The sequence below is a fragment of the Bradyrhizobium sp. CCBAU 45384 genome (assembly GCF_028128665.1).
GTDB classification, from domain to species: Bacteria; Pseudomonadota; Alphaproteobacteria; order Rhizobiales; family Xanthobacteraceae; genus Bradyrhizobium; species Bradyrhizobium manausense.
Window position 1 is genome coordinate 505,792 of sequence record NZ_LBIZ01000119.1, and the last position, 57,671, is coordinate 563,462.

At 64.9% G+C, this 57,671-nt stretch carries 48 protein-coding genes (1 of these 48 running past the window's edge); 18 read left to right on the forward strand and 30 right to left on the reverse strand.

Going from position 1 to position 57,671, the window contains the following annotated elements; all coding sequences use genetic code 11:
• Positions 1-9 precede the first annotated feature (9 nt).
• The gene (locus XH80_RS38995; RefSeq protein ID WP_271603199.1) at positions 10-783 is read right to left on the reverse strand and encodes a ferredoxin--NADP reductase; all 774 of its coding nucleotides are present in this window, start codon (positions 781-783) and stop codon (positions 10-12) included.
• Between the two features lie 158 nt (positions 784-941).
• Here XH80_RS38995 and XH80_RS39000 point away from each other — a divergent pair, with 158 nt between their 5' ends.
• Positions 942-2,138, forward strand: a complete 1,197-nt coding sequence (locus XH80_RS39000; protein WP_271603200.1) for an amidohydrolase family protein — start codon at positions 942-944, stop codon at positions 2,136-2,138.
• 272 nt (positions 2,139-2,410) lie between these two features.
• Here the strand turns inward: XH80_RS39000 and XH80_RS39005 are convergent, their stop codons facing one another.
• From XH80_RS39005 to XH80_RS39040, 8 genes are all read right to left on the reverse strand, one after another.
• Complete coding sequence (locus XH80_RS39005; RefSeq protein WP_220001903.1) at positions 2,411-2,866, reverse strand: MarR family winged helix-turn-helix transcriptional regulator; 456 nt, start codon at positions 2,864-2,866, stop codon at positions 2,411-2,413.
• Between the two features lie 12 nt (positions 2,867-2,878).
• Positions 2,879-3,583: an ABC transporter ATP-binding protein gene (locus XH80_RS39010; RefSeq protein WP_057758333.1), complete on the reverse strand. Its 705-nt coding sequence runs from the start codon at positions 3,581-3,583 to the stop codon at positions 2,879-2,881.
• Positions 3,580-4,371 (reverse strand): ABC transporter ATP-binding protein, encoded by a 792-nt coding sequence (locus XH80_RS39015; protein ID WP_271603201.1) that lies wholly within the window; start codon positions 4,369-4,371, stop codon positions 3,580-3,582. Before XH80_RS39015 ends, XH80_RS39010 begins: the two co-directional genes overlap by 4 nt.
• Complete coding sequence (locus XH80_RS39020; RefSeq protein ID WP_271603202.1) at positions 4,368-6,257, reverse strand: ABC transporter permease; 1,890 nt, start codon at positions 6,255-6,257, stop codon at positions 4,368-4,370. The genes XH80_RS39015 and XH80_RS39020 overlap by 4 nt, the downstream gene beginning before the upstream one ends.
• A gap of 144 nt (positions 6,258-6,401) precedes the next feature.
• Positions 6,402-7,604, reverse strand: a complete 1,203-nt coding sequence (locus tag XH80_RS39025) for an ABC transporter substrate-binding protein (protein ID WP_271603203.1) — start codon at positions 7,602-7,604, stop codon at positions 6,402-6,404.
• Between the two features lie 49 nt (positions 7,605-7,653).
• A complete protein-coding gene (locus XH80_RS39030) occupies positions 7,654-8,238 on the reverse strand; it encodes an amino acid synthesis family protein (protein WP_271603204.1) in 585 nt (194 codons plus the stop codon).
• A gap of 15 nt (positions 8,239-8,253) precedes the next feature.
• Positions 8,254-9,150 (reverse strand): UPF0280 family protein, encoded by an 897-nt coding sequence (locus XH80_RS39035; RefSeq protein ID WP_271603205.1) that lies wholly within the window; start codon positions 9,148-9,150, stop codon positions 8,254-8,256.
• Positions 9,147-10,604: a 6-hydroxynicotinate reductase gene (locus XH80_RS39040; protein ID WP_271603206.1), complete on the reverse strand. Its 1,458-nt coding sequence runs from the start codon at positions 10,602-10,604 to the stop codon at positions 9,147-9,149. The genes XH80_RS39035 and XH80_RS39040 overlap by 4 nt, the downstream gene beginning before the upstream one ends.
• A 244-nt stretch (positions 10,605-10,848) precedes the next feature.
• Between XH80_RS39040 and XH80_RS39045 the strand changes: the two genes are divergently transcribed.
• Both XH80_RS39045 and XH80_RS39050 read left to right on the forward strand, forming a co-directional pair.
• Entirely contained in the window at positions 10,849-11,331 is a 483-nt protein-coding gene (locus XH80_RS39045) for a (2Fe-2S)-binding protein (RefSeq protein ID WP_271603207.1), read from the forward strand.
• A complete protein-coding gene (locus tag XH80_RS39050; RefSeq protein WP_271603208.1) occupies positions 11,331-14,846 on the forward strand; it encodes a molybdopterin cofactor-binding domain-containing protein in 3,516 nt (1,171 codons plus the stop codon). The genes XH80_RS39045 and XH80_RS39050 overlap by 1 nt, the downstream gene beginning before the upstream one ends.
• A 1-nt stretch (position 14,847) precedes the next feature.
• Here the strand turns inward: XH80_RS39050 and XH80_RS39055 are convergent, their stop codons facing one another.
• Positions 14,848-15,816, reverse strand: a complete 969-nt coding sequence (locus XH80_RS39055) for a catechol 2,3-dioxygenase (RefSeq protein WP_220001893.1) — start codon at positions 15,814-15,816, stop codon at positions 14,848-14,850.
• 363 nt (positions 15,817-16,179) lie between these two features.
• Between XH80_RS39055 and XH80_RS39060 the strand changes: the two genes are divergently transcribed.
• From XH80_RS39060 to XH80_RS39075, 4 genes are all read left to right on the forward strand, one after another.
• A complete protein-coding gene (locus tag XH80_RS39060; RefSeq protein WP_271603209.1) occupies positions 16,180-17,919 on the forward strand; it encodes an ATP-binding protein in 1,740 nt (579 codons plus the stop codon).
• 239 nt (positions 17,920-18,158) lie between these two features.
• A complete protein-coding gene (locus XH80_RS39065) occupies positions 18,159-18,749 on the forward strand; it encodes a peroxidase-related enzyme (RefSeq protein ID WP_271603210.1) in 591 nt (196 codons plus the stop codon).
• Complete coding sequence (locus XH80_RS39070; protein ID WP_271603211.1) at positions 18,746-19,225, forward strand: MgtC/SapB family protein; 480 nt, start codon at positions 18,746-18,748, stop codon at positions 19,223-19,225. Before XH80_RS39065 ends, XH80_RS39070 begins: the two co-directional genes overlap by 4 nt.
• Positions 19,226-19,420: 195 nt before the next feature.
• Entirely contained in the window at positions 19,421-20,083 is a 663-nt protein-coding gene (locus tag XH80_RS39075) for a flavin reductase family protein (RefSeq protein WP_271603330.1), read from the forward strand.
• 481 nt (positions 20,084-20,564) lie between these two features.
• Here the strand turns inward: XH80_RS39075 and XH80_RS39080 are convergent, their stop codons facing one another.
• The 3 genes from XH80_RS39080 to XH80_RS39090 all read right to left on the reverse strand — a co-directional run bounded on the left by XH80_RS39080 (position 20,565) and on the right by XH80_RS39090 (position 22,024).
• Positions 20,565-20,798: a DUF6894 family protein gene (locus XH80_RS39080; RefSeq protein ID WP_057758362.1), complete on the reverse strand. Its 234-nt coding sequence runs from the start codon at positions 20,796-20,798 to the stop codon at positions 20,565-20,567.
• A 57-nt stretch (positions 20,799-20,855) separates the two neighbouring features.
• Positions 20,856-21,056 (reverse strand): hypothetical protein, encoded by a 201-nt coding sequence (locus tag XH80_RS39085; protein WP_271603212.1) that lies wholly within the window; start codon positions 21,054-21,056, stop codon positions 20,856-20,858.
• Between the two features lie 236 nt (positions 21,057-21,292).
• Complete coding sequence (locus XH80_RS39090; protein ID WP_271603213.1) at positions 21,293-22,024, reverse strand: Crp/Fnr family transcriptional regulator; 732 nt, start codon at positions 22,022-22,024, stop codon at positions 21,293-21,295.
• Positions 22,025-22,174: 150 nt separating this feature from the next.
• Between XH80_RS39090 and XH80_RS39095 the strand changes: the two genes are divergently transcribed.
• Together XH80_RS39095 and XH80_RS39100 are read left to right on the forward strand one after the other, a co-directional pair.
• Positions 22,175-22,375, forward strand: coding sequence for a hypothetical protein (locus tag XH80_RS39095; RefSeq protein WP_271603214.1), 201 nt, complete (start codon positions 22,175-22,177; stop codon positions 22,373-22,375).
• Positions 22,376-22,814: 439 nt separating this feature from the next.
• Positions 22,815-22,970: a hypothetical protein gene (locus XH80_RS39100; protein ID WP_167354019.1), complete on the forward strand. Its 156-nt coding sequence runs from the start codon at positions 22,815-22,817 to the stop codon at positions 22,968-22,970.
• 17 nt (positions 22,971-22,987) lie between these two features.
• On the opposite strand, the gene XH80_RS39105 is transcribed toward XH80_RS39100, so the two are convergent.
• Positions 22,988-23,614 (reverse strand): ParB-like protein, encoded by a 627-nt coding sequence (locus XH80_RS39105; protein ID WP_057758369.1) that lies wholly within the window; start codon positions 23,612-23,614, stop codon positions 22,988-22,990.
• A 291-nt stretch (positions 23,615-23,905) separates the two neighbouring features.
• Between XH80_RS39105 and XH80_RS39110 the strand changes: the two genes are divergently transcribed.
• The 6 genes from XH80_RS39110 (at position 23,906) to XH80_RS39135 (ending at position 28,817) form a co-directional block, all read left to right on the forward strand.
• Positions 23,906-24,250, forward strand: a complete 345-nt coding sequence (locus XH80_RS39110; RefSeq protein WP_271603215.1) for a hypothetical protein — start codon at positions 23,906-23,908, stop codon at positions 24,248-24,250.
• A gap of 354 nt (positions 24,251-24,604) precedes the next feature.
• Positions 24,605-24,892 carry an acyl carrier protein gene (locus XH80_RS39115; protein WP_007592476.1) on the forward strand — a complete coding sequence of 96 codons (288 nt, stop codon included), beginning with the start codon at positions 24,605-24,607 and terminating at the stop codon, positions 24,890-24,892.
• 10 nt (positions 24,893-24,902) lie between these two features.
• On the forward strand, positions 24,903-25,373 hold the full coding sequence (locus tag XH80_RS39120; RefSeq protein ID WP_271603216.1) for a 3-hydroxyacyl-ACP dehydratase FabZ family protein: 471 nt from the start codon (positions 24,903-24,905) through the stop codon (positions 25,371-25,373).
• Positions 25,370-26,575, forward strand: a complete 1,206-nt coding sequence (locus XH80_RS39125) for a beta-ketoacyl-ACP synthase (RefSeq protein ID WP_271603217.1) — start codon at positions 25,370-25,372, stop codon at positions 26,573-26,575. Before XH80_RS39120 ends, XH80_RS39125 begins: the two co-directional genes overlap by 4 nt.
• 21 nt (positions 26,576-26,596) lie before the next feature.
• Complete coding sequence (locus tag XH80_RS39130) at positions 26,597-27,874, forward strand: beta-ketoacyl-ACP synthase (RefSeq protein ID WP_220001879.1); 1,278 nt, start codon at positions 26,597-26,599, stop codon at positions 27,872-27,874.
• A 10-nt stretch (positions 27,875-27,884) separates the two neighbouring features.
• Positions 27,885-28,817 carry a lipid A biosynthesis lauroyl acyltransferase gene (locus XH80_RS39135; RefSeq protein WP_271603218.1) on the forward strand — a complete coding sequence of 311 codons (933 nt, stop codon included), beginning with the start codon at positions 27,885-27,887 and terminating at the stop codon, positions 28,815-28,817.
• Between the two features lie 301 nt (positions 28,818-29,118).
• Here XH80_RS39135 and XH80_RS39140 read toward each other — a convergent pair whose 3' ends face one another.
• Positions 29,119-30,855 (reverse strand): tetratricopeptide repeat protein, encoded by a 1,737-nt coding sequence (locus XH80_RS39140; RefSeq protein ID WP_271603219.1) that lies wholly within the window; start codon positions 30,853-30,855, stop codon positions 29,119-29,121.
• A 188-nt stretch (positions 30,856-31,043) separates the two neighbouring features.
• Here XH80_RS39140 and XH80_RS39145 point away from each other — a divergent pair, with 188 nt between their 5' ends.
• Together XH80_RS39145 and XH80_RS39150 are read left to right on the forward strand one after the other, a co-directional pair.
• Positions 31,044-35,582 carry an autotransporter outer membrane beta-barrel domain-containing protein gene (locus XH80_RS39145; protein ID WP_271603220.1) on the forward strand — a complete coding sequence of 1,513 codons (4,539 nt, stop codon included), beginning with the start codon at positions 31,044-31,046 and terminating at the stop codon, positions 35,580-35,582.
• On the forward strand, positions 35,572-40,188 hold the full coding sequence (locus tag XH80_RS39150) for an autotransporter domain-containing protein (RefSeq protein ID WP_271603221.1): 4,617 nt from the start codon (positions 35,572-35,574) through the stop codon (positions 40,186-40,188). Before XH80_RS39145 ends, XH80_RS39150 begins: the two co-directional genes overlap by 11 nt.
• A gap of 122 nt (positions 40,189-40,310) precedes the next feature.
• Here the strand turns inward: XH80_RS39150 and XH80_RS39155 are convergent, their stop codons facing one another.
• From XH80_RS39155 to XH80_RS39210, 12 genes are all read right to left on the reverse strand, one after another.
• On the reverse strand, positions 40,311-41,423 hold the full coding sequence (locus XH80_RS39155; RefSeq protein ID WP_271603222.1) for a polyamine ABC transporter substrate-binding protein: 1,113 nt from the start codon (positions 41,421-41,423) through the stop codon (positions 40,311-40,313).
• A gap of 6 nt (positions 41,424-41,429) precedes the next feature.
• The gene (locus XH80_RS39160) at positions 41,430-42,608 is read right to left on the reverse strand and encodes an aminotransferase (RefSeq protein ID WP_271603223.1); all 1,179 of its coding nucleotides are present in this window, start codon (positions 42,606-42,608) and stop codon (positions 41,430-41,432) included.
• An 8-nt stretch (positions 42,609-42,616) separates the two neighbouring features.
• Entirely contained in the window at positions 42,617-42,943 is a 327-nt protein-coding gene (locus XH80_RS39165) for a rhodanese-like domain-containing protein (RefSeq protein WP_271603224.1), read from the reverse strand.
• Positions 42,944-43,101: 158 nt separating this feature from the next.
• Positions 43,102-45,030: a potassium transporter Kup gene (locus XH80_RS39170; protein ID WP_271603225.1), complete on the reverse strand. Its 1,929-nt coding sequence runs from the start codon at positions 45,028-45,030 to the stop codon at positions 43,102-43,104.
• 153 nt (positions 45,031-45,183) lie between these two features.
• The gene (locus tag XH80_RS39175; protein WP_057758399.1) at positions 45,184-47,082 is read right to left on the reverse strand and encodes a potassium transporter Kup; all 1,899 of its coding nucleotides are present in this window, start codon (positions 47,080-47,082) and stop codon (positions 45,184-45,186) included.
• Positions 47,083-47,255: 173 nt separating this feature from the next.
• On the reverse strand, positions 47,256-48,086 hold the full coding sequence (locus tag XH80_RS39180) for an OmpA/MotB family protein (protein ID WP_057758401.1): 831 nt from the start codon (positions 48,084-48,086) through the stop codon (positions 47,256-47,258).
• Positions 48,087-48,111: 25 nt separating this feature from the next.
• Positions 48,112-48,885 (reverse strand): motility protein A, encoded by a 774-nt coding sequence (locus XH80_RS39185; protein ID WP_057759060.1) that lies wholly within the window; start codon positions 48,883-48,885, stop codon positions 48,112-48,114.
• 212 nt (positions 48,886-49,097) lie between these two features.
• The gene (locus XH80_RS39190) at positions 49,098-49,922 is read right to left on the reverse strand and encodes an SDR family NAD(P)-dependent oxidoreductase (RefSeq protein ID WP_271603226.1); all 825 of its coding nucleotides are present in this window, start codon (positions 49,920-49,922) and stop codon (positions 49,098-49,100) included.
• Positions 49,923-49,937: 15 nt separating this feature from the next.
• Positions 49,938-50,657, reverse strand: coding sequence for an RraA family protein (locus XH80_RS39195; RefSeq protein WP_271603227.1), 720 nt, complete (start codon positions 50,655-50,657; stop codon positions 49,938-49,940).
• Positions 50,658-50,777: 120 nt separating this feature from the next.
• A complete protein-coding gene (locus XH80_RS39200; protein WP_271603228.1) occupies positions 50,778-51,659 on the reverse strand; it encodes a CDP-alcohol phosphatidyltransferase family protein in 882 nt (293 codons plus the stop codon).
• A gap of 87 nt (positions 51,660-51,746) precedes the next feature.
• Positions 51,747-52,451, reverse strand: coding sequence for a phosphatidylserine decarboxylase (locus XH80_RS39205; protein ID WP_271603331.1), 705 nt, complete (start codon positions 52,449-52,451; stop codon positions 51,747-51,749).
• Between the two features lie 74 nt (positions 52,452-52,525).
• Positions 52,526-54,481, reverse strand: coding sequence for an ABCB family ABC transporter ATP-binding protein/permease (locus tag XH80_RS39210; protein ID WP_271603229.1), 1,956 nt, complete (start codon positions 54,479-54,481; stop codon positions 52,526-52,528).
• A 202-nt stretch (positions 54,482-54,683) separates the two neighbouring features.
• Between XH80_RS39210 and XH80_RS39215 the strand changes: the two genes are divergently transcribed.
• Complete coding sequence (locus XH80_RS39215) at positions 54,684-55,289, forward strand: TIGR00730 family Rossman fold protein (RefSeq protein WP_271603230.1); 606 nt, start codon at positions 54,684-54,686, stop codon at positions 55,287-55,289.
• Positions 55,290-55,377: 88 nt separating this feature from the next.
• Here XH80_RS39215 and XH80_RS39220 read toward each other — a convergent pair whose 3' ends face one another.
• The 3 genes from XH80_RS39220 to XH80_RS39230 form a co-directional block, all read right to left on the reverse strand.
• Complete coding sequence (locus tag XH80_RS39220) at positions 55,378-55,755, reverse strand: VOC family protein (protein WP_271603231.1); 378 nt, start codon at positions 55,753-55,755, stop codon at positions 55,378-55,380.
• A gap of 140 nt (positions 55,756-55,895) precedes the next feature.
• Positions 55,896-57,494, reverse strand: coding sequence for a citramalate synthase (gene cimA / locus XH80_RS39225; protein WP_271603232.1), 1,599 nt, complete (start codon positions 57,492-57,494; stop codon positions 55,896-55,898).
• A protein-coding gene (locus XH80_RS39230) for a GNAT family N-acetyltransferase (protein WP_271603233.1) crosses the window boundary here: on the reverse strand, positions 57,491-57,671 show its end. The gene runs 311 nt beyond the window's last position; 181 of the gene's 492 nt are visible here — the last part of the coding sequence; the start codon falls outside the window, past its right edge; it ends in the stop codon at positions 57,491-57,493. The genes cimA and XH80_RS39230 overlap by 4 nt, the downstream gene beginning before the upstream one ends.

A 57,671-nucleotide genomic window follows, 5' to 3' on the forward strand; every position in this document is an offset into this window, starting at 1 on the left:
ACGCTGCGTTTAGCGTTCGGCAAACGCCTTTTCGACCACGAACTGGGCGGGTTCACCATGGTTGCCCTCGACGAAGCCGCGCTCGCCCAGCAGCACGCGGGTGTCGGCGACCAGCGCTGGGCTGCCGCAGATCATGACGCGGTCATGGGCTGCCTCGATGGCCGGCAGGCCGATATCGGTGAACAGCTTGCCCGAAGTAATGAGGTCGGTGATGCGGCCGCGGTTGCGGAAGGGATCACGGGTCACGGTCGGGTAATAGATCAGCTGGTTCTGGATGTACTCGCCGAGCAGTTCGTCCTTCGGCAGGTGCTCGGTGATCATCTCGCCATAGGCGAGTTCCCTGACGTGACGGCAGCCGTGCAGCAGCACGACCTTCTCGAACCGCTCATAGGTCTGGGGATCCTTGATCACGCTCAGGAACGGCGCGAGACCTGTGCCGGTGCCGATAAGGTAGAGGTTGCGGCCCGCTTCCAGATTGTCGATGACCAGCGTGCCGGTGGCCTTGCGGCTGACGATGATCTCGTCACCTTGCTTCAGATGCTGGAGGCGCGAGGTCAGCGGACCATCGGGCACCTTGATCGAGAAGAATTCGAGCGTGTCCTCGTAATTGGCGCTGGCGACGCTGTAGGCCCGCAGCAGCGGCTTCTCGCTCACCTTGAGCCCGATCATGGTGAATTCGCCGTTGCGGAAACGGAAGGTCGGGCTGCGGGTGGTCTTGAAGGAGAACAGCGTGTCGGTCCAGTGGTGGACGCTCAAAACGCTTTCCTGATTGAAATTGCTCATCTCACCCTTCCGTTTCGCTTCTCACGCGGTCTCGAGGCGGTCAGCTATGCGTCGTTTGTATACGATCATTCGTATACTAATGAATAATCCCGCTTGATCCCGCGGTCAAGGCTGCCCAAGATCGAAAGCGTTGCAGTTGGGAATGAGGAGCCCTTTCCATGGCGCATGACGCACCCCAGGCCACCGGACCCTCGAAGCTGGTGATCCGCAATATCGGCCTGATTCTGTCCGGCGCGCTGGAAAAGCCCATTCTAGACGGCGACACCATCGTCGCCGAGAACGGCAAGATATCAGCCGTCGGGCGTTACAAGGACCTCAACACCGAAGGTGCGACCACCATCGTCGACGCCAACGGCACGACGGTCACCCCAGGCCTGATCGACAGCCACGTCCATCCTGTCGCGGGCGACTGGACGCCGCGGCAGAACCAGATCAACTGGATCGACAGCTCGCTCCATGGCGGCATCACCACCATGATCTCGGCGGGCGAAGTGCACATGCCCGGCCGCCCCCGCGACGTCGTCGGGCTGAAGGCGATGGCGATCTTCGCCCAGCGCGCGTTCTGGACGCTGCGTCCGGGCGGTGTGAAGGTTCACGCCGGTGCGCCGGTGATCGAATGCGAGATGGTCGAGGAAGACTTCAAGGAAATGGCCGCCGCCGGCGTCAAGCTGCTCGGCGAAGTCGGGCTCGGCGGTGTGAAGGACGGCCCGACGGCGCGCAAGATGGTCGGCTGGGCGCGCAAATACGGCATCCAGAGCACCATTCACACCGGCGGCCCCTCGATCCCCGGCTCCGGCCTGATCGACAAGGACGTGGTGTTGGAGGCCGATACCGACGTGGTCGGCCACATCAATGGCGGCCACACCGCGCTGCCCGACGACCAGATCCGCTGCATCTGCGAGGGCTGCAAGCGCGGGCTCGAGATCGTTCACAACGGCAATGAGCGCTCGGCGCTCTACACGCTGCGCATCGCGCGCGAGATGGGCGATCTGCACCGCGTCATCCTCGGCACCGACGGGCCGGCCGGCTCCGGCGTGCAGCCGCTCGGCATCTTGCGCATGGTCTCGATGCTGTCCTCGATCGGCGAGCTGCCGGCCGAGCTCGCGTTTTGCCTTGCCACCGGCAACACCGCGCGGATGCGCGCGCTCGATTGCGGCCTCATCGAAGTCGGCCGCGCCGCCGACTTCGTCATCATGGACAAGGCCCAGCACTCGCCCGGCAAGAATATCCTGGAGAGCGTCCAGCTCGGCGACCTCCCCGGCATCGGCATGACCATCATCGACGGCATCGTGCGGACGCAACGCAGCCGCAACACACCGCCTGCGGGGCGGGTGCCGGAGGTGGTGGCGAAGTAGGCGGGAAAATAGTGCCGTAGGGTGGCAAAGCGAAGCGTGCCCACCATCTTTTGTAAGTCGCAAAGAACGTGGGCACGGCGCAAGAGCGCCTTTGCCCACCCTACGAGACCGTCACCGCACCTTGTTCAGCAACGCCATCAAGAGTGCCGTAGGGTGGGTTAGCCTTGTGGACTGCGCGAAGCGCAGACCGCGAGGCGTAACCCACCAACTTCGCTCAGTCTTCGCGGAAACATGGTGGGTTACGCCTTCGGCTAACCCACCCTACGGGACCGTCACCGCAGCTTGTTCAGCAGCGCCATCAACAGCTCGCGCTCTTTCGCATCGAGCGGTGCCAGCGTTTCGCGCGTGATCGCAATCGCGTTCGGCGCGAGTTTCTCGGCAAGCTGCTGACCGGCGCGCGTCAGGCTCACCAGCAGCCGCCGCCCGTCTTCGGGATCCTGGCTGGTCTCGGTGAGGCCGCGGGCCGTGAGGCGGTCGATCACGCCCTTGATGGTGGCAACGTCCATCGCGGTCAGCCGTCCGAGCTGGTTCTGCGAGCACGGCCCGGTCTCGGCAAGCTTCGACAGCGCCGCCCACTGTGTCGGCGTCAGGTTGATGCCGATGTCGCGGGAGAAGATCGCGCTGTGGCGCTGCCAAACCTGGCGCAGGATGAAGCCGACCTGCTCGTCGAGCACATAAGGCGGTTTTGCCGGTTTGACGTTCTTCTTCGCCGTGACGCTTCTCGCCATCCGTCCCCGCCCTCACAACGACAAATGCGCGTCACGAATATCCGGACGCGCGTCAAGCTCGGCCATGGTGCCGCCGAAGCAAATGCGGCCGCGCTCGATGATATAGGCGCGATCGGAAATCAGCCGTGCAAAATGCAAATTCTGCTCGGAGACGACGATGCTGACGCCTTCCTTCTTCATGGTCAGGATGGCATCGACCATCTGCTCCACGATCTTCGGCGACAGGCCTTCCGAGGGCTCATCCAGCAACACCAGCGATGGATTACCCATCAGCGTGCGCGCGATGGTCAGCATCTGCTGCTCACCGCCGCTCATGCGGCCGCCGGGACGATTCTTCATTTCGCCCAGATTCGGAAACAGCGCGAACAGTTTTTCGCGATCCCAGTGCGGCGCATTCGGCCGTTTCGGCTGGCGGCCGACTTCGAGATTCTCCTCCACCGTCAAATCGGTGAAGATGCGCCGCTCCTCCGGCACGTAACCGAGCCCCTCGCGCACGATCTCATGCGTCGGCTTGGCCGAGACGTCCTTGCCCTCGAACATGATGCGGCCGGTGCGCTGCGCGACGAGGCCGACGATCGAGCGGAACGTGGTCGACTTGCCGGCGCCGTTGCGACCGAGCAGTGCTACGACCTCGCCCTCACCGACCTCGAAACCGATGTCGAACAGGATATGCGCAGGGCCGTAATGGCTGTTGAGGTCTTGCACCGCGAGCTTCATGCCGAGGCCCCCTCGCGATGCCCGCCCTCGTACAGCAGCCCCTCGCCGAGATAGATCGCCTGCACCTGCGGATTGCCGCGCACCTCGGCCGGCGAGCCCTCGGCGATCAGCGTGCCGCGATTGAGCACGATGATGCGGTCGGCATGCTCGAACACCACGTCCATGTCGTGCTCGGTAAAGAGCACGCCGATCGACTTCTCCTTCGCGATCTGCGCCGTGAGCCGCATCAGCTCGACGCGCTCGCGCGGCGCCATGCCGGCCGTCGGCTCGTCCATCAGCAAGAGCTTCGGATCGTTGGCGAGCGCCACCGCAAGCTCGAGGCGCTTGAGGTCGCCATAGGCGAGCTCGCCGCAGGGCCGGTCCGCATAGCCGCTCATGCCGACCAGCTCGAGCAGCCGGCCGGCCTCGTTGCGGTCGACGTCAGGCGCCGAACCCCAGAGATTGAACAGCTGCCCGCCATGCGAGATCAGCGCGACCTGCACGTTCTCGCGTACCGTCATGGTCGCGAAGGTCGCCGTGATCTGGAAGGTGCGCCCCACGCCCATGCGCCAGATCTCGCGCGGCTTCTTGCCCGTGGTCTCCTCGCCAAGCAGGCGCACTTGGCCGCTATCAGGCTTGTTCTGGCCGTTGAGCATGTCGAAGCAGGTGCTCTTGCCCGCGCCGTTCGGGCCGATCAGCGCCAGGATTTCGCCTGATCGCAGCGAGAACGAGACGCCGCGCACGGCGTGGATGCCGCCATAGGATTTGGTCAGGCCTTCGACCGCGAGAAGTGGGGGTGCAAGGCTCATTCGGCGGACTCGATCGGCTTGGCGAGTAAGGAGGATCCCGGCGGCGATGACTTCCTGCGGCGCTGCGCCAGCACCTCGAGCATGCCGACGATGCCCTTGGGGAAGACGACGACGATCAGCACGATGAAGCCGCCGAGCACGAGCTTGGACAGATCGGTCTGGCTCACCAGCCAGATGTTCAGCGCCTTGTAGACGATGGCGCCGATCACCCCGCCGGACACCGTTTCGACGCCGCCGAGCAGCACCATGACCAGCGCATCGACCGAGAGCGAGATGCCGAGATTATCAGGGAACACGCTGCCCTTCAGATAGGCGAACAGCGCGCCGCCGATGCCGGCAGTGGTGCCCGCGATCACGAACGCCGTCCACTGGATGCGCTTGGCATCGATGCCGACGGCTTCACTGCGCAGCACCGAGTCACGCGTGGCGCGCAGCGCGTAACCGAACGGCGAGAACACTGCGATCCTGAGCGCCATGGTGACGAGCGCCGCAACGCCGAGCGCCAGCCAGTAGAAATGCGACGGGCTCGCAGCCCAGCTCGCGGGCCAGACGCCCAATATGCCGTTGTCGCCACCTGTGACGCTGACCCATTGGAACGCGATCGACCACACGATCTGCGCAAAGGCCAGCGTCAACATCGCAAAGTAGACGCCGGAGAGCTGCACCGCGAAGAAGCCGAACACGGCGGCCCCCATGCAGCCGAGCAGCGGGCCGAGCAGCAGGCAGACAATCATCGGCAGTCCCGCCAGCTTGGCGAGGAACGCGACGCCATAGGCGCCGAGGCCGAAATAGGCGGCGTGGCCGAACGAGGCCAGCCCGCCGACCGACATCAGGAAATGCAGGGAGACGGCGAAGATCACGAAGATCGCGATCTCGGAGCCGACGGTCAGCGCGTAATTGCCCGCGAACAGCGGCAGCAGCGCCGCGACGACGAGCGCCGCCAGCGACGCCAGCCGCTCGTTCGACGTCAGTGGCCGCCACGGATTGACCGTGAGGCCCGGCGTCTTGCGCGCGGCCGCCTCCGGCTTGCCGAACAGGCCCCAGGGCCGGACGATCAGCACCACGGCCATCACCAGGAAGACCAGGATGATGGAAATTTTTGGAAAGATCAGGATGCCGAACGCGTTCAACTCGGAGACCAGCACCGCCGCAACGAAGGCGCCGACGATGCTGCCAAGGCCGCCGATCACGACGACCACAAAGACCTCGACGATGATGCGCAGATCCATGGCGTGATGCACGGCATCGCGCGGAATCTGGAGCGCGCCGCCGAGGGCGGCAAGGAAGACGCCGACCGCGAACACCGACGTGAATAGCCATTTCTGATTGACGCCGAGCGCGGCGACCATGTCGCGGTCCTGCGTCGCCGCGCGCACCAGCACGCCCCAGCGCGTGCGCTGGAACAGCAGCCAGAGAATGCCGAGCACGACGGGCCCGAGCACGATCAGGAACAGATCGTAGCTCGGGATGTTCTGGCCGAAGAAATCGACCGCGCCCTTGAAGCCCGGCGCGCGGCGGCCGACGAGATCGTCAGGCCCCCAGATCAGCACGACGAGATCCTCGACCATCAGTGTGAGGCCGAAGGTGCCGAGCAGCTGGAATAGCTCGGGGGCGTGATAGATGCGACGGAGCAGCACCATCTCGACGAGGACGCCGATCAGCGCGACCGCCAACGCCGCCGCGACCACCCCGCCCCAGAAGCCGAACGCTCCGGAGAAGCGCTCGGTCAGCGTGAAGGCGATATAGGCACCGATCATGTAGAAGGCGCCATGCGCGAAATTCACGATCCGCGTCACGCCAAAGATGATCGACAGGCCCGAGGCCACCAGGAACAGCGACGCTGCGCTGGCGAGTCCGGTCAGAAACTGTACGACGTAAAAGGCCATCGGCGGTCCGGGTTAGGTGGACGTAGGGTGGGTTAGCGCAGCGTAACCCACCATCTTTTCGCGTGTAGCACCTAAAGTGGTGGGTTACGCCCTGCAGATGCGCTTTGCGCATCTGCAGGGCTAACCCACCCTACGGCACCGCGGTCAATCCTTCGGCCGCAGCTTCTCGACTTCGGCATCGCTTGGCAGATAGTCCGCGCCCTTCTTGTAAGCAGCATCCACCATCACGCCCTTGCCGTCCTTCTGCGCGGTCTTGCCGACGAAGGCGCCGAGCGTCGACTGGTGGTCAATCTTGCGGAAGGTGATCTCGCCGAACGGCGACGGCATCGAGATGCCTTCGGCGGCCGCGATCATCTTGTCGGTATCGGTCGAGCCGGCCTTGGCCAGGATCGCCGCCGCCGCCTTGATGGTCTGGTAGCCGACGATCGAACCGAGGCGCGGATAATCGTTGTACTTGGCCTGATAGGCCTTCAGGAACGCATCATGCTCGGGCGTCTTGATCGAGTACCAGGGATAGCCGGTGACGATCCAGCCCTCGGGAGTCTCGTCCTTGAGCGGATCGAGATATTCGGGCTCGCCGGTCAGGAAGGACACGACCTCGCGCCCCTTGAACAGGCCGCGGGTGTTGCCTTCACGCACGAGCTTGACGAGGTCGGGACCGAAGGTGACGTTGAGGATGGCCTCCGGATTGGCCTGCGCCACAGCCTGCACCACCGGACCTGCATCGATCTTGCCCTGCGGCGGCCACTGCTCGTCGACCCATTGGATGTCAGGACGCTTCTCCGACATCAGCTTCTTGAACACTGATACCGCCGACTGGCCGTATTCATAGTTCGGCGCAATCGTCGCCCAGCGTTTTGCCGGCAACTTACTGGCGGCTTCCACCAGCATGGCGGCCTGCATGTAGTTGGAGGGACGCAGGCGGAAGGTGTACTTGTTGCCCTTCGCCCAGGTCACGGCGTCCGTCAGCGGCTCGGCCGCGAGGAAGAACACCTTCTTCTGGTTGGCGAAGTCGGAGACCGCAAGGCCGATATTCGACAGGAACGTCCCCGTCAGCATCGCAACGCCCTCGCTGGAGACGAGCTCGTTGGCCGCGGTCTGCGCATCGGCCGGCTTGCCGCCGTCGTCCTTGGAGACGACCACAAGCTTCTTGCCGTTGATGCCGCCAGATGCGTTGATCTCTTCGACCGCGAGCTGCCAGCCCTTGCGGTAGGGTTCGGTGAATGCAGGCAGCAGCGAGTAGCTGTTGATCTCGCCGATCTTGATGTCCTCCGCCAGGGCCGAATGGCCCATGCCGGCAGCCAGAAGCGCAAAGGCCGCGCCGACGACGTAATTTCTTGCTCGCATCCCAACCTCCAGTTTTTAACTCGCCAAATCTTCTGTTTCAGGCCGTCTTCTATTTCAAACCGTCTTCACCCTTGATCTCGGCGACCGTCAGCCCGCCGACGCGCGGCAAAGGACGGCCGCTGTCGGTGACGGCGACGGCCACCATGATCTCGTTGGCGCGCGGCGCGTCGTTGATCTGCACTTCCATGCCGTCGAAATGGCTGCGCACGAAGGCGGCGTCCTTATGCCCGAGCGGAATGTCGAGCGTGGTGCCCGGACCGCTGCGCTTCTTGGACGATGGAATCAGCGCCGCACCCTTGCCCAGAACTTTTCGCACCGGCGCGCCCATCTTGGGATGAAGGATCGCGGCGGCATGTTCGAGCTCGCCGTTCTCGCCGACCGCGGCGGCCTTGCCGTAGCTGTGCGCCTTGGCGCCATCGATGCCGAGCGCAGCCACCGCGCGCTTCGCCAGCAAATCACCAAGCTCCTCGCCGATCGCGATCAGCGGCGAGAGATCCTCGACATATCTTCCGGCAAAGGGATTCTCGATCACAGCGATCGCCGCCGCGCGTCTGGTCGGCGGCGAAACCTGACGGCCCATCTCCATCTGCGTCTCTTCGACGACGGTGACGATCTTGCGGATGATCACGCTCATGCTTCACGTCCCTGTTCAGGCATCGACCGCGTTCTCCAGCATCAGCGGGCGCGATCGCTGCTCCTCTATGGTCCTGGTTCCGATGACAAGCATATCACCACAAAGCCTGAGCACGGCCCCCTCGATCAATCCGCGATCGAACAATTGCCGTGCACATTCCGCGCCAGATTCGAGCGCGGCGCCGATCTCTGCTTGCGACAATTCCCCGACGTCGCGGGTGACGAGACGCGCGCCGAGATCGCTGTCGGGCTGAAGCTCGTTGGCGGGTTGCCTGACGATGGCGGGATGGCCGGGCAGATCGACGGCATTGGCGATCACGGTCGCCGCCGCATCGGCCTGCGAGGCGGTCGCCGCCAACACCGTCACTGCATCGGCAATGCCGAGCGAAAAGCTGCGGCCATGGCGGCCGCTGGTGGCGATGCCGCGCACGGGATCGTCCGCATCGATCCTCATGGCGCGCATCACGCCATCGCGGTCGGGCCGATCCATCAGGCCGACGGAAAAATGCTCGCCCCGCCCGAGATGCAGGGCGATGTCGCCGCCATTGTTGACATAGGCACGGTCGAGCGACGCGGCGCCGAGCATCGCGCCGAGAATCTCCTCGGCCACGCTGCCGGCCACTGCTGCCATGGGCGTGATGAAACAATCGGCGGCGTAGGGCGCGACAGCTGCATGCATCCGGCGCGCAACGATGCCCTTCAGCGAAGTTCGCGCCTCGGCGGCCTTGCGCAGCTCCGGCAGTTCCGTACAGAGCTCATCGAGCAGTCCGGTGAACCGCCGCGATGCAGCCTCATAGGCCGCGCGCACCTGATGCGCCGGGCCCCTCGCCTCGACGATCAGGTCAATCGGTCCATCCTGCAAATGCAGCCGCCGGCCATCAGACAGCAATGCGATTTGCGGGAGCCGTGTCATGCCCGTCGTCCCGGGATCGGATGCTGCCAGGGCAGCTGACGGACATCGTCGCCGCCTTTCACCTCGGACAGCGGCTTGACATAATCCATGTGCCCGCCGAGCGCGGCATAGTCGGACAGTTTCATCGTGAATTCGATCGGCGCGACCAGTGCCGGCGTCGGCACATAACCGAACGCGCCCGCGGGCATCTGCGTCACGTCGACCATGTAGGTGATGCCGCCGCCCGGCCAGACATAAACCGCCGCACCGCCGCTGGTAACGCGCGTCAGCGCGTCCTTCACCGAGCGCGTCAGCCGCACCGGGTTGTCAGTGACGCCGGCGCGCAGCGAACCGCCCGCACCGGCCATGAACAGCACCGTGCACAGCGCCGGCTCACAATTTTCCTGGATGCGCTCGACCGTGAATTTCAAATCGGCCGGCATCTCGGTCTCGACCGGCTTCAAGGCCTCGTCGAGCACGTAGTAGGACGAATGCTCGCCCGTCGTGGACACCATCAGCATCGAGAGGCCGGGCTTGGCCTCCTTGGGATCGAACGGCCCGAGGATCGCAAGCGGATCGGAGATATTGGTTCCACCCCACCCGGTGCCGGGATCGGCGACCTGGAAATAGCGGCCGGGCGTCGAGCGCCGGCCCTTCATCTTGATGCCGGTGTCGGCGATGTCGAGCAGCTTTCCCGCCTGATGCTCGGAGAGCACGCCGGTGATGTGGTCGTCCACCACGACGACCTCATCCACCTTGCCGTGCCATTGCTTGGCGAACATGCCGATCGTCGCCGAGCCGCAGCCGACGCGCATGCGCTCTTCCTTCACGCCGTTGACGATCGGCGGCTGGCCGGCCTGCACCACAACGCTGGCGCCGCCGTCGATGGTCAGCTCCACCGCCTTGCAATTGGCAAGGTCCATCAGCGTGTCGCAGGTGACGCGCCCCTCTTTCTTGGAGCCGCCAGTCAGATGGTGCACGCCGCCGAGCGACAGCATCTGCGAGCCGTATTCGCTGGTGGTGACGTGGCCGACCGCCTCGCCCTGTGCGCGCACGGTCGCGGTCTCCGGCCCGAGATAGCGGTCGGTGTCGATCTTCACCTTGACGCCGCAATAGGAGAAGATGCCCTCGGTGACGACAGTCACCATGTCGACGCCGTCGACCTCGGAGGAGACGATGAAAGGCGCCGGCTTGTAGTCGGGGTAGGTTGTCCCCGCGCCGATCGCGGTCACGAAGGTCGAGGGCTCGTGAACGAGCTTGCCGTCCCAGTCTTCGCTGCGGCTGAACGGCACCAGCTTGCCGCCCTGCGACACGGTACGTTCCAGAATGACGTGCGGATCGACGCGGACGAGCTTGCCGTCGTGGTTGGCATAGCGGTCGCAAGCGCCCGCCGCGCCCGGCTTGATGTAGCACATCACCGGACAGGCATCGCAGCGGATCTTGTCGGTGGCCGCGCTCGTCGTTTCCATCACCATGTCAAAGCCAGCAGAGCGTGCGGTTATCATTCGTATACGAACGATGTTGCGCGCGGTCCCGATAGCTGTCAAGCGGCGCCGCGCGCGAAAAGGCGCGCCTGCCGAATAAAACCTCATTTGCCTCCCGGCCTTGTCCACAAAGCGGGCAGCCACGCTGCACTGCGGCATGACGGCTTGCACGTTTGTGTACAAACGGTATCGTCGCGACGTAGAAACTTTACGACCGCAGGGTTTGGGAACGAGGATGACGCAGCCACCGATCCGCCTCACCGTGAACGGCAGGATCCACGACGTCACGGCGGAGCGCCAGACGCCGCTGCTCTACGTGCTGCGCAATGATCTCGGACTCAACGGGCCGAAATATGGTTGCGGCCTCGGTGAATGCGGCACCTGCACTGTCCTGATCGACGGCGCGGCCGCCCGCTCCTGCGTGATTCCGGTCGACGGTTGCGCCGGGCGCGACATCGTGACGCTCGAAGGCCTCGGCACAAGCGACAAGCCTGACGTGGTGCAGCAGGCCTTCATCGACGAGCAGGCCGCGCAATGCGGCTACTGCCTCAACGGCATGATCATGACCACCAAGGCGCTGCTCGCGATCAACCCGCAGCCGACCGAGCAGGAAGCGCTCGCGGCGTTGCGCTACAATCTCTGCCGCTGCGGCACGCATGTCGAAATCCTGCGCGCCGTGATGCGCGCCTCGAGCCAGCTCGCCGAGGCCGTTGATTGATGGCCTCTCTTGCTTCGAATGCAGCTGCGCGAGGCTCGCTCATCGTCGTCCGCACGGTGGACGAGGTCACATCGGAAACCTTCATCCGCATCACCGCGGACGGTTCGGTCACGGCCTATAACGGCCACGTCGATCTCGGCACAGGAATCCGCACCGCGCTCGGCCAGATCGTCGCCGAAGAGCTAGACGTCTCCTTTGCGCGAGTCATCGTGGTGCTCGGCGACACCGCCGTCGTACCGAACCAGGGCGCCACCATCGCCAGCGAAACCATCCAGATCACGGCCGTTCCGCTCCGCAAGGCTGCAGCGCAAGCGCGACAGTTCTTGATCGCGCGCGCGGCCGACCGGCTGGAGCTGCCGGAGACTGAGCTCAAGATCGAAGACGGCCTGGTGCGCGGTCATAATCACAGCGTCAGCTATGGCGAGCTGATTGGCGGCGAAACCATTCGTCTCGAACTGGCCGATGACGTTGCCGTCAAGGCCGCCAGCGACTACGCCATCGTCGGCCAGTCGCTGCCGCGCGTCGATCTTCCCGCCAAGGCCACGGGCGAATTGACCTTCGTGCACGATATCCGCCTGCCCGGCATGCTGCATGGCCGCGTGGTGCGCCCACCCTACTCCGGCGTCGATGCCGGCCCGTTCGTCGGCACCAGCCTCATCGCCGTCGATGAAGCTTCCGTGCGCGGCATTCCCGGCATCGTAGCCGTCGTCCGCATCGGCGATTTCGTCGGTGTCGTCGCCGAGCGCGAGGAGAACGCGATTCGCGCCGCCGAGCAGCTCAAGGTGAGCTGGAAGCCGACGCCGGCGTTGACCGATCTCGCTGATGTCGAGACCGCGCTGCGCGCCCAGCCGTCGACGCCCCGCACGCTGATCGACAAGGGCGACGTCGATGCGGCGATCTCGGGCGCGGCCAAGCCGATGCGACGAACTTATGTGTGGCCGTACCAGATGCACGCCTCCATCGGCCCGTCCTGCGCGGTCGCGGATTTCCAGGACGGCAATATCCGGGTCTGGTCCGGCACGCAGAACCCGCATGTGCTGCGCAGCGATCTTGCGCTCCTGATCGAGCGTCCCGAGAGCGAGGTCGAGGTCATCCGCCTGGAGGCCGCCGGCTGCTATGGCCGCAACTGCGCCGACGACGTCACCGCGGATGCGCTGCTGCTGTCGCGCGCGGTCGGTCGGCCCGTGCGCGTGCAGCTGACGCGGGAGCAGGAGCACGCCTGGGAGCCCAAGGGCACCGCGCAGCTGATCGACGTCAATGGCGGGCTCGATGCTGATGGCGGCATCGCCGGCTACGACCTCGCCACGCGCTATCCCTCGAACGCAGCGCCGACGCTGGCGCTGCTGCTCACGGGGCGCATCTCGCCCGAGCCCGCGGTCCTGCAAATGGGCGACCGCACCGCGATCCCGCCTTATGACTACGACCACATGCGCGTCGTCGCCCATGACATGGCGCCGATCGTGCGCGCGTCCTGGTTTCGCGGCGTCTCGGCGCTGCCGAACACCTTTGCGCATGAATCCTACATCGACGAGGCCGCGACCGAAGCCGGCGTCGATCCGATCGAATACCGCCTGCGTTATCTGAAAGACCAGCGCGCTGTCGATCTCGTCAACGCGGTGGCCGAACGCGCCGGCTGGACGCCGCGGCCGGTGCGCGAGGAGAAGGACGGCGAGATCGTGCACGGACGCGGCTTTGCCTACGCGCTCTACGTCCACAGCAAATTCCCCGGCTATGGCGCCGCGTGGTCGGCCTGGGTTGCGGACGTTGCCGTGAACAAGACCACCGGCGATGTCAGCGTCACCCGCGTCGTCGCGGGGCAGGACTCCGGCCTGATGATCAATCCGGACGGCGTACGCCACCAGATCCATGGCAACGTCATCCAGTCCACCAGCCGCGCGCTGATGGAAGAAGTTTCGTTCGAGCGGGGCGCCGTGGCGGCGCGCGAATGGGGTGCTTATCCGATCATCCCCTTCCCCGAAGTGCCGAAGATCGACGTCCTGATGCTGCCGCGACAGGACCAGCCACCGCTCGGCGTCGGCGAGTCCGCGTCAGTCCCGAGTGCGGCCGCGATCGCCAATGCGATCTTCGATGCCACCGGCGTGCGCTTTCGCGAGCCTCCATTCACGCCCGAACGCATCCTGAAGGGCCTGTACGGTGAAACGTCGCGGGAGCCACAAGTACTGCCCGCGCCGGCGACGCCAAAATCGTCCCGCATCTGGGAGAATCCCTTCGCAAGACGCGCCGGCGTCTTCGCGACGATCGCGGCCGTCTGCACCGCCGCGATCGGCATCGGCGCCGCGCTGCTGCCCGGGCGTGCCATCGCGCCGATCGCACGTCCCGACGCATCGGTCTATTCCGCGGCAACGGTCGCACGCGGCGCACAGCTTGCCGCACTCGGCAATTGCGCGGAGTGCCATACGAGCCTCGGCGGCGTGCTCAACGCAGGCGGCCGCGCGCTGGAGACACCGTTCGGCACGATCTATTCGACCAACATCACGACTGATGTCGAGACTGGCATCGGCGCCTGGTCCTATCCCGCCTTCGAGCGCGCCATGCGCGAGGGGCTGCACCGCGACGGGCGGCAGCTCTATCCCGCGTTCCCCTACACGCACTTCGCCAAGACCAGCGACGCCGACATGCAGGCGCTCTACGCTTACCTGATGGCCCAGCCCGCGGTGCGCGCGACAGCGCCCGCGAACGCGCTCGCCTTTCCGTTCAACGTCCGCCCGCTGCTCGCGGGCTGGAATGCGCTGTTCCATCAGGCGCGCGAGTTCAAGCCCGATCCCGCCAGGTCCGAGCAATGGAATCGCGGCGCCTATCTGGTCGAGAGCCTCGGTCATTGCAGCGCCTGCCATTCGCCGCGCAATGCGCTCGGCGCCGAGCAACACCAGGCCTATCTCGCCGGCGGCTTTGCGGAAGGTTGGGAGGCGCCGCCATTGACCTCGCTCTCGCACGCGCCGATCCCGTGGAGCGAGGACGAGCTGTTCACCTATTTGCGCACGGGCCATTCGCGCTATCACGGCGTCGCGGCCGGCCCGATGGCGCCGATCATCAGGGATCTCAAGGCCCTGCCCGATCAGGACATCCGCGCGATGGCGGTCTATCTCGGCTCGTTCAACCATACCGTCGCCGATGCGCCCGCACTCGCGACGAAGCTCGAGAGCGCAACCCAGGTCACCGTGACATCATCGACCGGCGCGCGGCTCTATCAAGGCGCCTGCGCCGTCTGTCACGAGGTCGGTGGCCTGCCGCTGTTCGGCAGCCGGCCTTCGCTCGCGCTCAACAGCAATCTGCACAGCGCGACGGCGGACAATCTGGTGCAGGTGATCCTGCAGGGCATCAGCGAACCCGTATCGAGCGACCTCGGCTACATGCCCGCGTTTGGGAATAGCATGAGCGATGCGCAGGTCGGGGAGCTCGTCACCTTCCTGCGCGGTCAGTTTGCGCCGGACAAGCCGGCCTGGACCGGCTTGCGCGAGACGATCGCGCGCGTGAGATCGTCAACGACGCACTAAATCAAGCGCGCGTCTTCATCTCCACCGGAGGCGTGCCATGGGTGTGGAACGACTCGATCGTCTTCAGCCCCCAGGCCTGGCCCTTCTTGCGCTCCTCTTCCGTCCATACGATCGGCTTCCAGTCCGGCGCGAGGATCAGGCGCGCGCCGGCATTGGCGACTTCGACGCGGTTGCCGCCGGGCTCGTAGACATAGAGGAAGAAGGTCTGCTGGATCGCGTGCTTGTGCGGTCCGGTCTCGATATGCACGCCGTTCTCCAGGAAGATATCAGCCGCGCGAAGAATCTCCTCGCGGCTGTCGAGCGCGTAGGTGACGTGGTGGAAGCGGCCGGGCGTGCCGGAATGGTCGAGCGAATAGGCGAAATCGTAGCTCTTGTTCGACATGGTCAGCCACATCGCAGCCTCGCGGCCGTCATTGAGCACGATCTGCTCGGTCAGCCGGCAGCCGAGATAGGTCTCGAAGAACTCGCGGTTGGCCTTGATGTCGACGGCGAGGCAGTTGAGATGGTCGAGCCGGCGGACATTGACGCCGCGCGCGGGAAAGCGCTGCGCCTGGTTCTTCAGCGCCGGTTTCAGCTCCGGCGGCGCCTGATACCATTCGGTCTCGTAATAGAGTTCGACGATGTGTCCGTCGGGGTCGCGGCAACGGAACGTCGGTCCCTGCCCCATGTCGCCGTCGATCCAGCCGATGTCGAAGCCGGAGCCTTTCAGCGCAGCGACGCGGCGTTCAAGCGCCTGCTGGCTGCGCGCGCGCAGAGCCATATGCTCCATGCCTGACGTCTTCGAGGCCGTCAGCTTGAGCGAATAGCGCTCGTAATCGTCCCAGCCGCGCAGGTACACCGACTCGCCCTTCCGCCCGCTGATGGTCATGCCCATGACGTCGACGAAAAACTTCAGGCTCTCGTCGGGTTTCGGCGTCAGCAGCTCCATGTGGCCGAGATGAGCGAGATCGAGGATCGGTTCGGGCTGCATGGTGTTCTCCAAAGCCTCGGTGGGCGCGGCTCATTTGTACTAATGTACAAATGATTAGGTCCCGTCAACAAACCCGTGCGTGCCGGCCGACGAGCAGCCCCGCCTCGCCACTGCGAATGGTCATCCTCCCCAACGGCGGACGGACTGCCCGAATGGTAAAACTTTCCTTAATTCGAATGAGGCTCAAGGGCCTGGAAAACCGGCATTTTCGGGCGGTTTCCGGCAGCAAGCATGCACTCGGAACAACTCTAGCCACCGAATTGTAGCGGATTTAACAAAGCCGCCGCGGCTGCCGTTTAACCGTTTGTGCAGCGACACCCCGCATAGTCGCAGAAACAGTCTGACTTTTCAGGTTCATCCATCGTGACATCCTTTGGACGCGTGATTTCGGTACGTGGATCGCTCGCCCGGGTCGGGCTTCTGGCGCAGAGCCAGATGTCGATCTCGGAGGTGCGGGCCACCGTCGGCCGCTTCGTCAGCATCCGCTGCGCCAGCTCGGTCATCGTCGCCATGATCACCGAAGTGTCCTGCGAGAATCTCGCGAGCACCGGCGAATACGTCGCGATCGCCTCGGTCGACCTGCTCGGCGAAATCCTCAACGCCGCCGACAAGGCCAAATTCCAGCGCGGCGTCACCAATTATCCGACCATTGGCGATGCCGTCGACCTGATCACCAGCCAGGAGCTGCGCACGATCTACGCGCCGACCGGGTCGGACCAGATCAATGTCGGCTTCCTCCAGCAGGACCGCTCGGTCATCGCCTATGTCGACATCGAGGAAATGCTGTCCAAGCATTTTGCGGTGCTGGGATCGACCGGCGTCGGTAAATCGACCGGCGTGTCGCTGCTGCTCAACGAGATCCTGAAGGCGAGGCCGAACCTGCGCATCTTCCTGCTCGACGTGCACAACGAATATGGCCGCTGCTTCGGCGACCGCGCGCTTGTGCTCAACCCGCGAAACCTGAAGCTGCCGTTCTGGCTGTTCAATTTCGAGGAAATCGTCGACGTGCTGTTCGGCGGCCGCGCCGGCGTGCCGGAGGAGCTCGACGTCCTCGCCGAGGTGATCCCGATCGCCAAGGGCATCTACACGCAATATCAGAACACCGACCGGCTTGGCCTGAAGCGCGTCGATCCGAAGCAGATCGGCTTCACCGTCGACACGCCGGTGCCGTACCGTCTGGTCGATCTGGTCTCGCTGATCGACGAGCGCATGGGCAAGCTGGAAAACCGCTCCTCGCGCATCATCTATCATAAGCTGATCTCGCGCATCGAAGCCGTGAAGAACGATCCGCGCTACGCCTTCATGTTCGACAACGCCAATGTCGGCGGCGACACCATGGCCGAAGTGATCAGCCATCTGTTCCGCCTGCCCGCCAATGGCAAGCCGATGACGGTGATGCAGCTCGCCGGCTTCCCGGCCGAAGTCATCGATTCCGTCGTGTCGGTGCTGTGCCGCATGGCGTTCGACTTCGGCCTGTGGAGCGACGGCGTCTCGCCGATGCTGTTCGTCTGCGAAGAGGCGCACCGCTACGCCTCCGCCGACCGCAATATCGGCTTCGGGCCGACCCGCAAGGCGGTCTCGCGCATCGCCAAGGAAGGCCGCAAATACGGCGTCTATCTCGGCCTGGTCACGCAGCGCCCTGCAGAGCTCGACGCCACCATCATCTCCCAGTGCAACACGCTGTTCACGATGCGTCTTGCCAACGACCGCGACCAGGCGCTGCTGCGCGCCGCCGTCTCGGACGCGGCCGCGAACCTGTTGTCCTTCGTACCCTCGCTCGGCACCCGCGAGGTGCTGGCGTTCGGCGAAGGCGTCGCGCTGCCGACGCGCCTGCGCTTCAAGGAAGTGCCGCCGCATCAATTGCCGCGCGGCGAAGCCACCATTTCGAGTGTGCCGTCGATCTCTGCCGGTCACGACATGCATTTCGTCGGCGCCGTGCTCGAGCGTTGGCGCGGAGCGACCTCGCAACGCGACGTGCCGAACGATCCGGTGTTCGCCGCACCGCCCGCCAAGACGCTCGCGCCGGCCGAAACACCGATGCTGCAGCCCTCGCTGGGCCTCGACCCCGACCGCTTCTCGCTGCTGAAGAAGCCGCTGCGGTAAGGCCTCGCTCTATCCACGTCGTCATTGCGAGCGCAGCGAAGCAATCCAGAGTCTTTCCGCAGAGGGTCTGGATCGCTTCGCGGAGCCGTCATCGGGCCGCGCTTCGCGCGGACCCGGTGGCTCGCAATGACGGTGCAAGAGGCGCCAGCGCCGCTTCTTCGATCGGCGTGCTGCTGGCACATTGAGGCCCCGGTCCGCATCGACTATGGTTTCCCGCCCCCAAGCCGGAATCCATGCCAATGACAAAATCCGCAGCGCAACGCTTCTCCGCACCAGCCATCGACAAGTTGCCCGACGACATCCGCACCCGCCTCCTCGCCGTGCAGGAAAAGAGCGGCTTCGTGCCCAACGTCTTCCTGACGCTGGCCTACCGGCCTGACGAGTTCCGCGCTTTCTTCGCCTATCACGATGCGCTGATGGAAAAGGATGGCGGCCTCACAAAGGCCGAGCGCGAGATGATCGTGGTGGCGACCTCCGCCGCCAACCAGTGCCAATATTGCGTGATTGCCCATGGCGCCATCCTGCGCATTCGCGCCAAGAACCCGCTGATTGCCGACCAGATCGCGATCAACTATCGCAAGGCCGACATCACGCCGCGGCAGAAGGCGATGCTCGATTTCGCGATGAAGATCTCGGCGGACGCGCAGCGCATCTCCGAGGAGGATTTCGCAAGCCTCGCCCCGCACGGCTTTAGCGACGACGACATCTGGGACATCGCCGCGATCTCGGCCTTCTTCGCGCTGTCCAATCGACTGGCGAATTTCACCGGCATGCGGCCGAACGACGAATTCTACCTGATGGGCCGCCTTCCGAAGACCGAAAAGCAATGACCGAGCTCGACTGGAGCGAAATCCTGCTGCGCCTCGGCGTTGCCACACTTGCCGGCAGCGCGATCGGGCTCAACCGCGATTTGCAGGGCAAGCCGCTCGGGCTGAAGACGCTCGGCGTCGTCGGCCTCTCCACCGCGACCGTGGTGCTGCTCGCGCTACAGCTCTCCGAGCCCGGCAAGGTCGTCGATGCCACCAGCCGGGTCATCCAGGGCGTCCTCACCGGCATCGGCTTTCTCGGCGCCGGCGTCATCGTCCATGAAAGCGAGCGGCTTCGCGTTCGCGGGCTGACCAGCGCCGCCTGCACCTTCCTCGCCGCCTGCCTCGGCGTGGTCTGCGGCGCCGGACAGTGGAAGACCGTCGCGATCGCGCTGGCGCTGACCTTCGTGTTGCTCACGATCGGCCGCCGGATCGAGCGCCACCTGCACCGCATGCTCGGCGGCAAGGACGAGCCGCACGAGGACAACAGGCAGGCGTAGAGCATGATCCGGAAAAGTGTGAGGCGGTTTTCCGAAAAGATCATGCTCAAACAAAGAGCTAAAGCGCGATGAGATCGCGCTTTAGCAGCCCTTGCTCAAATCTTCCGCTCGCATATTGCTCCGACGCGCTGATAATTGCCGCGAAAGATTTCGCTGATGCCCGCCACCGGCGACCGTTCGAACCTGAGAGACATGATGGATACCAGCGCTCACGACCCCGGCGACGTCACGTTCGACTTCCGCGAACTGTCCGCGCGCGACAAATACAAGCTCTTGATCGGCACCGTCGTGCCGCGGCCGATCGCGCTGGTGACGACGGTCGACCCCGACGGGAAGATCAACGCCGCGCCGTTCAGCTTCTTCAACTGCCTGTCGGCCGATCCGCCGATTCTTGCGCTCGGAGTCGAGAACCATCCGGACATGCGGTTCAAGGACACCGGTCTCAACATCCGCCTGACCGAGGTCTTCACCGTCAACATCGTCTCGCACGCCATCGCCGAAGCGATGCATGTCTGCGCCGTGCCGTTCGCGCCGGAGCAGGATGAACTTCAGGCCGCGGGCCTGACTGCGATGCCGGGCAAGACCGTGGCCTCACCCTGGATCAAGGAGGCGCCGGCCGCCTTCGAATGCCGCCGACATGTCACGCTCGAACTCGGCAAGTCGCGTCAGATCATCCTGGGCGAGATTCTATTCGCGCATTACCACGCGGAGGTCGTGGATGCCGAGCGCCTCCACATCGACCCGGCGAAACTCGATGCCATCGCCAGGCTCGGTGGCAGCACCTGCTCCACCATTCGCGACCGTTTCGACATGGAAACGCCGACGCTCGACGACTATTGGAGCCAGCGGCAGTCGTAGGCGATCGTCGATCACGGGGTCCTTGTTGCGCGAGATCTAAGCTACCCGCGAGTTCCTGCAGCCTCGAGAAAGAGCGGCCCTCGCTCAAGGGGTTCGAGCGAAGGCAAAGGTAGGGAGGGGACGGGTCGCCAATCGTGGTGCGATGCCGTCGTTCCTAAGTCGGAGGCCGAAGTCCCGGCGAAGAGACCCAATCGTCCAGATGCGCCGTGGTGTCCGCGTTGCGCGCTTGCTTGAGAAGCTGGTCCCGCTCGATGCCCGCTGGCAGCGCCTCGGCGCGCTTACGCATCGCGAGGGCAAGCCTCGCCAAGGTCTCTCGGAGTGTCTCGGCTTGTTGGACGCGACGCCAGTGCTTCATGTCGCCCCCCGTCCAATCAGGGATCCCGGGGTCCGGGCAAGGATCCCTGGTTAACGCTACGACCGAACAACGCGGCGTTCTCCAACATAGGTTATGGCTGCACTGCGATTTAGACGGCCGCGACCGTCAGCCGAGGCTTGCGCGGATCGATATCTGCAAGACGCGCGCACCGTCCTCGGTCTGCACCTCCAGACGCCAATCATCGTCGGGCTGCAGATCGCCATCGAGGTCGCGCAAGCAGTCGCCGGCGTACCGTGTCGCGACTTCCCAGGCCGCACGTCGATCCGGAAGTTCCTGGCCAAGCTCGTCGCGGTCGTTCAACCGATCGCCGCTACAGATGTTGAAGTAGAATTTGGGCATCGCCAAACCCCGTCCCGGGATTCCTGACGGGTAAAGTAACCCATGTTAATTTCGTTCCTATTCGCCCTGCTGGCCTGACGTGGCCAACCATCCGTTGATGCTTCGTGCAATCTCCGCCTGACGCGCCTTCTGCAACATGATGTTGCGAGCTTCACCCAGCGGAAGGCTTACCGCCGCCTTGCGCGCCGCTACCGCCGCCTGCTCCAATCGATCGTCGAAGGGTACGGTCTGCTTACGACGGTTGCGCTTTTGTGTCATGGAAACCTCCAGTCCGGTTTCCACGCTGCGCCTCGACGGCGCCGATGTCGCTAACCTGGGTTACAGCGCATTGACCTATAAATTTGCACTTCGGAGGAACAATTACGCCTTCTTCGCGTCTCGCGCCAAGACGCCGGAACGAGCCGTCTGCCAGCTCTTCGACCGCGAGCGGGATCCACATCGGGGATGAGACGGCTGTCCTCGCGGATATCAAATAAGAGCGCGGCATCCGGACCTCAGAGGGTTGGCGATTGATGCAGGTAACGGGGTTCGAAATCCGCTAGTTCCTGAAACTTCCGCTCGTCGAGCACGATGACGCGGCCGCGATTGAGCTCGACGATCCCCTCCTGGCGCAGCTGTCTGATCACCCGGTTGGCGTGCACTGCGGTGATGCCCAGCGCCTCGCCGATCTGCTCCTGCGTCAGAGGCATTTCAAAGCTGTCGCTGTCCAGCCGCCCGATCATCCTGAGGCGCTCGCGCAGCTCGATCATGACATGGGCGAGCCGTGCCGGTGCGGGACGTTGGCCGACATTGACGATCCATTCGCGAAACATGGCGGAGTCGATCAGCGTGTCGCGCCAGAACATCTCGGCCACGCGCGGGCTGCGCCGATGCAATTTTTGCAGCGCCTCATGACTGATGAAACCGAGCGTCGCCGGCGTCAGCGTCGATAGATCATGGTCCATCACGTGCAGAAACAAGCTCATGAGATCAGGGATCTCGCCGGGGATATGCAGCGAAAGGATCTGCCGCTTGCCATTCGCGAGGGTCTTGGAGCGCGCGCAAAATCCGTCCACGATCAGGCAGCAGTCGGTCGCACGCTCGCCATCGCGCACCACCGCCGTCTCGGCCGGAAACTGCCGCACCGAGATCGGAAGGGCTTCGACCTCCTTGATATCCTCCTCCGCAATTGCGGAAGAAACGCGCAGTCGCTCGATGAGCGCCGCGCGGATCGCGTCGCTGGGCACTTCCTCTGGCTCCCGTCGTGGAGAAGGAACTCAAGGCGCCGCAGCGCCCGCCGGGACAAAACCCGCGATCGCCTCGCACGGTTCCAACAAAAGTTAAGGACGCGGCTTGGTGGCGCGTGGTTGGCTTGGCGCTCGAAAGGGCAATTCATCATGAAGAAGCGCAATCGTACGCGACCGGCCCAGTCCCTTCAGGAACGCCTGACCAGGTTCACGCAGAACGCCCGCGCCGCGGCCAACAATCTTCCGGTCGGCGCCGAGCGTCACGCACTGCTGCAAAAGGCACGCGACGGCGAGGCCGCCGCGGCGATGGAGCGTTTGCTCTCCTCCCCCGACCCACAAGGTCCGAAATAGGCGGGCCGGGCGGCTGGATCGCTAGTGCTTTACCATCAGCGGGAGCGCAGGTGCGAAGCGCTCCTCGAACGTCAAAGTCCTGGCCTGGTGGACCGCCGCGAACGACGCCGAGATTCCTGCTGAAGCAACCACGGCCAAGCCAATTGCGAAAACCAGACGGCGCATGTGAGCCTCCCTTGTGAGCTCGACTACCATGATTAAGTGGAGCGGCTCTGTTTCAGGACGGTTTCGTCAGCGCGGAAAATGATTGCGTTCAAGCGGCTGTGATGAGGTCGGCCTCGTCGGGCCGCATGCCATCACCAATTGATGAGTATCGCCGTTGTCTTGCAGCGAGCGCGAGGAGTGGCGGGAATTTCCAGCCCGCGAGCGCGATCGGATATCGCAAGGACACAGCGACAGGCACCCCCTGCTTGCGTGCCGCGCCTTCGAGGAAACTCACATGAAGATCGTGATTCAAAAGCTCAATGGTCTGTGGCACCTCATCGTCGGATCGTATCGAATCCGTACCCCCTTTCTGGAGACCCAGGACCGCGCGCTGGTCGTGACATACGCCAGGCGCGCCTACCCTGGCGCCAAGATCTTCCAGCGCGACTGATGGAAGCGTTGCGCGCCTCAATCGTCCGATGCCGGCCCGCACCAGCCGGGCAGGTAGATTGCATCCTTGCTCTTGGCCGCAGCCAGCGCCTTCTCGAGCGCCTTGTCGAAATTGGCGTCCACCGCCTTGCGCGACAACTTGCGGCGCAGGAAGTCGGCCCATAGAAATTCGGAGAACGGCGTAGTGTCCTTGGCGAAGCCGCCCATGCGGCGGAGTTCGCCGGCGAGGCTGCGGAACGGATCGTCCTTGAGATCGGCGACCGATTTCGGCAGATCGCGGAATGACCGGCGCTCGCCCTTGGAGTCATAAGGGTAGACCCAGCGCTTGTTGTCCATCACGCCCCAGAACGCTTCTTTCTCGACCATGCGAAGGTCGCCGACGACAGTGACCAGCACCTGCTTGATGCCCTCGTCGTGGAGCGCGCGGCCGAGATGGTGATGGTCGATGACGTAGTAGCGTCCGTCAGGGCCGGCGACGACGGGGATCATGTGGGTGCCAAGCAGGTCGGACTGCTTGTTCTTGCCGTGCTCGCGCCAGCGCTTGCGCTTCTCCTTGACCTCGCGCATGCCGACCGTCATCTGCGTCGGCCGAAGCGACAGGATCGGTACCGGGTGCACTCTCGGCTCGCGCGCGTTGGTCGTCATGATCGAGGGCCTCTCATCTGGTTGCAAGCTGTCGTTCGGGTTCCCGATTATGCCATGGGCCTTGCGGCGGCAACATGCGTTCGGGAGACACCAAGCGCGACCCGGACCCGCAGTGTTGCAGCGCAACCCAGAGGTTCCTGATGCCGGGATGACAACCAGGGCCGGTGATGACGCTTCTGTCCAGGAAGATCATTCCAACGCGCAATGCACGTGCGCGCTGAGAAGATTTTCTGCACCCACGAAGTCGCCTGTGCTATCTAAAAATCGCTGCTTCGGAGTGATCCCCGCCCCATGAAATCCCAGCGGCCCATAACCTCGGACGACGAGCACCAGGTGCTCCAGTTCAGGCCGCGCACGACGCCCGCTCCGGTGATCCGTCGGGGCAGCGGCGTCGTCCAGAAGCTGCATGCAGCGGCGCCCGAGCCGCTCGACCTGTCGCGCTACCAGCAGCCCCGCGCCGAGCCCGACGATTACCGGCATCGCATGCTCGCCAACGTCGCCGCGCTCGCCTTTACCATCGCCCTGACTGCGATCGGGATCTGGCTCGCGGTCAGCATCGCCGATCTGCGCCGCACACAGGATTGCGTGCTGATGGGCCGCCGGGACTGCGTCAGGATCACGACACCGCACATCTAGGCCCGGCCGGGGACGTCGTCGTGCCCGGGCTGGTCCCGCCTGCGCGGCTGAAGCCGCTTCGGCGCGGCGAAGGCCCGGGCATCCACGTGTTTTGGGCAGCTGACAAGGCGTGGATGGCCGGGACAAGCCCGGCCATGACGGTGCGACCACAGAACGCCAGTACGGGGATGGGGCAGCATCCCCAGCCCTGTCCCCCACCCCGTCCGGCTCCATTGAACTCGGGGCGGCGCTCCGATATACGGGCTCTCGACCCGTCCAGAGGGGGGTTTGAGGGCGTCATCAGGGGCGCGATGCCCACCCACCGTGCCGCTCTGGGAACCTGACAAATATCAGCAATATATCAAAGGCTTAGTGATGTCCTCCACATTCGATCAGGTCGCTACGATCATCGCTGAAACCTGCGACATCCCGCGCGACACGATCACGCCGGATAGCCATGCCATCGATGACCTCGGCATCGACAGCCTCGATTTCCTGGACATCGCGTTCGCGATCGACAAGCAGTTCGGCATCAAGCTGCCGCTGGAAAAGTGGACCCAGGAAGTCAACGACGGCAAGGCGACCACCGAGCAGTATTTCGTGCTGAAGAACCTGTGCGCGCGCATCGACGAGCTGGTTGCCGCCAAGGGCGCGAGCGCCTGATCGGGCGGTCATGCAACTCGAATACTTCCACATGATCGATCGCATCGTCGACCTCAAGGTCGACGAGAAGACGATCGTCGTCGAGGCCCAGGTCCCCAAGGAGAGCACCGTCTTCGAGGGGCACTTCCCGGGCTATCCCCTGATGCCCGGCGTGCTGCTGATCGAATCGATGGCACAGGCCTCGGGCTTTCTCCTGCTTGGTGTGCTCAAGTTCGAGCGCATGCCGATTCTCGCTGCCGTGAAGGAAGCCAAGGTCCGCGGCTCCGTGTTTCCGGGCGACCTCATGACGATCGAGGCGAGCGTCGCCCATGAGGGCTCGGGCTACGCGATGACCGAGGCGAAGCTCCGGGTTGGCGGCAAGCTCCGCGCGAACTCGAGCCTCACTTTTACGCTGATCCCCTTCCCCAATTCGGATATGCGCGGATACATGGACGCGGTCGCAACCCGCGTCGGCTTTCCGCAACAGGCCGTTTCGCCATGACTGACACCGTTTCGAAGCCGGGCCAGACCGAAGTCTGGATCACCGGTATTGGTCTTGCCACCTCGCTTGGCGAAGGGCTCGACGCCAACTGGGCCGCGCTCCAGGAAAAGCGCATCAATGTCGACGAGACCGGCTTTGCGCCCTTCATCGTGCACCCGCTGCTGCCCGTCTCCTTCGACAGCCAGATCCCGAAGAAGGGTGACCAGCGCCAGATGGAAGCCTGGCAGCGCATCGGCGTCTATGCCGCGGGCCTCGCGCTCGACTCGGCCGGCATCAAGGGCAACAAGGATATCCTGTCGAAGATCGACATGGTGGTGGCTGCCGGCGGCGGCGAGCGCGACCTCAACGTCGACACCGGCGTACTGAACGCCGAAGCCAGGGGCGCCAATGCCCCCGGCTTCCTCAACGAGCGGCTGATGAGCGATCTCCGGCCGACGTTGTTTCTGGCCCAGCTCTCCAATCTGCTCGCCGGCAATATCGCCATCGTCAACGGTCTCGGCGGCACCTCCCGCACCTTCATGGGCGAAGAGGTTGCGGGCGCCGATGCGCTGCGCATCGCGCTGTCGCGCATCGCCTCGGGCGAGAGCGACATTGCGCTGGTCGGTGGCTCGCATAATGGCGAGCGCAAGGACCTGTTGGTCCTCTATGAATTCGGCGACTTCAACCTGAAGAACAAGTTCGCTCCGGTCTGGGCGCGCAAGGACCATCCCGGCTTCGCGCTCGGCTCGGCCGGCGCCTTCCTTGTGCTGGAATCGAAAGCGCACGCGGAAGCGCGCGGCGCCAAGCCTTACGCAAAGCTGTCGAGCGTGGTGACCGATCTGGCCCGCCGCAAGCAGTCCGGCGACATGGAAGCGACGCTGGAGAAGCTCTGGGACAAGCTGCCGAAGCGCGCGGGCAAGGGCGCGATCATCTCGGGCGCATCAGGCGCAGAGCCGGCGACCTCGGAGGAGCGCGACTTCCTGAAGAAGCACACCGACTTCCCGGTACGCGCGACCGGTACGATGTTCGGGCACACCATGGAAACGCAGTTCCCGCTCGGGATTGCGCTCGCCGCGCTCTCGATCTCGCGTGGCGCGCTGTTCCCGCCGAACGATTCGACCGGGACCGAGATTGAAATGCAGGGGGCGCCCACCCAGATTGTCGTGGTGGGAGCCGGACACTGGCGCGGCGAAGGCATGGCGCTGGTCGAGGCGGTTGACTAGCTTCATCGGGGGACGATCGACATGACTGCACCACGCGACAAACTCGGGCGTCCCGTCGTCGTCGTCACCGGCATGGGCATCATGACCTCGCTCGGTGCCGGCAAGGCCGACAATTGGTCGAAGCTCGTTGCAGGCGAATCCGGCATCCGCACCATCACGCGCTTTCCGGTCGACGGCCTGAAGACCACGATGGCCGGCACGGTCGATTTCGTCAGCGTCGATCCGTTCTCCTCGACCGGCCTGTCCGAGCGGATGGCCGAGCTCGTCACGGAGGAAGCCCTCGAGCAGGCCGGCATCGGCGCCAAGGGCGATTTCCCGGGTCCGCTCTTCCTCGCGGTTGCACCGGTCGAAGTGGAGTGGCCGCAGCGCCGCGAGCTCGGCCGCACCGTGGGCGCGCCCGACTTCACTTACGACGATCTCTTGCGCATCTCCGGCGGCGGCAAGTTCAGCGCCTATCATCATCGCTTCATGTTCGGCTCGGTCGCAGCCCACCTCGCCGAGACCTTCGGCACCAAGGGCTCGCCGATCTCGCTGTCGACGGCCTGCGCATCCGGCGCGACCTCGATCCAGCTCGGCGTCGAGGCGATCCGCCGCGGCGAGACCGATGCGGCGCTGTGCGTCGCCACCGACGGCACCGTGAATCCGGAAGCGCTGGTGCGCTTCTCGCTGCTGTCGGCGCTGTCGACCCAGAACGATCCGCCGCAGGCGGCCTCCCGCCCCTTCTCCAAGAACCGCGACGGTTTTGTCATGGCCGAAGGCGCCGGCGCGCTTGTGCTGGAGAGCTACGAAGCAGCTCTCGCGCGTGGAGCAAAGATCCTCGGCGTGATCGCCGGCTGCGGCGAGCTCACCGATTCCTTCCATCGCACCCGCTCCTCGCCCGACGGCAAGCCGATCATCGGCTGCATGAACAAGACCCTGGCCGATGCCGGCATGACGCCCGACCAGATCGACCACATCAACGCGCACGGCACCGCGACGCCCGAGAACGACAAGATGGAGTTCAACACGACCTCGGCCGTGTTCGGCGATCTCGCGCAGAAGATTCCGGTCACCTCCAACAAGTCGATGGTCGGCCACACCATCTCGGCGGCCGGCGCGGTCGAGGCGATCTTCTCGCTGCTGACGCTCGAGCATCAGCGCATTCCGCCGACCATCAATTACGAGACGCCGGATCCCACCATCCTGTTCAACGTGGTCGGCAACAAGGCGCGCGATGCCCGCGTCACCGCCGTGATGTCGAACTCGTTCGGCTTCGGCGGCCAGAACGCATCGCTGATCCTGACCCGCGAACCGGCCTGACCAACGCAGCATGGCGCTGATTCCCATCAGCACGAAGATTCGCGCGCGCAATGCAGCCAAATCGATCGCCGGAGGCCTGATTGGCGCCGCCACCGTCGGCATGCTGCGCACCACGCGCTATTTCGACCCGGTCAAGACCTCGGACTTCTTCGCGCGCGTCACCAAGCTGGTCGGCCCGCGCCTGCGCGAGCATCGCATCGGCCGCGCCAATCTCACCGCGGCGTTTCCCGAGAAGTCGCCCGAGGAGATCGAGCAGATCCTGATGGGCGTGTGGGACAATCTCGGCCGCGTCGGCGCCGAGTTCGCCCATATCGACCATGTCTGGGATTACGATCGCGCGCATCCGGAACGCAGCCGGATCGAATTGTCGCCGCGCACAATCGAGCTGTACGACCAGATCCGTGACGACGGCAAGCCGGCGCTGATCTTCGCCGCGCACCTGGCCAATTGGGAATTGCCCGCGCTCGCCGCGCCCGCGCACGGGCTCGATGCTGCGATCCTCTACCGCCGGCCGAACATCGCCTCCGCCGACCGCATCATCCAGGAGATGCGCCAGGTCAACATGGGCACGCTGATCCCGGCGGGCCGCGACGCGCCCTTGCGGCTCGGACAGGCGCTCAAGGACGGCAAGCACGTCGCCATGCTGATCGACCAATATCTGACCGGCGGCGTCGAAGTCACATTTTTCGGCCGCAAGACCCGCGCCAACCCGACACTGGCGCGCCTGCTCCGCCAGGTCGAGTGCCCGATCCACGGCGTGCGCGTCATCCGCCTGCCAAACTTCCGCTTCCGCGCCGAGCTGACCGAAGAGATTCCCCCGGTGCGCGACGCCGACGGCAAGATCGACATCCAGGGCACGATGCAGGCGATCACGAGCGTCGTCGAAGGCTGGGTGCGCGAACATCCCGAGCAGTGGCTGTGGCTGCACCGGAGATGGCGGTAGGCGCTCTGTCATTGCGAGCGCAGCGAAGCAATCCAGAATCCCTCCGCGGAAAGACTCTGGATTGCTTCGCTGCGCTCGCAATGACGATGCTATTCGTCCCGTCATCCTGAGGTGCGAGTTGCGCAGTGCATTTGCACTGCGCGGCGAGCCTCGAAGGATGCACGGCCCCGATGCAGCCGGGCCGCCGCCCTTCGAGGCTTGCTCTGCGGCGCGGCGCGCCACAGAGCGCGCACCTCAGGTTGACGGTCTGACTCTCTCTGACAGGAAGCGAGGAAGGCTCGACGCCGGACGGAGCGCGCCCTCACTCCTCCGGCAACCCCGCATCCACCTCGGCCTGCACGACGCGCTCCCACGCCGCGATACAGACCGGGCTTGCGTTCTTCATCGGCGGCCAGACGCTTTGCCTGTTGGTGCCGGGCCGCAAGCGCAGGCCCTCCGCGATCGCCGCCCTCGCCTCCTCGTCCCGGCCTAATCTCTGATAGGCGGCGGCGAGCAGGAAATGCGAGCGGCCGGTGCCCGGCGTGATGGCGATCGAGCGCTGCAGCCACGGCAGCGCCTCCTCGTAGCGGCCCATCAAGGCATACGCCGTGCCCGCGCCGAGCAGCCAGGTCCAGCGCGAGGCCGGCGGCGTATCGTAGCGATCGGCCTGCTGGAACGTGGTGAGCGCATCGTCGAAGCGGCCGAGATAGATCTGGCCCAAGCCGATCAGATAAATCGCAGCCCCGTTCCACGGATCGAAGCTCAAGGCTTTGGCGCAGGTGACGAGGCTTTCGACGAAATGGTTGGTGGCGCTGAGGAAGCGGCAAGAGGCCTCCAGCGCCGGGATCGAATTCGGCCTCGATCGCAACGCCTGCTCCAGCGTCGCATTGGCCCTCGCCTCGACCGCGACCGCCTCCTCCGGGCTGAACCAGACCATCTGGATGCCGCGCATCTGCAGCGAGGCGAGCGCGACCGCGATGTCGAGATTCTCAGGGTCGTCGTTCAGCGCCTTCTGCAGCATGGCCTGCGCCGCGCCAAAACGCTCGCGCGTGGTCTGGTTGATCGAGGCGAGCGCCTGCTCGACCGCCACCTTGTCGCCGCCCGCCGACATCATGCGGCGCGCCGATGACGATGCACGCGGCTCCAGGATTTCATTGAGACGGCGCGCCAGCACATGGCCGACGCCCGCCGCGAGTCGCGCCTGCGCACGCTGCGCGTCCACCCCCTCGACATTGACCGACACTGTCGCGACCGACTGAACCTCGCCGCTCGCAGTCTTGATGATGCGCGCCCGCAACGTCCAGGATTGATCGGCAAGCTGCAACTCGCCGCGCAGCTCGTAATCGGATGAGGTGGCAGGCGCGGCCGAGCTCTCGCCGCCCGCGACGACCGCGATCCGCGGCGCTACCACGCTGATGTTCTGGATCCTGGCAAAACCGTCGGTCAGACGGCCGGTGACCTCCCCCGCCATGGCCACGCCACTTGGGTCGTTGCTGGCATCAACGATCGGTATCACCGCAATGCGCGGCGGCGCCGGCTTGAACAGCAGGTCCGGCTTCAGCACGGGCGCGGCCACCGCGAGCCCCATGACGATCACGCCAAGCCCCGCCACAACGGCGGCCACGGCACGATGACTCAAACCGAAGATGGGGCGCTGAGGGCGCGCAGGCTGCGCCATGACCACGGCCGTCGGCTCGGGCTCACCCGCCTCGGTCGCAGCCGACAACGCTGCCTCGGCCTGCGCCGTGACATCAGGCGCCTCCGCGACTTCCGCCGCCAGCAGATAGCCGCCGCCGGAGGCGAGCTTGATCAGCTGCCGCCGTTCGTCGCCAAGCGCGGCGCGGAGCTCGCGGATGCACTGGAACAGGCTGTCCTCGCCGACATGGACGTTCGGCCAGACCGCCTCCATCAGCTCCTGCTTGCTCAGCACCCGGCCGCCGCTGGTTGCAAAGAGCCGCAGCATCTCGAATGTCTTGGGCCGGAGCTTGATTGCAACGCCATCGGCCGAACGCAGCTCCGCGCGCTGCTGGTCCAGCTCGAAGCCGGCGAAACGAAGCAATTGAACCCCCGAAGCGTCTGTCTGGGCGGCTCCTATAGAGGAACTGTGTCGAAAAAGCCCGGAAAAATGTCCTGAAGCGGAAATATCAGAAATCTTCAGAAAGCTCCCACCCCCTTATCAGGACACCACCCCGACCCCGATGCGATGAATCAACCCGTGGACTCGTGGGTCGTGTGCTGGGGGACGTGGTGCGGACGGGGAAAGATTGTTTCAAGGCCGGCAGCCGTCTGCGGGCCGCGCTGCTGACGTCATCGGCGCTGGCCCTGGCCTGGGCGCTGCCGGCCTCGCCATCGCGCGCCGCGTCGAATGGCACCTGGCTCACCTCCCCCGGCAGCAACGATTACAGCAACGGCGCCAATTGGGACGGCGGCTTCGTGCCGGTGGGCACGGCCTCGTTCGGCACCTCCAATACCACCAGCCTGGTGATTACGAGCGCCAGCAGCGTCGGCGGCTGGACCTTCAATGCCGGCGCCTCGAACTACACGTTCGACGCCGGCGGTCAGCTGAACTTCACGGGTGCCGGAATCACCGTCAACGGCGGTGGTGTCACGATTAACTACAACAACGGCATGTCGTCATCGTTCACCGGTTCAAGCACCGCCGGCGACGCTACCCTCAACATCAACTACCTCGCCGACCTTGTGTTCTCCGGCAACAGCACGGCCGGCAATGCCGCCATCAACAACAACAGTCAAATCGAGTTTACCACGACCGGTCCCGTCACGGCCGGCTCGATCTCGGGCAGCGGGTATTTCGACCTCGGCGGCAACCAACTGACGGTCGGCTCCAACAATCTGTCGACCGAAGTGACCGGCGCTATTTTCAACGGCTCGCTGGTCAAGATCGGCAGCGGCACGCTGACCTTGTTGGGCGCCAAAACCTATGCCGGCGGCACCACGATCAACGGCGGCACGTTACAGCTCGGCAGTGCCGGCGGCGGCGGCGCCATTCTGGGGAGCGTCACCGTTGGCGTCGGCGGCACGTTCAGCGTCTTCAACGGCGACACCAGCGGCATCACCGGCATCACCAACGACGGAACCACGATCTTCCACAACGGAAGCAGCGCGGGCAGCGCCACCATCACCAACAGCGGCACCCTCTCGTTCTACGACGATGGCACGGCGGGCGCTTCAACCATCACCAACACGGGACACGGCACCGTCGACTTCTACGACCGCAGCACGGCCGGAAACGCGACCATCAACCATAGTCCCACCGATTACACCGCCGCTGTCACCTTCCACAATTCCAGCACCGCCGGAACCGCCAACATCACCAACGATGGCGCCGGCTCGGTTTATTTCCGCGACGCAAGCACGGCGGCAAGCGCAACCATCAACAACAACCTCAACAGAACGATGGCGTTTTACGACGCCAGCACGGCCGGCAGCGCGACCATCAATAACTACGGCGGTCTGACATATTTCTACGGCACGAGCACGGCCGGCGGCGCCACCATCACCAACTTTAGCTACGGCCAGCTCAGCTTCAACGACTCGACCTCGGCCGCAAACGCCAACATCACCAGCGGTCACTACGGCTTCGTTGGCTTCTTCAATTCGAGCACGGCTGGCAGTGCCACCATCAACATCAACGACTTCACCGGCATGCTGACTTTTCACGGCGCCAGTACGGCCGGCAGCGCCACCATCACCAGCACCGGCAATACGATATTTTACGATACCAGTACCGCTGGCAGCGCGACGATCAATAACAACAGCATGCTCTCCTTCTACGGCTCGAGCACGGCTGGCACTGCTGTCATCACCAACACCAACTCGGTCACTTTCAATCAGATGAGCTCGGCCGCGAGCGCCGGCATTACCAACAACGGCGTCCTGTCCTTCAGTGGTTCGAGCACGGCGGCAAGCGCAGCGATCACCAACAACCTTGCAACCAATTTCGCCGGCGCCAGCACGGCGGGAAGCGCGAGCATCACCAACACCTATAATATCCTTTTCAGCGGCAATAGCACGGCCGGCAACGCCGTCATTACCAACAATGGCGGCGGTCCCTTCCACAATTCCGTCGGAAACACCTCTTTCATGGACAACTCGACTGCGGGCAATGCGCAGTTGATCAACAACGACCCGAGCGCCGTCTTCGATTTTTCCCGCAGCTCCGGCCCGAACGGCGATCACAAGCTCGGCGCCGGTTCGATTGCCGGCAATGGCACGTTCTATCTCGGCGATAACGAACTTACGGTCGGCGGCAACAATCTGTCGACCGCCGTCAGCGGCGTCATTGCCGATGGTGGCAGCACCAGCGGCACCGGCGCCTCGCTGGTGAAATCAGGCACCGGCACGCTGACGCTGTCCGGCGCCAACACCTATACCGGCGGCACCACCTTCGCCGGCGGAACGGTCAGCGTCTCCTCGGACGCCAATCTGGGCGATGCGGCGGGCAGCCTGACCTTCAAGGGCGGCACCTTGCAGGTCACCGGCACGGTTTTCAATACCACCGCGCGCACCGTCAATCTCGGCACCGGCGGCGGCACGTTCGACATTGCGGACGCCGCCAACAATTTCGTCCTCAGCCAGAGTGTCAGCGGCAGCACGCTGACCAAGTCAGGGGCCGGCACGCTGACCTTGACCGGCCCGACCAGTTTTTCCGGCGCGACGGTGTCCGCCGGCACGCTGGCATTCCTCAACGCCTCGGCCGGTAGCGCAGACATCACCAACAACGCGCAATTGGCATTCTACGGCAACTCCACGGCCGGCAACGCAATCATCAACAACAGCGGCAATGTGCTGTTCGACGGCAATTCGACGGCCGGCAGTGCGCAGCTCATCAACACTGCGTCCAGCGCCGTCATCAACTTCTTCACCCCCGGCCCGAGCAGCGACGGCAGGATCAGCGCCGGCTCGATCGCCGGCAGCGGCCACTTCAACCTCAACGGCGGGGAACTGACGGTCGGCGGCAATAATCTGTCGACCAATGTCGCCGGCGTGCTCACCGGCGACGGACACAACACCGGAACATCGCTGGTCAAGGTCGGCGCCGGCACGCTGACGCTTTCGGGCATCAACACCTACACCGGCGCGACGATCGTCAACGGCGGCACGCTATCGGTGAACGGCTCGCTCGGCTCATCGAGCGGCATCACTGTGAACAGCGGCGGCACGCTCAGTGGCACCGGCACCGTCGGCAACACGACCATCGCGAGCGGCGGCACCCTGGCGCCGGGCAATTCCATCGGCACACTCAGCGTCAGCGGCAACCTCGCCTTCAGCGCCGGCAGCTTCTACCGGGTCGAGGTCTCCACCACCGCCGCCGACCGGACCAATGTCTCGGGCACCGCGACGCTCACCGGCGCCACCGTGCAGGCGGTGGCGATCCCCGGCAGCTTCCGCAGCCAGACCTACACTATTCTCAACGCGACCGGCGGCCTTGGTGGAACGCAGTTCGCCGGGCTGAGCGTCAGCGGCAGCTTCAGCCCCGCGCGCAATCCGCACCTCACCTACGATCCGAACAACGTCTATCTCGTGCTCGATCCCGGCGCGATCGTGCTGCCGGCGGGCACCGGCGCCAACCAGAGCAACGTGGCCGGCGCCATCAACGGAGCCGTCGCGGGCGGCGGGACGCCGCCCGCCGGCTTCGACGCGCTGCTCAACATGGGCCAGCCGCAGCTCAACCACGGGCTCAGCCAGGTCTCCGGCCAGCCCGGCGCCGCCGGCACGCAGGCCTCGTTCAATGCCATGCAGCAATTCGTCGGCATGCTCGATCCGCTGGGTGGCGGCGCGGATGGCGAACGCGGCGGCACGGCTGGCGACGGCGGGACGCTGGGCTACGCGTCCACCCAACCAAACGACGCCCGGGTACGCGAAGCCTACGCCGCAGTGACGCCGCGCGCGGCGAGCGGCGAGGTCATCGACCGGCGCTGGGGCGTGTGGGCCTCTGCTTACGGCGGCGCCAGCACGTTGAACGGCAACACTGCATCAGGTTCGAGCACCACCACCAGCCGCATCTACGGCACCGTGGTCGGCGCCGATTATCGCGTCGCGCCGAATACGCTGGTCGGCTTCGCGCTCGGCGGCGCCGGCTACAATTTCGCGCTATCCGACAACCTCGGCAGCGGCCGCGCCGATCTGTTCCAGGCCGGCTTCTATGCCCGTCACAATTTCGGGCCAGCCTATCTCTCAGCGGCGCTCGCCTATGGCTGGCAAGACGTCACCACCGATCGCACCGTGACGGTGTCAGGCACCGACAAGCTCACCGCCAACTTCAAGGCCAGCACCTTTTCGGGCCGCCTCGAAGCTGGCTGGCGTTTCGCACCGATCCCCGCCTCCAGCTTCGGCGTGACGCCCTACGCAGCCGCACAAGTCACGACCTTCCACCTCCCCGGCTACGGCGAGACCGCGATCGTCGGCAGCAACCAGTTCGCGCTGTCCTACACCGCGCAGGACACGACGAACGTTCGCACCGAGCTCGGCGCGCGCACCGACCAGCGCTTCCTCGTCAGCGACGGCGTGCTCACCTTGCGCGGTCGTCTTGCCTGGGCCCACGACACCAACACCAACCGCCTGGTCAGCGCCGCCTTCCAGACGCTGCCGGGCGCGGCCTTCACGGTCAACGGCGCGCAGCCGGCGGCCGACTCCGCGCTGGTCGGTGGGCGCGCGGAGATGAAATGGCGAAACGGGTTCTCGCTCGCGGGCACGATCGAAGGTGAGTTCTCCCAGAGCACGCAGACCTACACGGGCAAGGGCACGGTGCGGTATGAGTGGTAGGCGTCCGATCGGTCTTGCCGCGATTGCTTTGATCGCTGGTTTGCTGGCCACCCCGGCACGTGCGCAAAGCGGTGGCGCCGGCGGTGACGGCGACTATGCGCAGACGGGACAAACCGGCGGCGCCGGCGGCGTTGCGGGCATCAATGGCGGGGTCGGAGGCAACGGTGGCGCGCCGAACCGGTCGTGTGTCTGCACTGGCGGCGGCGGCGGTGGCGGCGCTGTGGGTGCAGCGGGCGGAGCCGGTGGCCCGGGCGGCTCCAATTCGCTTCCCACCGGCGGCACCGGTGGGGGCGTCGGACAGGATGGGACTGATGGAACGGGTTTGAACTATACGGCCAGTGGAGGCGGCGGTGGCGGCGGCGCCGCCATCGGGCTGAGCGGCGCGAGCTTGAACAATTCCGCGACGCTGACGGGTGGAAATGGCGGCAAGGGCGGAAATGGCGGGGTCAGCGCCGACGTCGCGGGCGGCGGCGGTGGTGGCGGTGCGGGCAGCAGCGCATTCACCGTCACCGGCGCCGGGATCGTGTCGAACAGCGGCGGCATCACGGGCGGCGCGGGCGGCGCGGGTGGCGCCGGCGCTATCGCCGGCAACGGTGGTGACGGCGGCAACGGGATCGTTGTGACGGCGACGGGCGTGACCGTCAACAATTCGGGAGCGATTTCTGGCGGCGCCGGCGGTGCTGGCGGCGCACACATCTCCGATCCCTATACGCTGGCACGGGCCGGAGCGGCAGGCATCGGAGGCGCCGGCATTATCGGCGCCGGCCTGACCATCACCAACAGCGGCACGATTGCCGGCGGCGCTGGATACGGTGTCGGAGGCAACGCCATCAGCTTCACGGGCGGCGCCAACACGCTGACGTCGGTTGGCGGCACGCTGACAGGCAATCTCGGCCTTGCCAATGGTGTCGGCGCCGGCTTGACCTTTGCGCAGACGACCGCGGCCGGCGCCTCAGGCGACGTGGCGATCTCCGGCATCACCGGCCTCACAGGCGGCGCCACCGATGCCTCGGTGGCTATCAGGCTCGACGGCGGACGCTCGCTCACCATCGCCGGTGCCAGCACCTATAGCGGCGGTACCGCGGTGAGCGACGGATCGACACTCATCATCGGCAACAGCAATTCACTCGGCACCGGCACGCTGACGATGGGCGAGACACTTGCCGGAGTCACCAGGCTGGTATTGGCCGGCGACGGTCTTACCATTGCCAATACCATCGTCATCAACAGCGATCCCATCATCACCGTCGCGGCAGGCACGACCAATACGATGTCGGGGCCGATCAGCGGCGCCGGCGACATCGTGCTCAATGGCGGCGGCACATTGGTGCTGTCAGGCGCCAATACATACACCGGCGGCACCACGATCTGCGGCACCGCCTGCGGCGCGGCGGGCGGCAGCAGCGTGCTTCAGATCGGCGTCGACACTGTCGGCACGCCGGGCGCTATCGTCTCCTCGGCGATCGGCACCGGTACGCTCACCTTTGATGGTGGCACGCTGCAAGCCGGCGGCAATTTCACCGTCGCCAATGCTGCGCAGATCAATGCCACCGGCGCTACGATCGACTCCAACGGATACACCTTCACCTATTCCGGCAACATCGCCGACGCTGCAGGTCAAACGGGCCGCCTGCTGCTCAAGAACACCAACGGCACCGTGATCCTGTCTGGCACCAACACCTATTCCGGCGGCACCACGGTCGCCGGCGGCACGGTGCGGGCGACCAACGGCAGTGCGCTCGGCACCGGCACGATCACCCTGCAAAACGCCCGATTCCAGGCCGGCGGCACAAGCGACCTGACTTTCGCCAACAACTTCAAGATCGATCAGTCAACCAACGGCAGCATCTTCGACGCCAACGGCAAGACGCTGACGATCGCCGGCAATATTACCGACGGCACCGGCTCCGGCCAGGTGACGATCGCGGACTTCACGTACCACCGGAACAAGGTGGTGTTGCTCGGTACCAACACCTACAGCGGCGGCACCAGAATCGGCTCACCGCTGGTGCTTGGTGATGCCACCCACACCGCGTCCATCATCGGTCAGGTCGTCAACTACGACAGTCTCTACATCCGGAATGCCGACACCTCGGCGATTACCAGCCTGATCACAAACGGGTCCAGCTACACGGAATTCTCGGGCACGACGACCGCGAGCACCATGACCGTCAGCAATCTCGGCGCCGTCTACTTTCTCAATATGAGCAGCGCCGGCAACGCTACGATCACTAACAATTACTTCTACATCGGCGGGCCGATTGTCTATGGCAACGTGCAGTTCGGCACGATGGGAGGAACCGATACCAGCACCGCGGGCCGTGCGACGATCAACAACAACGGCGGCTACACTGCCTTTTACGGGGCGACCAATGCCGGGACCGCCACCATCATCAACGACTCCGGCTCGACGACGTTTATGGATCAGTCGTCGGCGGCCGGAGCGACAATCACGAACCGTAATGGTGGCACTACCTCTTTCGGCGGGTGTTGCGTCAACGAAAACGTGACGGCAGGCAATGCCGCCATCACCAACAACGATGGGGGTTGGACCGTTTTTCAGGGCAGTGCGACCGCGGGCAGCGCCGTCATCACCACCAATTCCGGCGGCCAAACCATCTTCTACCAGAATGCAACGGGCGGCGACGCACAGTTCATCACCAATGGTACCGGCTATGCCGACTTCTCCTTCAGTCGCGGCACCAACGGCGGTGGCCGCATCACAGCCGGCTCGATTGCCGGCTCCGGTTCCTATTCCATCGGCGGCGGCAACACGCTCGTGGTCGGCAGCAACAACCTTTCGACGACGGTCAGCGGCGTGATCTCCGATTTCAATACCGCCCCATGGTGCGGTTGCGGCACGACCGGTCCGGGTAATCTGGAGAAGATCGGCACCGGCACGCTGACGCTCTCGGGCACCAACACCTATACCGGCACCACCGTCGTCAACGGCGGCATGCTCCAGATCGACGGTTCGATCGCATCCTCGAGCCTGACCAGAGTGAACGCGGGCGGCGCCCTCTCCGGCGCCGGCACCCTCGGCAACACCGTGATCGCCAACGGCGGCATCCTGCTGGCCGGCAACGGCACGCCGGCCTCGTCCTTGACCGTCGCAGGCAACCTCGCCTTCCAGTCGGGCGCGCTGTATCTGGTGACGGTCAACGCGAGCGCGGCCTCATCGGTCAACGTCACCGGCACGGCCGCACTCGGTGGCGAGATCGGCGTGAGCATCGCTACCGGCAGCACCGTTGCCAAGCAATACACGCTGGTCTCCGCGGCCGGTGGCCGCAGCGGAACGTTCACCAGTTTCGCCGTAACAGGCGTGCCGTCCGGCCTCGCTGCGAGCCTCGGCTACGATGCCGGTCACGCCTACCTGAATTTCGCGCTCGATTACGGCACCCGAACCAACCTCGATACCAACCAGAAGACGGTCGCGGCCGCGCTGCAGAACTTCTTCGACGCCAATGGCGGCATCAACTCCGCCTTCGTCGGGCGCTCCGCAAATGGCCTGTCGCAGCTTTCCGGCGAGAGCGCGACTGGATCGCAGCAGACCACGTTCGGCGCCATGAGCCAGTTTATGGGATTGCTGATCGATCCGTTCGTCGTTGGGCGCGACGGCGGCGCAGGCGGTGGCGCTCCCGCCGTGCCATACGCCGACGAGAGCTCTTCGTTCGCCGATCAGGCGCGCAGCGGCGACGCCCGCGACGCCTTCGCCAGCATTTCGCGCAAGGCGCCGCATGCGGAGTCCGCCTTCGACCAGCGCTGGAACGTCTGGGCGGCGGGCTTCGGCGGCTCGCAGACCACCAGCGGCAACACGTTGGCTGGCTCGAACAACACGACGAGCAGCCTCTACGGCACCGCTGTCGGCGCGGACTATCGCTTCTCACCGAACACCATCGCCGGTTTCGCGCTCGCCGGCGGCGGCACCAGCTTCAGTGTCAGCGGTCTCGGCTGGGGCCGCTCGGATCTGCTCCAGGCCGGCGCCTTCCTGCGCCACACCATCGGCCCGGCCTATTTCACCGCGGCGCTCGCCTATGGCTGGCAGGACATCACCACCGATCGCATCGTGTCGCTTGCCGGCGTCGACCGTCTGCGCGCCGAGTTCAACGCCAATGCCTGGAGCGGCCGCGTCGAAGGCGGTTATCGCTTTGTCGCGCCGTGGACCGGCGGCCTCGGCCTCACGCCCTATGCCGCAGGTCAGTTCACGACGTTCAACCTGCCGGCCTATGCGGAGTCAGTCGTCTCGGGGAGTAATACTTTCGCGCTCGCCTACACCGCCAGCGGCGTGACCGACGCCCGAAGCGAGCTCGGCCTGCGCGCCGATAAATCCTTCGCCATGGCGAACGGCGTCCTCACGCTGCGCGGCCGCGCCGCCTGGGCCCACGACTTCAATCCCGACCGCAACGTCGCCGCGACTTTTCAGGCGCTCCCCGGCGCGAGCTTCGTCGTCGGCGGTGCGCGACCGGCGGCCGACTCCGCGCTCACCACGGCGTCCGCAGAGATGAGATGGCCGAACGGCTGGTCGGCGGCAGTAAGCTTCGAGGGCGAGTTCTCCGACGTGACGCGTTCCTACGCCGGCAAGGGGACGGTACGCTACGAGTGGTAGGTGGCGCCTGCTCTCTCGCGATGCTGCGAGCTGGTGTTTTGCCCGACGTGTCAAATGACCGGAGCCTAGGCGGCAGCGGTTCTACTGTGCATGGGGTTGTTTTGCGGAAATGGATTCGCGCCTCATCGCCCCGTCTTCACCTTGGTCCAGAGGCGGTTGATGATGCGCTGGGTGGCGGGATCGCGGGCGGTGATGACGAACAGCTTTGCGAGCGTCGCCTCGTCAGGATAGATGTTCTTGTCGTTCAAAATCTTCGGATCGACCAGTTTCTGGCTGGCGAGATTGCCGTTGGCGTAGGACAAAAAGTCCGAGTTCTTGGCGGCGACGTCGGGGCGATAGAGATAGTTGATCAGCTCGTAGGCTTCCTTGACGTTCTTGGCATCCGCGGGGATCGCGAGATTGTCGAAGAACATCTGCGCGCCCTCCTTCGGAATGGTGTAGCCGATCTCGATGCCGCTCTTGGCCTCGGCCGCGCGGGCGCGGGCCTGCATGATGTCGCCGGACCAGCCGACCACGAAGCAGATCTCGCCGGTCGCGAGCGCGCTTAAGTATTCCGACGAGTGAAACTTGCGCACGGACGGGCGGACTTTTGCGACGGCGTCCGCGGCCTTCTCGAGGTCGGCCTGCTTGGTCGAGTTCGGATCGAGCCCGAGATAGCTCAGCGCCGCCGGAAAGATGTCGTCGGCGGAGTCGAGCATATGCACGCCGCATTCTTTGAACTTGGCGAGGTTCTCCGGCTTGAAGACGATGTCCCAGCTGTCGATCTTGGCGTCGGGACCCAGGATCTGCTTCACCTTGGCGACGTTGTAGCCGATGCCCGTCGTGCCCCACATGTAGTTCGCGGCGTAGACGTTGCCGGGGTCGTAGGTGGCGAGGCGCTGCGTCACCACGGGCCAGGCGTTGGCGAGGTTCGGCAGCTGCGACTTGTCGAGCTTCTGGAAGATGTTCGCCTTGATCTGACGCTGCAGGAAATAGGCCGTGGGCACCACGACGTCATAGCCGGACTTGCCGGCCATCAGCCGCGTCTCCAGCGTCTCGTTGGCATCGAAGGTGTCGTAGACCACCTTGATGCCGGTCTCCCTGGTGAAGGCCTCAAGGACGTCGGGCGCCATGTAGTTCGACCAGTTGTAGAAGTTGACGACCCGCTCCTCGGCGCCCGCCCCTTGCGAGAGCAACGTCAGCGCCGCGGCGATCGCAAGACCAAGGCGAAACCTGGAGCGGCTGACGTTGGTCATCTCTGTCTACCTCTTGCGTCCACGTATCGCATCCGACAGCCGCTCCAGCGCGGTGTCGAGCGTCTGGTCTTTCTTGGCAAAGCAGAAGCGCACCACCGAGGTCACAGGGTCCTGCTCGTAGAATGCCGAGACCGGAATCGCCGCGACCTTGTAGTCCTTCACGATCCGCCAGCAGAATTCGGTATCGCTCTCGTTGAGCCCGAGCGGCGACAGGTCGACGGTGAGGAAGTAGGTGCCTTGCGACTTCAGCACGGGGAAGCCGAGGCTCTCGAGGCCCCTGGTCAGGCGATCCCGGCTCCGCGTCAGGTCTTTCCGCATCGACAGGAAGTAGTCGTCGGACTTGCCGAGGCCGTAGGCCACGGCGGCCTGCAGGTTCGGCGCGGTGGTGAAGGTCAGGAACTGGTGCACCTTGGCGGCGACGCGCAAGAGCGGCGGCGCGGCGCAGACGAAGCCGATCTTCCAGCCCGTCAGCGAGAAGATCTTGCCGGCCGAACCGACCTTGATGGTGCGCTCGCGCATGCCGGGGACGGTGATCAGCGGGATGTGCTTGTGCTCGTCGAAGGTGACGTGCTCCCAGACCTCGTCGCAAATCGCGATGACGTCGAACTCCTGGCAGTACCGCGCCAAGAGCTCGAGGTCCTCGCGCGGATACACCACCGCCGATGGATTCAGGGGATTGTTGAACAGCACCGCCTTGGTCTTTGAATTGAAGACGCTTTTCAGCATGTCCTCATTCAGTCGCCAGTGCGGCGGCTCGAGCCGCACCAGGCGCGGAATGCCGCCGGCCTGGCGGATGATCGGCAGGTAGGAATCATAGACCGGCTGGAAGCAGACCACCTCGTCACCGGGCTGCACCACCGCCAGGATCGCCGAGGTCAGCGCCTCGGTGCCGCCTGACGTCACCATCACCTCGCTCATCGGATCGAGCTTGAGGCCATGCCAGTGGCCGTAATGGGTCGCGATCGCCTGGCGCAGCTCCGGGATGCCCATCATCGACGGATATTGGTTGTAGCCGTTCAGCGAGGCGTCGGCCGCGGCGCGGCGGATGTCCTCGGGGCCGGGATCATCGGGAAAGCCCTGGCCGAGATTGATGGCGGCATTGTCGCGCGCGGCCTGCGACATCGCCTCGAAGATGGTGACAGGAAGGTCGGCGAAGACCTTGTTCAGGGAAGAGCTTTTGGACATCGACCCGATCAGCCACCGACCTTGCTGGGAAGCCCGGCCGCCTTCCAGCCAAGCATGCCGCCGGCCAGATGCTTGTTGTAGGGCAGGCCCGCCGCTTGCGCCGCCAGCGAGGCGGTCACCGAGCGCTTGCCGGAGCGGCAGGCGAACACGACGTCCTTGCCTTGGGGATCAGGGATTGCCTTGGGATCGAAGGTCGAGAGCGGCACGACCACGCCGTAAGGGTAGGCCTCGGCCTCGACCTCGTTCGGCTCACGGACGTCGACCAGCAGATAGCGCCCTTCCGCGACACCCTTGGAGACCTCGTCCGGGGTCAGATCCTGTACTTGATTTGCCACATCATCCTCCAAAGTCGGGGGCGCTCGCCGGAGTGATCCCGGCCGGCGGCAACCTCGCCTCTCGGCAAGCGAAAATCAAGCGCTACAAAGGCTTGAGCTGCCTTGCGCAAGTTAAAGCTAAATCGCAGCGACTTGAAGTGCGGCTTTGAATCCGGGCGCTAGATCGTGACCTGCGTGCCGACCTCGACCACGCGCCCCGAGGGGATCTGGAAATAGTCGGTGGCATCGTTTGCCGAACGGCTGAGCGAGATGAACAGCCGGTCCTGCCAGCGCGGCATGCCCGAATGGGCGGCAGGCTTGAGCGCCCTGCGCGACAGGAAGAACGAGGTCGACATGATGTCGAACTGCCAGCCGAGCTTGCGGGCGATGGCGAGGGCCTTCGGCACGTTGGGCGATTCCATGAAGCCGAACTTCAGCCTCACCTTGGAGAAGGTCGGTGAGATCTGCTCCAGGCGGACGCGCTCGGCCGGATCGATGCGCGGGGTCTGCGCGGTCTCGATGGTGAGAATGACATTCTTCTCGTGAAGCACTTTGTAGTGTTTCAGACTATGCATCAGCGCAGTCGGCGCGCTCAGGGGATCGCTGGTGAGGAACACCGCGGTTCCAGGGACCCGCTGCGGTGGCCGCTTTTCCAGCATCGCCACGAGGTCGGCGAGCGGGAATTCGAGCTTGCGCGACTTCTCGAACAGCAGCCGGCTGCCGCGCCGCCACGTGTACATCAGCAGGATCATGAGGGAGCCGAGCGCGAGCGGCACCCAGCCGCCCTCGAACACCTTGAGCAGGTTGGCGGCGAGGAACGTCAGGTCGAGGAACAGGAACGGCGCGATCAGGGCCGCGGCTCCCAGCGCAGACCACTTCCAGGCCTTCCAGATCACGACAAAGCCCATCAAACCGGTGACCACCATGGTGCCGGTCACGGCGATGCCGTAGGCCGAGGCCAGCGCGCTGGAGGAGCGGAACAATAGGACCATCAAGATCACGGCAACCAGCAGCAGCTGGTTGATGCGCGGGATGAAGATCTGGCCGGAATGGGCTTCGGATGTATGGCGAATTTCAAAGCGCGGCAGCAGCCCGAGCTGAATCGCCTGCCGCGTCAGCGAGTAGGCGCCGGTAATGACGGCCTGGCTGGCGATGACGGTGGCGGCGGTGGCAAGCACAACCATGCCGCCGCGGACCCAGCCTTGGGGGAACAGCTGGAAGAACGGACTCTCGATCGCGGCAGGATCGCCGAGCACGAGAGCACCCTGCCCCAGATAGTTCAGCGCCAACGACGGCAGCACGACGAACAGCCAGGCGGTCTGGATCGGCCGCTTGCCGAAGTGGCCGAGGTCGGCATAGAGCGCCTCGGCACCGGTCACGGCGAGAAACACGGCGCCCAGCGTGACGAAGCCGATAATGCCGTGGTGGAGCATGAAGGAAACGGCATAGAACGGGTTCAGGGCGAGCAGCACCTGCGGCTGCCGGACGATCGGACCGATCGCCGCGATCGCGATCACCGCGAACCAGACGCACATCACGGGTCCGAAGAACGCCGCGACGCGAGCGGTGCCGCGCGACTGCACGGCAAACAGGACGACCAGGATCACCACCGTCAGCGGAACGATGTAGGGCTCGAACGTCAGCGTGACGTCCTTCATGCCTTCGATCGCCGACAGCACGGAGACCGCCGGCGTGATCACGGCATCGCCATAGAACAGCGCGCCGGAAATGATACCGAGCAGGACGATGGTCGCCCCGCCGGTGCCGACCGCGCGCTGGGCCAGCGCCATCAAGGCGAGCGTGCCGCCCTCGCCGTTGTTGTCGGCGCGGAGCAGGATCACGACGTATTTCAGCGTCACCACGACGACGAGCGCCCATAGAATCAGCGAGACGACGCCGAGCACGGCGACCGTCGTGGGCGCGCCTTCCGCGCCCGATGCCGCCATCACCGCCTCGCGAAACGCGTAGAGCGGGCTGGTGCCGATATCGCCGTAGACGACGCCGATGCTGCCGAGCGTCAGCGCGCCGAAACCGACGGTGGTGTGGGCGTCGCCACGCCCATTGGCCGCCGCCGTTTCCGGGGCGGGAACTGCTACGTCACTTGTCATGGGAGAGCCTGGTGGCCTCTAAAAATGCTTCACTGCACAACGGCTGAAGAGAGCGCGCGGCTTATAGTCCTGCGCTACCGGCATGGCCTAGCCCGATTCTGGGCCCTTGGCATGCAAAATTCACATAGGTCCGCCATTGCGTCCTATTTGCCCTCAAATAGTGACTTGGGTTCCGACTTCAACCACCCGGCCGGTCGGAATCTGGAAATAGTCGGTGGCGTCGTTGGCCGAGCGGCTGAGCGCAATGAACAGGTGGTCCTGCCAGAGCGGCATGCCCGATTGCGCCGAGGCCTTCAGCGAGCGCCGCGACACGAAGAACGACGTCGACATGATGTCGAACTGCCAGCCCTGCTTGCGCGCGATCGCGAGAGCCTTGGGCACGTTAGGCTGCTCCATGAAGCCGAAGCGCAGCCGCACCTTGGAGAACTTCTCGCTGATCTTCTCCATCTTGAAGCGCTCGGAGAGATCGACCCGCGGCGTGTGCGCGGTCTCGATGGTCAGGATCACGTTGTGCTCATGCAGCACCTTGTTGTGCTTGAGATTGTGCAGCAGCGCGGTCGGCACGAAAGCGGGATCGCTGGTCAGGAACACTGCCGTGCCCTTGACGATGTGCGGTGGCCGCTTCTCCAGGCTGCGGATCAGGTCGTCCAGTGGCACCTCGATCCGGCGCGTCTTCTGGATCAGGATTGCCGAGCCGCGCCGCCAGGTCCAGATCGTCGCCGCCATCGTCGCACCGAAAAGCAGCGGGACCCAGGCGCCTTCGAGCAGCTTCAGGAGATTGGCGCTGAAGAAGGTGATATCGACCATGACGAAAGGCAGGATCACCACCGCAGCGGTCGCAGCCTTCCAGTTCCACAATTTCCAGATCACCACAAAGCCCATGATGCCGTCGGCGACCATGGTGGTGGAGACCGCAATGCCATAGGCCGAGGCGAGATTGCTGGGCGTGTGAAACAGCAGCACCAGCAGCATCACGCCGATCAGCAGCAGCCGGTTGACCCGCGGCAGATAGATTTGGCCGGCATGGGTCTCCGACGTGTAGCGCACTTCGAAGCGCGGCAAGAGGCCGAGTTGCACGGCCTGATAGACCAGCGAATAGGCACCGGTGATCACCGCCTGGCTCGCGATGACGGTGGCAGCAGTCGCGAGCCCGACCAGCGGCAGCACCAGATGCTCGGGCACCATGCGATAGAATGAATGCTCGATCGCGCTGGGATCGGACAGCACCAGCGCGCCCTGGCCGAAATAGTTGATCAGCAGCGAGGGCAGCACGAAGAACATCCAGGCCGATTGGATCGGCTTGCGGCCGAAATGACCGAGGTCGGCATAGAGCGCTTCACCGCCGGTCACGGCGAGAAACACGGCGCCAAGCGTCACCAGGCCGATCGTGCCGTGCGACAGCAGGAATTGCAGCGCGTAATAGGGATTGATCGCAGCCAGCACCGACGGGTCGTCGGCGATGTGAATGACGCCGAGCACCGCGAGACATCCGAACCAGACCACCATCACCGGTCCGAAGGCCGAGGCCACCAGCGCCGTGCCCTTGCTCTGCACCGCAAACAGCAGCACCAGGATCAGCACCGTGAGTGGCACGACATAGTGCTCGAATGCGGGCGTCGCGAGCTTGAGTCCGTCGACCGCCGATAGCACCGAGATCGCCGGCGTGATCATGGAATCACCGATGAACATCGAGGCGCCGACCACGCCGAGCGCGAGCAGGAACCAACTCCGCCGCCCCAGCGCGCGCTGGCCGAGCGCCATCAAGGAGAGCGTGCCACCCTCCCCGTTATTGTCGGCGCGCAGCAGCAGCAGCACGTATTTGGCGGTGACGACGATCAGCAGCGCCCACAGGATCAGTGACAGCACGCCGAGCACCATGATCCGCGTCACCGGCGCGCCGTGCGCCGCGCCCCTCACCGCCTCGTGAAACGCGTAAAGCGGCGAGGTGCCGATGTCGCCGAAGACGACACCGATGCTCCCGAGCGTCAGGGCCCAAAAACCTGATGTGACCGGCCCCTCCTGGGTCTCGGTCTGTGTGATGCTCGCCGTCATGCGGGTGGAAAACGTTTCGTCCCTGGAATTGATCCGGCGCCTTTCGACGCTTCAGACGCGCCTGTCAATCGGCCCGCCACCATAGCAGGAGCCGCGGCAGATGCTGTGACGGCATAGCCACGTTCGCCAGCATGGAGACCGGCCGCCTGAGGTAAAATGGTAGCGCAAGGGATTTAGGGCTTCAAGTTCGGCGGCAGCGGCGGATCTTCGCGCATCAGGGTGATGGTCACGCGGCGGTTCGCCGCGAGCGATGGATCGTCCGGGAACAACGGCTGGGTATCCGCCTTGCCGGAGACGGCGAAGATGTGCGACGGCGGCAGGCCCTCACGTTCGAGGATCTGGCGCACCGCGTTGGCGCGATCGGCCGACAGGTCGAAGGCACCATAGTCGCTGCGCGTCGGCACGAAGCCGGCCGCGGTGTGGCCCGCGATGGAGACACGCAAGGGCGTGGCCTTGAGCGGGACCGCGAGCTTCTCGATCAGGCGCCGGGTGCGATCGTAAGGCACCTTGGACCCATCCGCGAACATCGAGCGGCCGTCCTGGTCGACGATCTCGAGGTTGAGGCCCTGCTTGGTCTCCTCGAACATGATGTGCTTGGACATTTCGGTGAGTTCCGGCATGTCCTGCAGCGCCTGACGCAGCGAGGCCGCGGCCAGTGCGAAATTGCGATCGATCTTCATCTTCGCGCCCTGGGTGCGGTCGCGATCTTCCTGGTCCGGCGTCGGCGTGTTGGAGGCGTCCTCCGGCTCGATGTGATCGACGTTCTTCAGCCGCGGCCGGGTCGGCAGACCGTCGGACTCGACGATGCCGGCGTAGCGCGCCTCGCTCTGGACGCCGAAGGCGTCACGCATCGAGCCTGCGACGACCTTGAGCTTGTTGGCATCCTGGGTCGAGAATGCGACGAGCATCACGAAGAAGCTCATCATCAGTCCCATCAGGTCGGCGAAGGTCACGAACCAGCCGTGACCGCCTCCGTGAGCATCGCCGCGCTTCTTCTTGGCCATATCTCGATATCCGGACCGGGCAGCCTTATGCCGGCACCGGCTCGCCTTCGGCGTGGCGATGCTTCTCCGGCAGATAGGCCAGCAGCATTTCGCGCACGAGCGTCGGGCTCTTGGAGTCGCGGATCATCAGGATGCCGTCGATGATCAGCGTGCGGTTGGTTTCCTCGTCGAGCAGCTTGCCGTGCAGCTTGTCGGCGATCGGCAGACAGAACAGGTTCGCCACCAATGCGCCGTACAGCGTCGCGAGCAGCGCGGTCGCCATGAACGGGCCGAGCTTGGACGGGTCGGTCATGTTCGCGAACATCTGCACCATGCCGATCAGGGTGCCGATCATACCGAACGCCGGGGCGCAGTCGCCGATGGCGCGATAGATCTTGCTGCCCTCGTCGAGGTGCATGAGGAAGTTGTCGCGATCACGCTCGAGATTGTCGCGGATGAAGTCGAGGTCATAGCCGTCGGCGACGTAGCGGATGCCCTTGGCGAGGAACGGCTCGTCGGTCTCGACCTTTTCGAGGCCGACCGGGCCCTGCTTGCGGGCGATCTCGGCGATGCGGGCAAGCTCGTCGACGAGGTCGTGCGCCGACAGCCGGCTCATGGTGAAGGCGAACTTGGCGCCGAGCGGCAGGCCGTGCATCAGCGCCGACAGCGGGAAGCGGATCATGGTCGCCGCGGTCGAGCCACCGAAGATGATGATCATCGCATGTTCGGAGATGAACATGTGGAGATCACCGCCCAAGAGCATCATGGTGGCGATGACGCCAAAGCCCACCACAAGGCCCACGCCGGTCATGATATCCATGGCAGACTCCAACGCGAACGCAACAACGGCCATCCTGGCCGCTGGCACGGTCCAACCCGAACCGCATCGGAAACCCTAGAGTGGCGCCCTTAAAGCCGCGTAAAGGTTAAGTTCATCCGATGCGACCGAGCGGCGCAACGCGACGGAACGACCGTGGCTTTGCCGTTCCGCGACATGAATCTCAACACTTTGCTAACCATAATTGAGGCGCGTCAGGACGACAGTCCCGTCAGCTCCAGGCTGAGCGTGCGCAGGCGACGGCGCGCATCGGCATCATAGGCCTGCGGATTGGCGCGTGCCTCGTTCATGCCGTTGAAGAACAGGCCGCTTCGAGCGGCAACGTCGTCGCCCTCGACCAGATGCAGGATCGCCGCGCCGCCCTGCTCCACCGTCGACATCGGCGTGATACCGCCCGCGCGCACCATCGTGGTGTTCATATAGGTCGCCGGATGCAGCGCGTTCACGGTGATCCGGTCGCTTTTCAATTCCTCCGCGAGATCGATCGTGAACATGATCTGCGACAGCTTGCTCTGCGCATAGGCGCGCGAGCCGTTATAGCCCTTCGTGATCATGACGTCGTCGAAATCGATCGGATGCTGGCCGAGCGAAGCGACATTGACGATGCGCGAGGGCGCCGCGGCCTTCAGCAACGGTAGCAGCAAATGGACCAGCAGGAAGCCTGAGAGATAGTTCACGGCAAAGCGCAGTTCGTGACCATCGCGGCTCTCCTGCCGTTGCGGCCCGTCATTCTGCGAGCCGATGCCGGCGTTGCTGACGAGGACGTCCAGGCGTTTGTGGTCACGGATCACAGCCGCCGCAAGCTCGCGCGTGCCTGCCATTGACGATAGATCGGCCTGATAGAAGGTCGGCGCGGCGTGACCGGCCTTCACGATCTCGTCGATCAGCGCCTTTGCGCGCTCAGCACTCCGGCCATGGATTAGGACATCAGCGCCTTCGGCGGCAAGGCGGGTTGCAACATAGCGCCCGACACCATCGGTCGAGCCCGTGATCAGCACCGTCTTGCCGCGCATGTTCATGACGTCACTCCTGGACTAGTGAATCTCCGCCGAGCGTTTCAGCGCGGCCTTGAGCTTCTCCAGCGAAAAGTCGGGGCTGCGCGCGATCTCGAGGATCGGCGTCTCGCGGCGGCCGCAGAGCTCGGCGGCCTCAGGCAGTTTCGAAGCGACGTCGAGCGGGATCACGATGGCGCCATGCCGGTCGGCGTGGATCAGATCGTCCGACCTCACGGTCATGCCGGCGACGCGCACCTCGCCGCCGAAGCTCTCGGCATGCACCCATGCATGCGACGGGCCGATCGAACCGGCCAGCGCCTGGAAACCAGGAGCCCATTGCGGGATGTCGCGGATCGAGCCGTCGGTGATGACGCCGAGGCAGCCGAGCGCCTTGTGCACGTTGCTTTGCACCTCGCCCCAGAACGCGCCGTAGCCGACGTCGGGGCCGTCGATGTCCTGGATCACCGAGATGCGCGGACCGTGGCCGGTTCCGACATACTCATAATATTCGATGCGGCGCTTCGACTGTTCCTCGGCCGGGAGCGAGGATTTCAGGACCGAGCGGATCGCAACCGTGCGGGCATAGCCGACGATCGGAGGCAGATCCGGGAACGGGCAGACCAACTGTTTGGTGGTGTAGCCGATCAGGCGGCGCTCCGGCGCCACGATCTCCATGGCATTGCAGATCGTCGGCGTGTCATAGCGGCCCAGCGCTTCGAGGACGGAAGCGGGCAGCGGCCCGGTCGCGGTATTGGTCACGGCGTTCTCTCCCAGATTGGCGGCTGATTGACGCGATGCCGCCGACACAGGGCGATATAGCCGAGATCGGGCCTTAACCCAACTCGGGTGGCCTCATGGCAGATATCCGCGTGCGATCGCTCAGTGCAGCCGTCCGGGCCGGTCGTCGTCGTGCGGCGGCTCCGACAGGCTTGTCAGTGTCGGCGCCGACGGCGGCGACGGGACCTCGCCGCTGGGCGGCGTGGTGGCCTGCATCGCGCGCGCCTGGTCGCGGTAGGATTTGTAACCGAGCGGCAAGGCGAGAAGATACAGCGCCGTGCCGACCGACAGCACATACCAGGGATAGCTGATCAGAAGCGCAATGAAGAAGATCACCGCGACGAACGCCGGCAGCACGAGCTCGGGAGGCACCCGCATGCGCATGCTCTTGCCTGAGAACACTGGCAGCCGCGACACCATCAGGAAGGCGATCAGCAGCGTGTAGCCGGCCGTCAGAGCCGCGGGCCAGCGCCCGAGATCCAGGAACGCCGCATAGATCGGCAACATCACGGTGATGGCGCCGGCCGGCGCCGGCACGCCGGTGAAGAAATTGGCGGCGAATGCCGGCTTGTTCGGATCATCAAGCGTGGCGTTGAAGCGCGCGAGCCGCAGGCACATGGAGATCGCAAACACCATGGCCGCGATCCAGCCGGCATTGCCGAGCTCGTGCAGCTGCCAGAAGTACAGCATCAGTCCCGGGGCGACGCCGAAATTGACGAAGTCGGCGAGGCTGTCGAGCTCGGCACCGAATTTGGACTGGCCCTTGATCAGCCGCGCGATGCGGCCGTCGATGCCGTCGAGCGCGGCCGCGAACACGATGGCGTAGACGGCCAGCGTCATCCGCCCCTCGATCGAGAGCCGGATCGCCGTCAGCCCGGCGCAGATCGCCAGCAGCGTGATGACATTGGGCACTAGCATTCGCACCGGGATCGGGCGGAACCGGCGGCGGCGAATATCTGGATCTCGGTCGTCGTAGGGCGTCATTGGCTCGTCCTTACCTCTGGGCGAGATATAGCAAGCCGTGCTCCCCTCCGCCATCGCGGCGGAAGGCCCCCGACAGCGGCGTCTTGGTCAACTGGCGCGGTAGGTGCGGCCGGGGTCGTCGCCGGTGAGGTCGGCCAGGATGGTCTCGCCCGCAATCGCTGTCTGCCCTTCCGAGACCAGCGCCTTGGTACCGACCGGCAGGTAGACGTCGAGCCGCGAGCCGAAGCGGATCAGGCCGAACCGCTCGCCGGCACCGACCGCCTGCCCTTCCCTAACGAAGCAGACGATGCGCTTGGCCACCAGGCCCGCGATCTGGATCACGCCGATGCGGCCCTGCGGCGTCGAGATAACGAGCGAATTGCGCTCATTGTCCTCGCTCGCCTTGTCCAGCTCGGCGTTGATGAACAAGCCCGGCCGATAGGCGATGCGGTCCACCCTGCCCGCGACGGGAGCGCGATTCACATGGCAGTTGAACACGCTCATGAACACCGAGATGCGCGGCAGCGGCCGGTCGCCGAGGCCAAGCTCGGCCGGCGGCAACGCCATGGTGATCATCGAGACCCGGCCGTCGGCCGGCGACACCACGAGCCCGTCGCGCTGCGGCGTCACGCGAACGGGATCGCGGAAGAACAGCGCGCACCACACGGTGAGGATCGTGCCGATCCATCCCAGCGGGGACCACAGCCAGAACAGGACCAGGCTTGCCAGCGCAAAGCCGCCGATGAAGGGATAGCCCTCCTTGTGGATCGGCGGGATCTGACGCTGGATCGAATCGAGAATGGACATCGCTATCTGCCGCTGGAGGGGTTGGTGGCACGGGTCGTCGCGCCGGCCTGTTTAGGCCAGAGTTGGGACCGGAGACAAGCTCACTCCGCGGCCGCCTGCGCCGCGAGGGCGTCCTCGACCGGCGGCGGCTCCCGGTTGGGCGCCTCGCTGCTGTCGGCCATACGAGCCAGTTTCTCGCGCGCGGCCTCGGCCTCGCGCTGCCTGTTCCACATGCTGGCGTAGAGTCCGTCCTGTGCGAGCAGGCTGGCATGGGTACCGCGCTCGGCGATGCGCCCCTGCTCCAGCACGATGATCTCGTCGGCGCCGACGATGGTCGAGAGGCGGTGTGCGATCACCAGCGAGGTGCGGTTCTTCGCGACGCGGTCGAGCGCGCCCTGGATCTCATGCTCGGTGTGGGTGTCGAGCGCCGACGTCGCCTCATCAAGCACCAGGATCGGCGGCGCCTTCAAGACGGTGCGCGCGATCGCGACGCGCTGCTTCTCGCCGCCCGACAATTTCAGGCCGCGTTCTCCGACCTGGGTCTCGTAGCCCATCGGCGCCATGCGGATGAAATGGTCGATCTGTGCAAGACTTGCGGCTTCCTCGACCTCGGCATCGGTCGCATCCCAGCGGCCATAACGGATGTTGTAGCGGATGGTGTCGTTGAACAGCACCGTGTCCTGCGGCACCATGCCGATCGAGGCGCGCAAGCTCGCTTGCGTGACCTGCCGGATATCCTGGCCATCGATCAGGATCTTGCCGCCGGAGACGTCGTAGAGGCGGAAGAGAAGGCGCGAGATGGTCGACTTGCCGGCGCCTGACGGGCCGACGATCGCCACCGTCTTGCCGGCCGGCACCTCGAAGCTGATGCCTTTGAGGATCGGCCGCTTCGGCTCATAGGCAAAGCGCACGTCCTCGAAGCGCACGGTGCCGGCGGAAACGACCAGCGGCCGCGCACCGGGCGCGTCCTTGATCTCGGCCTCGCGGTGGATCACGTTGAACATCTTCTCGATGTCGATGATCGCCTGCTTGATCTCGCGATAGACCATGCCCATGAAATTCAGGGGTTGGTACAGCTGGATCATCATGGCGTTGACCAGCACGAAATCGCCGACCGTGTTGGTGCCGTTGCGCACGCCGATCGCGCACATCAGCATCGTCGCGGTCAGCCCCAGCGTGAAGATCACGGCCTGCCCCGTGTTGAGCACGGCGAGTGATGTGTAGGCGTGGACGCTCGACTCCTCGTAGCGCGCGACCGAGCGGTCGTAGCGTTGCGCCTCGCGCGCCTCGGCGCTGAAATATTTGACGGTCTCGTAATTGAGCAGCGAGTCGATCGCCTTGGTGTTCGCGTCGGTGTCGGAATCGTTCATCTTGCGGCGGATGCCGATCCGCCACTCGGTCGCGACGTAGGTGTAGTACATGTAGACCGCCACCGTGATCAGCGTCGCGACCACGTAGCGCCAGTCGAACTGCCACAGCAGCACCGCCATCAGCAGCGAGACCTCGACAATGGTCGGGATCAGCTGAAGGATCACCATGCGCACGATGACCTCGATGCCCGCGCGGCCGCGCTCGAGCACGCGCGTCAGGCCCCCGGTCTTGCGCTCGAGGTGAAAACGCAGCGAGAGCTCGTGCATATGGATGAAAGTGATGTTCGCGAGCTTGCGCACCGCATGCATGGCGACACGCGCAAAGATGCCGTCGCGCCATTGCGTCAGCACCGCCATCACGATGCGCATGAGGCCGTAGCTCGCCGTCAGCAGCAGCGGCGATGCGACCACCCAGAGGTGCCAGTTGCCGGCCTGCACCGGCGCTGTGTTGGCCCCGGTGAGCGCATCGGTTGCCCATTTGAAGCTGAACGGCACCGTCAGCGTGATCAACTTGGCCGCGAGCAGCAGCACCATCGACCAGACCACGCGCATTTTCAGGTCGAAGCGGTCGCTCGGCCAGATATAGGGCCACAGATGCGCAAGCGTGCCCATCAGCGTGGCCCGCTCCAGCGGTCCGGCAGCGGAGGCAGGAACGTCGGTGCCGTCTAGCGATTGAGGTTGGTCCATCAAGAAAGCCTGAGGGCCCACCAAAGGCGGGCGGCGCTGCGATTAACGATTTGTGCCCCCCATATAGAGACTTCCCGATGCCAAAGCACCCCGCCAGATGGCGAATCTTCGATTGTTTGTCGCCGTTTACCGGTAGATTTCCGGGTGGTCCGAATCACCTGAAGGGCTTGACGCCACTTCGCTGCAATGCATCATGACAGCAATGAGCACCATTAAAACCGTTTGTGTCTATTGCGGCTCCGGCCCCGGAACCAATCCCCACTTCACCGCAGGCGCCAAAGCGTTCGGCAAGGCGCTGGCCGAGAACAATATCCGCCTGGTCTATGGCGGCGGCTCGCTGGGCCTGATGGGCTCGGTCGCGACGTCAGTGCTGGACCACGGCGGCACCGTCACCGGCATCATTCCCGAATTCCTGCGCAAGCGCGAGAATGCGCTGACGCGCGTGCAGGAAATGATCGTCACGCCCGACATGCACGAGCGCAAGCGGCTGATGTTCGAGCGCTCCGACGCCTTCGTGGCGCTGCCCGGCGGGATCGGCACGCTGGAGGAGCTGGTCGAGCAATTGACCTGGAAGCAGCTCGGCCGGCACGCCAAGCCGGTGCTGCTCGCCAACATCGACAATTTCTGGGAGCCGCTGTTCTCGCTGCTGTCGCACATGCGCCAGACCGAGTTCATCCGCGCCGGCCTCTCAGTCGACATCCTCAAGGCCGATCGCGTCGAGGAGATCCTGCCGAAGCTGAAGGCGGCTGCGGCACAGATCGCCGAGACGGAAAAGCAGATGGCGCCGGAAGTCGCGCGCAAGCTGTAGAGCTTTTTTGCTTGCGCATGATCTCCGCGCAAACGCGTTCCGCGTTTGTCGCGAGGGAAAACCGCCACACACTTTTCCGGATCATGCGCTACTCCTGCGGAAACGTCACCGCCTCGATCCGGTTGCCGTCGGGGTCGACGACGAAGGCCGCGTAATAGCGCACGCGGTCATGCGGACGGAGGCCCGGCGCGCCGTCGGAGGCGCCGCCGTTCGCAACCGCAGCAGCGTGGAATGCATCGACCTCTCCTGTCGTCTTCGCCCGCAGACAGATATGCACACCGCTCTCCGGGGGGACTGGCGGCATGGCCTCGCGCAGATTGATCCAGAATTCAGGATAGGCCTTGCCGAAGCCGACCGTGCGCGGCCGGGTGACCAGGCGCGTGAGCCCGAGCGTGGCGAGCGTGGCCTCATAGAACCTTGCGGAGCGATCGAGATTGCTGACGCCGACGGAGATGTGGTCGATCATGACTTGCTCTCTCCTCATTCTCCGCTGTCATCGCCCGGCTTGACCGGGCGATCCAGTACTCCGAGACGCCGCGGCGTTACGGAGAAGCCGCGGCGTACTGGATACCCCGCTTTCGCGGGGTATGACAGCCGTCGTGGGGTTTACGCCGGCGCGCCCGACTTCACGAGCTTGTAGATCACCGAATCCATCAGCGCCTGGAACGAGGCGTCGATGATGTTCGGGGACACGCCGACCGTGGTCCAGCGGTCGCCGTTCTCGTCCTCGCTCTCGATCAAGACGCGCGTCACCGCGCCGGTGCCGCCATTGAGGATACGGACGCGGTAATCGATCAGCGTCAGGCCCTCGATGTATTTCTGGTATTTGCCGAGATCCTTGCGCAGCGCGACGTCGAGCGCGTTGACGGGACCGTTGCCTTCGGCGGCGGAGATCAGGCGTTCGCCGGCGACGTCGACCTTGACCACGGCGAGCGCCACGGTGACGCGCTCGCCGAGCGCGTTGTAGCGCTGCTCGACATTGACGTCGAACTGTTCGACCTCGAAATAATGCGGCACCTTGCCGAGCGTCCGGCGCGCCAGCAGGTCGAACGAGGCATTGGCGGATTCATAGGCGTAGCCCTGCGCCTCGCGCTCCTTCAACTCTTCGACCAGTCGCGTCAGCTTCGGATCGCTCTTCTCGTAAGGAATGCCGGCACGATCGAGCTCGGCGATGACGTTGGAGCGGCCGGCCTGGTCCGACACCAGCACCTTGCGGTGATTGCCGACCAGTTCAGGCAGCACATGCTCGTAGGTCTGCGGATCCTTCATCACGGCGGAGGCGTGGATGCCTGTCTTGGTGACGAAGGCGCTCTCGCCGACATAGGCCGCATGGCGGTTCGGCACGCGGTTGAGCATGTCGTCGAGCGTGCGCGAGACCTTGACGAGCGTCGCCAGCTTTTGCGGCGTCACCGAGATCTCGAAGGCGTCCGAAAATTCCTTCTTCAATTTCAGCGTCGGGATCAGTGAGCAGAGATTGGCATTGCCGCAGCGCTCGCCGAGGCCGTTCAGCGTGCCCTGGATCTGCCGCGCGCCGGCGCGCACCGCGGCCAGCGAATTCGCCACCGCTTGCTCGGTGTCGTTATGGGCGTGGATGCCGACATGGTCGCCGGGAATGTGTCTTGTCACTTCAGCGACGATGGTCTCGACCTCGTGCGGCATGGTGCCGCCATTGGTGTCGCACAGGACCACCCAGCGCGCGCCGGCATCGAAGGCCGCCTTGGCGCAGGCGAGCGCAAAGCTGGCATCTTCCTTGTAACCGTCGAAGAAATGCTCGCAGTCGAGCATGACCTCGCGGCCCGCGGCCTTCGCCGCCGCGACGCTGTCGCGAATCGAGGCGAGGTTCTCCTCCTTCGTCGTCTCCAGCGCGACGCGCACCTGATAGGCCGAGGACTTTGCCACGAAACAGATCGCGTCGGCCTTCGCCTCCAGCAGCCCGGCGACACCGGGATCGTTGGAGACCGAGCGCCCTGCCCGCCGTGTCATGCCGAACGCGGTAAAGCGCGCATGGTTGAGTTTCGGCCTGGAGCCGAAGAACTCGGTGTCGAGCGGATTGGCGCCGGGATAGCCGCCCTCGACATAGTCGATGCCGAGATCGTCGAGCATGTCAGCGATGACCTGCTTGTCGGCCAGGGTGAAATCGACGCCGTTGGTCTGCGCGCCGTCGCGCAGCGTGGTGTCGAACAGATAGAGGCGCTCCTTACTCATTGCGTCGCTCCGAGCGTCTTTTTCATGGTGGTGTTGGCGAGCCACTCATCGTTGACGGTGACGCTGTTGCGCTGCTGGGCCGTGTAGCCGCGCTTGGCGAAGAAGTTCTGGGCGGTGTCGCTGGCATCGACCGTGAGGTTAGTGGCGCCGCGGCCGCCGGCAAGCTTCTCCAGCGCG

What these genes read in the sequence shown, in the direction of transcription:
- XH80_RS38995 (WP_271603199.1), bottom strand. Translation starts at nt 783, where the DNA reads ATGAGCAATTTCAATCAGGAAAGCGTTTTGAGCGTCCACCACTGGACC.
- XH80_RS39000 (WP_271603200.1), top strand. Translation starts at nt 942, where the DNA reads ATGGCGCATGACGCACCCCAGGCCACCGGACCCTCGAAGCTGGTGATC.
- XH80_RS39005 (WP_220001903.1), bottom strand. Translation starts at nt 2,866, where the DNA reads ATGGCGAGAAGCGTCACGGCGAAGAAGAACGTCAAACCGGCAAAACCG.
- XH80_RS39010 (WP_057758333.1), bottom strand. Translation starts at nt 3,583, where the DNA reads ATGAAGCTCGCGGTGCAAGACCTCAACAGCCATTACGGCCCTGCGCAT.
- XH80_RS39015 (WP_271603201.1), bottom strand. Translation starts at nt 4,371, where the DNA reads ATGAGCCTTGCACCCCCACTTCTCGCGGTCGAAGGCCTGACCAAATCC.
- XH80_RS39020 (WP_271603202.1), bottom strand. Translation starts at nt 6,257, where the DNA reads ATGGCCTTTTACGTCGTACAGTTTCTGACCGGACTCGCCAGCGCAGCG.
- XH80_RS39025 (WP_271603203.1), bottom strand. Translation starts at nt 7,604, where the DNA reads ATGCGAGCAAGAAATTACGTCGTCGGCGCGGCCTTTGCGCTTCTGGCT.
- XH80_RS39030 (WP_271603204.1), bottom strand. Translation starts at nt 8,238, where the DNA reads ATGAGCGTGATCATCCGCAAGATCGTCACCGTCGTCGAAGAGACGCAG.
- XH80_RS39035 (WP_271603205.1), bottom strand. Translation starts at nt 9,150, where the DNA reads ATGACACGGCTCCCGCAAATCGCATTGCTGTCTGATGGCCGGCGGCTG.
- XH80_RS39040 (WP_271603206.1), bottom strand. Translation starts at nt 10,604, where the DNA reads ATGGTGATGGAAACGACGAGCGCGGCCACCGACAAGATCCGCTGCGAT.
- XH80_RS39045 (WP_271603207.1), top strand. Translation starts at nt 10,849, where the DNA reads ATGACGCAGCCACCGATCCGCCTCACCGTGAACGGCAGGATCCACGAC.
- XH80_RS39050 (WP_271603208.1), top strand. Translation starts at nt 11,331, where the DNA reads ATGGCCTCTCTTGCTTCGAATGCAGCTGCGCGAGGCTCGCTCATCGTC.
- XH80_RS39055 (WP_220001893.1), bottom strand. Translation starts at nt 15,816, where the DNA reads ATGCAGCCCGAACCGATCCTCGATCTCGCTCATCTCGGCCACATGGAG.
- XH80_RS39065 (WP_271603210.1), top strand. Translation starts at nt 18,159, where the DNA reads ATGACAAAATCCGCAGCGCAACGCTTCTCCGCACCAGCCATCGACAAG.
- XH80_RS39070 (WP_271603211.1), top strand. Translation starts at nt 18,746, where the DNA reads ATGACCGAGCTCGACTGGAGCGAAATCCTGCTGCGCCTCGGCGTTGCC.
- XH80_RS39075 (WP_271603330.1), top strand. Translation starts at nt 19,421, where the DNA reads ATGGATACCAGCGCTCACGACCCCGGCGACGTCACGTTCGACTTCCGC.
- XH80_RS39080 (WP_057758362.1), bottom strand. Translation starts at nt 20,798, where the DNA reads ATGCCCAAATTCTACTTCAACATCTGTAGCGGCGATCGGTTGAACGAC.
- XH80_RS39085 (WP_271603212.1), bottom strand. Translation starts at nt 21,056, where the DNA reads ATGACACAAAAGCGCAACCGTCGTAAGCAGACCGTACCCTTCGACGAT.
- XH80_RS39095 (WP_271603214.1), top strand. Translation starts at nt 22,175, where the DNA reads ATGAAGAAGCGCAATCGTACGCGACCGGCCCAGTCCCTTCAGGAACGC.
- XH80_RS39100 (WP_167354019.1), top strand. Translation starts at nt 22,815, where the DNA reads ATGAAGATCGTGATTCAAAAGCTCAATGGTCTGTGGCACCTCATCGTC.
- XH80_RS39105 (WP_057758369.1), bottom strand. Translation starts at nt 23,614, where the DNA reads ATGACGACCAACGCGCGCGAGCCGAGAGTGCACCCGGTACCGATCCTG.
- XH80_RS39110 (WP_271603215.1), top strand. Translation starts at nt 23,906, where the DNA reads ATGAAATCCCAGCGGCCCATAACCTCGGACGACGAGCACCAGGTGCTC.
- XH80_RS39115 (WP_007592476.1), top strand. Translation starts at nt 24,605, where the DNA reads ATGTCCTCCACATTCGATCAGGTCGCTACGATCATCGCTGAAACCTGC.
- XH80_RS39120 (WP_271603216.1), top strand. Translation starts at nt 24,903, where the DNA reads ATGCAACTCGAATACTTCCACATGATCGATCGCATCGTCGACCTCAAG.
- XH80_RS39125 (WP_271603217.1), top strand. Translation starts at nt 25,370, where the DNA reads ATGACTGACACCGTTTCGAAGCCGGGCCAGACCGAAGTCTGGATCACC.
- XH80_RS39130 (WP_220001879.1), top strand. Translation starts at nt 26,597, where the DNA reads ATGACTGCACCACGCGACAAACTCGGGCGTCCCGTCGTCGTCGTCACC.
- XH80_RS39135 (WP_271603218.1), top strand. Translation starts at nt 27,885, where the DNA reads ATGGCGCTGATTCCCATCAGCACGAAGATTCGCGCGCGCAATGCAGCC.
- XH80_RS39150 (WP_271603221.1), top strand. Translation starts at nt 35,572, where the DNA reads ATGAGTGGTAGGCGTCCGATCGGTCTTGCCGCGATTGCTTTGATCGCT.
- XH80_RS39155 (WP_271603222.1), bottom strand. Translation starts at nt 41,423, where the DNA reads ATGACCAACGTCAGCCGCTCCAGGTTTCGCCTTGGTCTTGCGATCGCC.
- XH80_RS39160 (WP_271603223.1), bottom strand. Translation starts at nt 42,608, where the DNA reads ATGTCCAAAAGCTCTTCCCTGAACAAGGTCTTCGCCGACCTTCCTGTC.
- XH80_RS39170 (WP_271603225.1), bottom strand. Translation starts at nt 45,030, where the DNA reads ATGACAAGTGACGTAGCAGTTCCCGCCCCGGAAACGGCGGCGGCCAAT.
- XH80_RS39175 (WP_057758399.1), bottom strand. Translation starts at nt 47,082, where the DNA reads ATGACGGCGAGCATCACACAGACCGAGACCCAGGAGGGGCCGGTCACA.
- XH80_RS39180 (WP_057758401.1), bottom strand. Translation starts at nt 48,086, where the DNA reads ATGGCCAAGAAGAAGCGCGGCGATGCTCACGGAGGCGGTCACGGCTGG.
- XH80_RS39185 (WP_057759060.1), bottom strand. Translation starts at nt 48,885, where the DNA reads ATGGATATCATGACCGGCGTGGGCCTTGTGGTGGGCTTTGGCGTCATC.
- XH80_RS39190 (WP_271603226.1), bottom strand. Translation starts at nt 49,922, where the DNA reads ATGAACATGCGCGGCAAGACGGTGCTGATCACGGGCTCGACCGATGGT.
- XH80_RS39200 (WP_271603228.1), bottom strand. Translation starts at nt 51,659, where the DNA reads ATGACGCCCTACGACGACCGAGATCCAGATATTCGCCGCCGCCGGTTC.
- XH80_RS39210 (WP_271603229.1), bottom strand. Translation starts at nt 54,481, where the DNA reads ATGGACCAACCTCAATCGCTAGACGGCACCGACGTTCCTGCCTCCGCT.
- XH80_RS39215 (WP_271603230.1), top strand. Translation starts at nt 54,684, where the DNA reads ATGAGCACCATTAAAACCGTTTGTGTCTATTGCGGCTCCGGCCCCGGA.
- XH80_RS39220 (WP_271603231.1), bottom strand. Translation starts at nt 55,755, where the DNA reads ATGATCGACCACATCTCCGTCGGCGTCAGCAATCTCGATCGCTCCGCA.
- cimA (WP_271603232.1), bottom strand. Translation starts at nt 57,494, where the DNA reads ATGAGTAAGGAGCGCCTCTATCTGTTCGACACCACGCTGCGCGACGGC.